The organism is Mycobacterium sp. Root265 (genome assembly GCF_001428895.1).
Classification (GTDB): domain Bacteria; phylum Actinomycetota; class Actinomycetes; order Mycobacteriales; family Mycobacteriaceae; genus Mycobacterium.
The window spans coordinates 345,634-402,106 of record NZ_LMJA01000001.1 but is presented as its reverse complement, the minus strand read 5'-3'; the positions used below and the strand labels follow the sequence as shown (position 1 = coordinate 402,106).

Sequence of the window (56,473 nt, the reverse complement as noted above, 5' to 3'; positions counted from 1 at the left end):
ACATCCTGAAGACTGCGGCGATGGCGCCGACCTGCCACGGGATCCACACCGTGCGCCGCCCGCCGGCCAGTGCCTTCGCCGTCGCGGCGGCGACCTGGGCCGGGGTGCTGGAGAACGGCGCCGGCGTCATCCCCTCGGTCATCCGCCCGACCACGAAACCGGGACGCACCACCAGCAGGCGCACCCCGGAACCGTGCAGTGCGTCGGCGAGCCCGCTGCAGAAACCGTCCACGCCCGCCTTGGCCGATCCATACACGTAGTTGGCTCGGCGCACCCGTACCCCGGCGATCGAGGAGAAGGTCACCAGGTCCCCACCGCCGGCGCGGCGCATCGTGTCCGCCAGCACGGTGAGCAGGCTCACCTGGGCCACGTAGTCGGTGTGCACCACCGCGACCGCGTGGCCGGAATCGGCCTCGGCGCGCGCCTGATCACCGAGCACCCCGAAGGTCAGGACCGCGGTGGCGATCGGGCCGTACGCGGTTTCGATCGCCTCGACCAGCTCCCGGTGGGACGTGGTGTCGTCGGCGTCGAACTCCTGGACATGTACGCCGGTGGCCCCGGCAGACCGGACCGCCGCCACCTGTGCGGTCAGATCGTCCGCGCGGCGCGCGGCCAGGACGACGGTCCGCCCGCCGGCAATCCGCTGCGCCAGTTCCACGCCGATCTCGCTGCGCCCCCCGAATATGACGACGAGTCCCGTGTCCTCCATGGCTGTGATTATGTCCTGCGCTAGCGTGGACCCCGATGGCTGCATCTGGTCGCAAGGCAACAACCCGACTCACCAACGACGCGCTGGCATTTCTGACAGAGCGTCATCTGGCGATGCTGACCACGCTGCGGGGTGACAATTCGCCGCACGTCGTGGCGGTAGGTTTCACCTTCGACCCGACCACGCACATCGCCCGGGTGATCACCACCGGCGGTTCGCAGAAGGCGGTCAACGCCAAGGAGCGTGGAGTCGCGGTGCTCAGCCAGGTCGACGGCGCCCGTTGGCTGTCGCTGGAAGGCGCGGCCACCGTCAGCGGCGATGCCGACGATGTGCGCGATGCCGAGCTGCGTTATGCCCAGCGCTACCGGACCCCGCGGGCGAACCCGCGCCGGGTGGTCATCGAGGTTCGGATCGAGCGGGTGCTGGGATCCTCGACGCTGCTGGACCGCAGCGAGGCCTGAGCCTCAGACCGGCACCACGACCAGGTCGTGCGGACGCTGGTTCACCGATTCCACGCCGTCCTCGGTGACGATGACGATGTCCTCGATCCGCGCGCCCCACTGGCCCGGGAAGTAGATGCCGGGCTCCACCGAGAACGCCATACCCGGCTCCAGGGTGATCTCGTTCCCGGAGACGATGTAGGGCTCTTCGTGCACCGACAGGCCGATACCGTGCCCGGTGCGGTGCACGAACACCTCGGCCAGGCCTTCGGCGGCCAGCACATCGCGCGCGACCGCATCGACCGAACCGGCCGTGATGCCCGGGCGGACCGACCCGACGGCCTCGGCCTGGGCGCGCTGCAGCACCGCGTACCGGCGGGCGATCTCGGCGTCGGGCTCACCGATGCTGTAGGTGCGGGTCGAGTCGGAGTTGTAGCCCGGCGCATACGGCCCGCCGATGTCGACGACGACGATGTCGCCGACCTGCAGCTCGCGGTCCGAGCATTCGTGGTGCGGGTCCGCCCCGTTGGGGCCGGATCCGACGATGATGAACGCCACCTCCGAATGGCCTTCGGCGACAATGGCTTCGGCGATATCTGCAGCGACGTCGGCTTCGGTGCGGCCGGGCACCAGGAACTCCGGCACCCGCGCGTGCACGCGGTCGATCGCCGCGCCGGCCTTGCGCAGCGCGTCGACCTCGGCCGGGTCCTTGATCATCCGCAGCTTGCGCAGCACGTCGGTGGCCAGCACGGGCACCGCGCCCAGCACGTCGGCCAGCGGCAGCAGGTGCAGGGCCGTCATCGAATCGGTGACGGCGACGGTCACCGGCGACACGCCCGATCCCCGCAGTGCCTGCGCGACCAGCTCGTAGGGATTCTCGCCATCCACCCAATCCTGCACCGTCGCACCGATTTCGGTCACCGCGGACTCGCGGAGCGCGGCCAGCTCCAGGCGCGGGACCACAACGGTGGGCGCCGACCCATCGGCGGGCAGCACCAGCGCGGTGAGCCGCTCGAAGGTCTGCGCCCGTGAGCCCACCAGGTAGCGCAGGTCGTAGCCGGGGGTGATCACCAGGCCGGCAAGCCCGGCGCTCGCCGCGCCTGCGGCGGCCGCCCGGACGCGCTGCGCGTAGACCTCGGTGCTGAAACGACTGCTGTCCATGGGGACGAGGTTAGTCATGCCCGCGATAGGTGGCGACCTCGACCAGGTTGCCCTCGGGGTCGCGGCAGTAGTGCGAGGTCATCGGGCCCAGCGCACCGGTCTTGGCGACCGGCCCTTCGGTGATCTGCACCCCGCAGGCCTGCAGATGCGCACCGATCGTGGCGGCGTCGGCGTCGACGATGAAGCAAAGATCCAGCGAGCCCGGCACATCGGCGTCCGCGGTCACCCAGTTCGGTGCCCCGGTGGGCCGCACATTGATCTTTTGGGCGCCGAATGCCAGCGCGGTGCGGCCGGCGCCGAACTCCTCGCGGCGCATGTTCAGCACCCTGACGTACCAGTCGATGGTGGCTTCGGTATCACGGCAATTCAGCACGACGTGGTCTATGCGATCCACAGTGAAGGTCATACCTCACGCTACTGTCAGGCGATGCTGAGGGATATCCGGGAGCTGACCGATCAGCAGGAGGCCTACGCCGAGGAGCTGCAACGACGGTGGGGCGGGCTGCTCAGCTACCGCTACATCGGCCGGATGTACGCCTCGATGGACCCGCGCGACGTCGAGGACACCGTGACGGTGCGCCACGACATGCGCAATGCCCGTGGCGGACTGCTGTTCGCGGTGCTCGGCATCTCGGCACCCGAGAGCGGGCACATGTCGGATCTGGAGGCCGTGCCGAACCCGGTCATCCACTCCTGTCAGATCCTCGACCCCGGCCACGATGTGCGGCGCATCGAGATCGTCTCCGAGCCACTGAAACAGGGCAGGCAGTTCGGTTACAGCCGGGCCACGATTGTCGACGCCGACCGGCCCGAGCGGGTACTCGCGCTGATCGAGGGCCAGGGGGTGAGCATCGGTGTGCCGCCCGACGGCCTGCAGAAGCTGGAGGTCGACAACATCGAGGTGGTCGACTCACCCGATCTGCCTCCGCTGTGGCAGGTGTTCGGCGGATTCCGGCGCGAGGACGGGCTGTGGGGTCTGCCGGAACTGTCGGCCGAGGTCGCCTCCCCCGATGCCGCCCTGCACATCGGGCCGCAGTTCGTGATCCTGGAGACGGCGGCGATCGATGCCGCGGGAGGCGACGTGCAGGGCGTCTCGGCGCATGTGATGTTCCTGGCGCGCGGCAAGGCCGGACCGTTCCGGGTGCAGACCGAGCGGCTTCCCGGCGCCGACGGCACCGTCGCTGTGCGGGTGCAGCTCTACGACGAGGGAAATGAGGACAGGTTGGTCACGGTGGGTTCCTACGTCTTCCGGGTGCAGTCATCATGACGGCCGATCGGCCGGTGCTGCTGCTCGACGGCGCCAGCATGTGGTTCCGCTCGTTCTTCGGGGTGCCGTCCTCGATCACCGCCCCCGACGGCCGGCCGGTCAACGCGCTGCGCGGTTTCCTCGATGCCGTCTCCACCCTGGTCACCCAGCATCGGCCGGCCCGGCTGGTGGTCTGTCTCGATCTGGACTGGCGGCCGCAGTGGCGGGTGGACCGCATCCCGTCGTACAAGGCGCACCGCGTCGAGGAGGCCCGCCCCGACGGTGCCCCGGACGTCGAGGAGGTGCCCGATGAACTGACCCCGCAGGTCGACATGATCATGGCCGTGCTCGACGCGTTCGGCATCACCACAGCGGGCGCACCGGGATACGAGGCCGACGATGTGCTGGGCACGCTTGCCGCCGCCGAGCGCCGCGACCCCGTCATCGTGGTCAGCGGGGACCGGGATCTGCTGCAGTTGGTCGGCGACGACCCGGTCGCGGTGCGGGTGTTCTACATCGGCCGCGGCCTGAGCAAGGCGATCCTGTTCGGGCCCACCGAGGTCGCCGATACCTACGGGGTGCCGGTGGAACGTGCCGGGCCGGCCTACGCCGAACTGGCGCTGCTGCGCGGCGACCCGTCGGACGGGCTGCCCGGGGTGGCGGGCATCGGCGAGAAAACCGCGGCGACTCTGATGGCCCAGCACGGCTCGCTGTCCGCGATCGTCGCGGCCGCCGCCGATCCGTCATCGAAAATGCCTGCCGCCCAACGCAAGAAGCTGCTCGCCGCCGACGAGTACATCATCGCCGCCGAACCGGTGGTGCGGGTCGCCGTGGATGCCCCTGTCGCGCTGTCCACATCGTCCGACGTCCTGCCGCTGTCCGCGGCCGACCCGGCCCGGGTGGTGGCACTGGCCGAGGAGTACGGCGTGGTGTCATCGATCGGGCGTCTGCAGAAGGCACTCGACAAGCTGCCCTGACACGCGAATGCCCGCGATACGGCGTATCGCGGGCATTCGTCGAGAGAGCGTGGACTACTTCGGGCGGCCGACCTCGTAGGTGCCGTTGTCGTCCTGGAACGTCACGGTGACCTGACGCTTGGTGCCGTCGATGCTGACCTGGCAGGTGAAGGTGTCGCCCTTCTTCACCTCGGGGCTGACACCGTCATTGCACTGGACGTCCTTGACGTTCTTGGCGCCGTATCCGTTGGCCTCGTCGGTCAGGATCTGCTGCACACCGGTCTGCGCGGCATCGACGTCCAGCGTGGTGGTGACAAAGAATCCGGGCTTCCAGAAACCGAGTACCAGCACCACCGCGACGATCACCGCGGCCAGCACACCGATCACGGTGCCGATGACGGCCAGCGACTTCTTCGAGCCCTCTTCGGAGCCGGTGGGCCCGTAGGGCGAGTATTGCTGCTGGTCGTACTGACCGGGCTGGCCGTACTGGGGCGGCTGGCCGTACTGGGGCTGCCCGTAGGGCTGACCGGGCTGCTGACCGTACTGCGGGTACCCCTGCGGCGCGTACCCCGTGGGCTGCTGGCCGTACTGGTCGCCCTGCGGGGGCGGGTTGTACGCGGGCTGCTGATACTGCGGGTACTGCTGCGGCGCCTGCGGCTGCTGGTAGGCGGGCTGCTGCCAGGCCGGGGCATCGCCGGCGGGCTGCTCGGGTGTGGGCGGCGGCTGCCAGGCGGGCTGTTCACCCGGTGACGGGGCACCGCCGGACTGCGGCGGCTGGCCTGACCACGCCTGCGTGGGGTCAGATCCCTGCGGTCCGCTCATCGTGTCTCCTTGATCCGGGCTCGTTCTACGCCGCCACACTACCCTGCATCAACTGCTACGACGCCTCGTCGAATGTCGGTGATGGCGCGTTTCGCCGCTGTCCGCAGCGCCGGTGTGGGGGCGGCATTGCGGACCTGGTCCAGCAGATCCAGGACCTGACGGCACCACCGCACGAAATCTCCCGCGGACAGCGGGGATCCGCTGCCGCTGACATCGGATGCCGCCAGTGAGGAGGCCAAATCACCGGTGGTGGCCCACTGGTGGATGGCGGCCACGAAGCCGTCGTCGGGTTCGCGGCTGTGCGCAATGCGTTGCCGCTGTTCGTCACTGCGGATCTGGGCCCACAGCCGGCGGGTGCCCGCCAGCGCGCGCCGGATGCCCCCCGTCGGGATCTGCAGGCCCTGCGGGCCGGTGCCGTCACCGCGCGATTCGAACTGCACCGCGGACACCACGGCCGCCAGCTCGGCCGGTGCCAGACCCTCCCAGACGCCTTGGCGCAGGCACTCGGCGACCAAAAGGTCACTCTCGCTGTAGATCCGCGCGAGCAGCCGCCCGTCCTCGGTGACCTTCGGCGTGTCGCCGGCCGGATCGATGAAGCCCCGCTCGGTCAGCAGCACCAGAATCTTGTCGAACGTGCGCGCCAGGGAATTGGTGGCGGCGGCGACCTTCTGCCGGATCTGCTCGTTGTCGCGTTCGATGCGCAGATAGCGCTCGGCCGCACGGACCTGGGCCTCGCGGTCGGCCGCGCCGTGGGCGGGATGGCGGCGCAGTTGGTCACGCAGCCCGGCCAGTTCGGGGTCCACATCACGGTCGACGCCGCCCTGCTCCCGGCGCCGGGACGGCACATCCAGGCCGGCGGCCGCCGACCGCAGCGCCGATGCCAGGTCACGGCGCACCCGGGGCTGGCGGTGCTCGACGCGCTTGGGCAGCGTCATCGATCCCAGCCGGGTGGACGCCCCGGAGTAGTCGGCCGACGAGATACGCCCGGCCCAGCGATGTTCGGTGAGGACCAGCGGCCGCGGGTCGTCGCTGTCGGGGGCGGGTTCGAGGACCACGGCCAGCCCACCCCGGCGGCCCTGGGTGATGGTGATGATGTCGCCGCGGCGCAAACCGGCCAGCGCCTCGTCGGCCGCCCGGCGCCGGTGCAGCCGCGATGCCAGCGACTGAGCGCGTTCCCGGGTGCTGATCTCGGCACGCAAGCGCGCGTATTCGAGCATCTCGGGGTCCAGCTCGGCGGCGATCTCGGCGAGCATGCGCTCCCCGCGTTCGACGCCTCGCACCAGGCCCACCACCGAACGGTCGGCCTGGTACTGCGCGAAGGACCGTTCCAGCAGTTGGCGCGCCAGGTCCGGGCCCATCTGCTGGACCAGGTTGATCGTCATGTTGTACGACGGCGCAAAGGAACTCTTCAGCGGGAAGGTGCGTGTCGAGGCCAGACCGGCGACCTCGGCGGGTTCGGCGGCGTTGTCATCGGCGTGCCACAGCACCACCGCGTGACCTTCGATGTCGATCCCGCGGCGACCCGCGCGCCCGGTCAGCTGGGTGTACTCCCCCGGCGTCAGCGGGGCGTGTTGCTCGCCGTTGTACTTGACCAGGCGCTCCAGCACCACGGTGCGGGCGGGCATGTTGATGCCCAAAGCCAGTGTCTCGGTGGCGAACACCGCCCGCACCAGCCCCGCGGTGAAGAGTTCCTCGACGGTGTGCCGGAAGACCGGCAGCATGCCCGCGTGATGGGCCGCCAGCCCCCGCAACAGGCCCTCGCGCCACTCGTAGTAGCCGAGCACGCCCAGATCGGATTGGGCGAGGTCGGCACACCGCCGGTCGATGACCTCGGTGATGCGGGCGCGTTCTTCGTCGTTGGTGAGTCGCAGCGGTGCGCGCAGGCACTGCTTGACCGCCGCATCACAGCCGGCCCGGGAGAAGACGAAAGTGATTGCCGGAAGCAGTCCCTCGGCATCCAGGGTGGCGATGACATCGGGTCGCGACGGCCCCCGGTGCACGGTCGGGCGGCCCTGCCTGCCCCGGTTGCGGCCCCGCGGTTGCCAGTCCGCCAGCCGGTCGGCCTCACGGCGGTGCGCGATGTGACGCAGCAGGTTCGGGTCCACCAGGGTGGTCTGCCCACCACCCTCGAACAGGTCGAAGAGTCGCTTGCCGACCATCATGTGCTGAGAAAGCGGAACCGGTCGGTGCTCGTCGACCACCACGGTGGTGTCCCCGCGCACGGTCTGGATCCAGCCCCCGAACTCCTCGGCGTTGCTCACCGTGGCGGAGAGGCTGACCAGTCGCACCTCTTCGGGCAGGTGCAGGATGACCTCCTCCCACACCGCGCCGCGCATCCGGTCGGCCAGGAAGTGCACCTCGTCCATCACCACATGGGAAAGCCCCTGCAGTGCCGGCGAGTCGGCATAGAGCATGTTGCGCAGCACTTCGGTGGTCATGATGACCACCGGGGCGTCGGAGTTGATCGACTGGTCCCCGGTGAGCAACCCGACCCGGTCGGCGCCGTAGCGGCGCACGAGGTCGAGGTGCTTCTGGTTGCTCAGCGCCTTGATCGGGGTGGTGTAGAAGCACTTCCGGCCCGCCGCCAGTGCCAGGTGCACCGCGAACTCGCCGACGACGGTCTTGCCGGCTCCGGTCGGTGCGCAGACCAGCACTCCGTGGCCGGACTCCAGAGCGGCACAGGCACGTACCTGGAACGGATCGAGGCCGAAGGGAAGCTGCGCGGCGAAACCGAGCAGTTCCGGACCGGACTCAGGCGGCCCGGACTCAGGTGACATCGTCGTCGAACAATTTCTGGGAGGACACCGCGGTCGGCGGCGCGATCGGTTCGGCGGCCGGGATCGGCGCAGCCTCATCCTCGGGGACCTCGGCCAGCGCCTCGCGGCGGGCCTTGCGCTTGTCGTGCACGCGGGTGACCTGGATGGCGAACTCGAGCAGCACGGTCAGCGCCAGCGCGAGCGCCAGCATGGAGAACGGGTCGGAACCCGGCGTCGCGAACGCGGCGAACACGAACAGCGCGAAGATCAGGCCGCGGCGCCACTCCTTGAGTTTCGCGTAGGGCAGCACGCCGATCACGTTGAGCATGATGATCAGCAGCGGGAACTCGAAGCTGATCCCGAACACCAGCAGCAGGTTGATCAGGAAGCCGAAGTACTGATCACCCGAGAGCGCGGTGACCTGGACGTCGCTGCCGACGGTGAGCAGGAAGCTCAACGCGGTGGACAACACCACGTAGGCCAGCACTGAGCCGCCGATGAACAGCACAGCGCCCACCCCGACGAACGCCATGCCGAAACGCCGTTCCTTGCGGTACAGGCCCGGGGTGATGAACGCCCAGAGCTGATACAGCCAGACCGGGCAGGCCAGCACGATCCCGGCGGTCAGGGCGACCTTCAGCCGCAACATGAACTGGTCGAACGGACCGGTGGCCAGCAATCGGCACTGCCCGTCGGGGGCGATGGTGGCGCGCGCGGACTCCGGCAGCGAACAGTACGGACCGCGAAGCCACTCGCCGAGGCTGTGGAAGCCGAAGACGCCGTGGGTGTACCAGAAGAAACCGACGATCGTGGTCAGCACCACCGCCGCGGTCGCAATCAGCAGCCGGTTGCGCAGTTCGGCGAGATGATCGACCAGCGACATGGTGCCGTCGGGATTCGCCCGGGCGCGTCGTTGGCGCGGGTCGAACCTCTTGAAAATTCCAGGGGGGTGCACGGGCAGCCTTAACGTCGATGCAGGCAGGCGCGCCCTATCGACGCGACATCACACCGCGATGGGACGGACTTGGCAGCTATCAGGCCGGTCGCTTGTCGCCGGACTGCTCGGGCGCAGGTGTCTCCACGCGCTCCGAGGTGACCGGGGTGGCGGGAAGCGGCGCGGCTTCCGGCTTGTCGGCGCCGTCGGCCTGCATCTCTTTGATCTCGGACTTGAAGATGCGCATCGACTTACCCAGAGAACGCGCTGCGTCCGGGAGCTTCTTGGCACCGAACAACAGAATGAAAGCCGCGATAACGATCAGCCAGTGCCACGGTTGAAGACCGCCCAATTCAAACACCTCCGCAAGTTGTGGTCGAGTCTACTCGTCTTCGTAAGCGCGTACCGCAGCCGCGGCGGTCTCGCGGACCTTCTCGGCCAGCGACTGCGGTGTCAACACCCGCACCGCCGATCCGAAGCCCAATACGAACCGGGCCATCCACTCATCGGAAGCGTAGGTCATGGCCGCTTCGCAGGCACCGTCGGCGAGCTCGGTGATCACCCGCAACGGGTAGTAGTCGAACATCCATTCCGCCGAGCGGTCGATGAGCAGGCGTGCCGAGTGCAACGAGGGATCCTCGGCGTCGGCGTCGAACAGCGCGGTGTCGGGTCCGGCCTGCACCGCAGGCGCCGGCGGCCGGGCGGGCTCGTCGAGCACCTGGGCGTCCACGATGCGGTCGAACCGGAACAGCCGCACCCCCTCGGCGGTGCGGCACCACGCCTCCAGATAGCTGCGGTCGCTGACCAGCACCACCCGGATGGGGTCGACGATGCGGCTCGACACCGTGTCGTGGGACGCCGAGTGGTACTCCAGCGAGAGCGCCTTGCCGGTACGGGCGGCGTCACGCACCGCGGCGGCCGTCGCGCTCTCGGGCTCGTCGCTCTCCAGTTCGGCGTTTCCGACGGCCCCGGCGGTGCCTGCGGCAGATTCGATCTTGGCGATCGCAGAGCGCGCGGCCCGCGGATCGACCATGCCCGGCACATCGAGCAGGGCGCGCAACGCCACCAGGATGCCGGTGGCCTCGGGCGAGGTCAGCCGCAACGGATGGTCCACCCCGGCGGCGAAGGTGACCTCGATGGTGTCGCCGGTGAAGTCGAAGTCGATCAGATCGCCGGGGCCGTATCCGGGCAGTCCGCACAGCCAGAGCTGTTCGAGATCGGCGTCGAGTTGTTTCCGGGTCACACCGAGGGCCGCAGCCGCCTCGTCGCGGGTCACCCGGGGATTGGCCTTGAAGTACGGGACCATGTTGAGCAACCGGACCAGCCGGCTGGAGACCTGACTCATGCGCGCTCCGCCTGCCCGCGCAACCGCGCCACCACGTCCTCGCGCAACTGCGGCGGATCCAGTGCCACGGCATCGGTGCCATAGCTGGCGATCTCCCGTGCCAGCCGGTCGTACATGCCGATGTCGACGGTGATCTCCTCCCCGGCACGACCCCGCCACACGCTCGGGGTCGCCGTGGCGGCCTGGCGGCGCAGTGCGGTGGCCCGCCCCTCGGCGATCCACACCCGGGCGCGCTCGCCGGTGGGGACATCGGCCACCACCCGCTGGACGATCTGTCGCAGATTCACCCCTTCCGGTGGGGTCACCGCCCCGGCCGGCCCGATGGGTTTGGCGCCGGTGATGCGCGACAACCGGAAGGTGCGGGTGTCGGCACGGTCCCGGTCGTGCCCGACCAGATACCAGCGCCCCCGATGGGTGACCACGCCCCACGGTTCCACCGTGCGGGTGCGGTACGGATCGTTGCGGGACGGACGGTGCTCGAACTGCACCACCCGCCCGGAATTGCTGGCGGCCAACAGGACTCCCAGCACCTCCTCGGAGCCGCGCAGTCCGGGCAGTGCGGCGGTCGAGGTGAACGCCACTCCGGCGTCCTCGGAATCGACGTCGACGCCGGCGGCACGCAACTTGAGCAGGGCGCTCTGGGTGGCGGTGACCATCTCCGGGGACTGCCACAGCTGCGTTGCGACCGCGACCGAGGCCGACTCCTCGGCGGTCAGCTCGACCGGCGGCAGCGCGTAGGCCTTCCGGTTGATGCGGTAACCCTCGGTCGCATCGAACGAGGACATCCTGCCGGTCTCCAGCGGGATGCCCAGGTCGCGCAGTTCGTTCTTGTCACGCTCGAACATCCGCGAGAACGCCTCGTCACTGGCGCTGTCGGAGTAGCCGGCCACGTTCTTGCGGATCTTCTCCGCGGTGAGATAGGAACTGGTGGACAACAGTGCGATCACCAGATTCATCAGTCTTTCGACCTTGGATGTCGGCACCAAAGCAGCTTAGGGCGTGCAGCGGCCGCGATCCCGGCGCGACCCGCTCACATGCTCGCGATCAGCCGCTTGACCCGCTCGTCCACCGAGCGGAACGGGTCCTTGCACAGCACGGTGCGCTGAGCCTGGTCGTTGAGCTTGAGGTGCACCCAGTCGACGGTGAAATCCCGGCCCGCTTCCTGTGCGGCGCTGATGAACTCGCCACGCAGCTTGGCCCGGGTGGTCTGGGGCGGGGTGTTGACCGCGGCTTCGATCTCCTCGTCGGTGGTGATCCGCGCGGCCAGCCCCTTGCGCTGCAGCAGGTCGAACACCCCGCGGCCACGCTTGATGTCGTGGTAGGCGAGGTCGAGCTGCGCGATCTTGGGATCGGCCAGCTCCATGCTGTAGCGATCCTGGTAGCGCTGGAACAGCTTGCGCTTGATCACCCAGTCGATCTCGGTGTCGACCTTCGCGAAATCCTGGCTTTCCACCGCGTCGAGCTGGCGACCCCACAGATCGACGACCTGCTCGATCTGGGTGTTCGGTTCACGGGTCTGCAGGTACTCCACCGCACGGCCGTAGTACTCACGCTGGATGTCCAGCGCGCTGGCCTGCCGACCGCCCGCCAGCCGCACCGGGCGGCGCCCGGTCAGATCGTGGCTCACCTCGCGGATGGCCCGGATCGGGTTGTCCAGCGAGAAGTCCCGGAAGGCCACGCCGGCCTCGATCATCTCCAACACCAGCGAGGCCGTCCCGACCTTCAGCATGGTGGTGGACTCGCTCATGTTGGAGTCACCGACGATCACGTGCAGCCGGCGGTACTTCTCGGCGTCGGCGTGCGGCTCATCGCGGGTGTTGATGATCGGGCGGGAACGGGTCGTCGCACTCGACACGCCCTCCCAGATGTGCTCGGCGCGCTGGCTCAGGCAGAAGGTGGCCGACTTGGGGGTCTGCAGCACCTTTCCGGCGCCGCAGATCAGCTGACGGGTCACCAGGAACGGCAGCAGGACATCCGAGATCCGGGAGAACTCGCCGGCCCGCACGATGAGGTAGTTCTCGTGGCAGCCGTAGGAGTTGCCCGCGGAGTCGGTGTTGTTCTTGAACAGGTAGATGTCGCCGCCGATGCCCTCATCGGCCAGCCGCTGCTCGGCATCGATCAGCAGATCTTCGAGCACCCGCTCACCGGCGCGGTCATGCGTGACGAGCTGGGCGAGGTTGTCGCACTCGGCCGTCGCGTACTCCGGATGTGACCCCACATCGAGGTACAACCGCGCCCCGTTGCGGAGGAAGACGTTGGAGCTGCGGCCCCAGGACACCACCCGCCGGAACAGATAGCGGGCAACCTCGTCCGGACTGAGCCGCCGGTGACCGTGAAACGTGCAGGTCACCCCGAATTCAGTCTCAATTCCCATGATCCGTCGCTGCACATGATCGAGCTTACGGGTTGGGTATCGGTAACGGTGCGCAAGGCTGCACGGCGGTTCGTTTCCCGCCGGTTCGTTGCGCCTTACTCCGCGGCAGGCTGATCCGGTTCCGTGTCGGGCACCAGGGCCTCCAGCGCGGCCCCGGTGATGCGCCGGAACGCACGACGGGGACGGCCGGCGTCCAGGATCGCCACCTCCATGGTGGACGGTTCCAGCACCCGGGGTTCGCTGCCGCTACCACCGGCGCGCAGGGCGTTCACCGCGATTTTCACCGCGTCGGCCAAACTGGCGTTCTCGGTGAAGGACTCCCCCAGCGCGGTGGCGATCGGCTCGGTGGTGCCACCCATCACCACGAAATGTGGCTCGTCGGCGATCGAGCCGTCGTAGGTGATGCGGTACAGCTCAGGGGCTTTCGTCTCCCCGTAATGCGCCACCTCGGCGACACACAGCTCCACCTCGAACGGCTTGGCCTGTTCGGTGAAGATGGTGCCGAGCGCCTGGGCGTACACATTCGCCAGCTGCCGGCCGGTGACGTCCCGGCGGTCGTAGGCGTAGCCGCGGGTGTCGGCGAACTGGATACCGGCCACCCGCAGCTTGTCGAACTCGTTGAAGCGTCCGACGGCGGCGAAGCCGACCCGGTCGTAGAGCTCACTGACCTTCTGCAGGGACCGCGACGGGTTCTCGGCCACGAACAGCACACCGCTGTCGTAGGCCAGTACGACCACACTGCGTCCGCGCGAAATGCCTTTGCGGGCAAGCTCAGAACGCTCACGCATCGCCTGCTCGGGCGAGATGAAGTACGGAAAGCTCATCAGGCGTTCCCGTCCGTACGCGTCCGGCGCTCGATGACTTCGTGCGCGAGCCCCGCGATCCGGGCCTCGGTCACTTCCTCGGCGCCGGCAGCTTCGATCAGCACGGCGGTCGGGTAGATACCGCGCACCAGATCCGGTCCGCCGGTGGCCGAGTCGTCGTCGGCGGCGTCATAGAGCGCCTCGATGGCGGCCTTGAGCGCCGTATCGGCGTCGGTCACCTGCGTGTACAGCTTTTTGATCGACGACTTGGCGAACAGCGATCCCGAACCCACTGCCTGGTAGCCCTCTTCCTCGATGTTCCAGCCACCGGCCGCGTCGAAGGACACGATGCGACCGGCGTTGACCGGATCGACCGCGTCGACATCGAAGGCGACCAGCAGGGGTAGCGCGACGAAACCCTGAAGGGCCGCACCGAGGTTGCCGCGGACCATGGTGGCCAGCCGGTTCACCTTGCCGCGGAAGGTCAGCGGAACACCCTCGACCTTTTCGTAGTGCTCGAGCTCCACCGCGTAGAGCCGGGCGAATTCGACGGCGATCGCCGCGGTGCCCGCGATGCCGGTGGCCGCGTAGTCGTCGGCGATGTGCACCTTCTGCACGTCGCGACTGGCGATCATGTTGCCCTGGGTGGCGCGCCGGTCACCGGCGATGAGGACCCCGCCGGGGTACCTGAGCGCCACGATCGTCGTGCCGTGCGGCAGATCGACACCACCACCACTGGGGACGGCGTGCGAGACACCGCCCGGAAGCAACTCCGGTGCCTGCCTGCTCAGAAAATCCGAGAAGGACGACAGATTCAGATGTGATGACGTGAGATCGAGCGGATTGGTGAAAGGCTTATTCGACCAGGCCGTCACTGGCCGCCCTTTTGAACATAGGCGCGCACGAAGTCCTCGGCGTTCTCTTCCAGGACGTCATCGATCTCATCGAGCAGATCGTCGGTCTCCTCGGCCAGCTTCTCGCGGCGCTCTTGGCCGCCCGCCGAAGGGCCGCTGGCGTCGTCGTCCTCGCCACCGCCGCCGCCACGCTTGGTCTGCTCCTGAGCCATCGCTGCCTCCTGATTGCTCGTCCGGTTCTTTCACACTACCGGTCAACACCGGCAATGCTTGGGATAGCGCAGCTTATGTGGTGAGCTGCTCGACCAGTTCGGCGGCACTGTCCACCGAGTCCAGCAGCGCACCGACGTGTGCCTTGCTGCCGCGCAGCGGTTCCAGCGTCGGAATCCGGACGAGTGAATCTCCACCCAGATCGAAGATGACCGAGTCCCAGCTTGCCGCGGCGATATCGGCGCCGAACCGCCGCAGGCATTCGCCGCGGAAGTAGGCGCGGGTGTCGGTCGGCGGGTTGTCGACGGCGTCGATCACCTGCTGCTCGGTCACCAGGCGCTGCATCGACCCGCGTGCCACCAGCCGGTTGTACAAGCCCTTGTCCAGGCGCACATCGGAGTACTGCAGATCCACCAGGTGCAGCCGCGGGGCCGACCAGGTCAGGTTCTCCCGCTGCCGGAAACCCTCGAGGAGTCGCAGCTTGGCAGGCCAGTCCAGGATCTCGGCGCATTCCATCGGGTCGCGTTCCAGCAGATCCAGCACGTGCGCCCAGGTCTCCAGGACATGGTTGGCCCTCGGGTCCGGATCGCGGGCGGCCACCAGCTTGGCCACCCGGTCCAGGTAGATCCGTTGCAGCGCAAGCGCGGTCAGTTCGCGGCCGTCGGCGAGTGCGACGGTGGCGCGCAGCGACGGGTCGCGGCTGACCACGTGCACGGCGTGCACCGGCCGGGCCAGCGCCAGATCGGACAGATCGATACCGTGCGCGGGTCCCTCTTCGATGAGGTCCAGCACCAGCGAGCTGGTGCCGACCTTCAGATAGGTCGACGTCTCGGCGAGGTTCGCGTCACCGATGATGACGTGCAGGCGCCGGTACTTGTCGGCATCGGCGTGCGGTTCGTCTCGGGTGTTGATGATGCCGCGTTTGAGGGTGGTCTCCAGTCCGACCTCGACCTCGATGTAGTCGGCCCGCTGGGACAGCTGGAAGCCGGGCTCGTCGCCGGACGGGCCGATGCCGACGCGCCCGGACCCGGTGAACACCTGGCGCGACACCAGGAACGGTGTGAACCCGGCGATGACGGCGGAGAACGGCGTCTGGCGTGACATCAGATAGTTCTCGTGGGTGCCGTAGGAGGCGCCCTTGCCGTCGACGTTGTTCTTGTAGAGCTGCAGCTTGACCGCTCCGGGCACGCTGGCCACGTGCCGTGCGGCGGCCTCCATGACGCGTTCGCCGGCCTTGTCCCAGATCACCGCGTCCATCGGGTCGGTGACCTCGGGAGCCGAGTACTCCGGGTGCGCGTGGTCGACGTAGAGCCGGGCCCCGTTGGTCAGGATCATGTTCGCCGCGCCGACCTCGTCGGCGTCGATGATCGGCGCCGGCCCGGACGACCGGGACAGGTCGAATCCGCGGGCATCGCGCAGCGGGGATTCCACCTCGTAATCCCAGCGCGTGCGCTTGGCGCGCTGTAACCCGGCGGCGGCCGCGTAGGCCAGCACCGCCTGAGTCGAGGTCAGGATCGGATTCGCCGTCGGGTCCGACGGCGAGGAAATGCCGTATTCGACCTCGGTGCCGATGATCCGTTGCATAGGGCCACCCTAGGGGACGTGGTAGCGGCTGTTATCGGCAGCTCATGCCGATGGCGCGGGGAGCCCGAGCGAGCGGGTGCGCCGGGCCGCCAGGTACTCGGGCCGGATCCCGTCCGCGGCGTATGGCGCGGACAGCTGATTGTCGACGGAGTTGAACACCAGGAAGACGTTCGAGCGCGGCAGCGGAGTGATGTTCGAGCCCGACCCGTGCAGCAGGTTGCAGTCGAACCAGAGCGCCGAACCGGCTGCGCCGGTGAACTGTTCGATACCGTCCCCGTCGACCGCCTTGGTCAGGGTGTTCTCGTCGGGCACCCCGAACTGCTGGGCGACCAGCGACGAACTGTGGTGGTTCTCCGGAGTGGCGCCCACGCACGGATAGAAGGTCCGGTGCGATCCCGGAATCACCATCAGCGATCCGTTGTAGGGATAGTTACGGGTCAGCGCGATCGAGCACGACACCGCGCGCATCTGCGGCATGCCGTCCTCGGCGTGCCAGGTCTCGAAATCGGAGTGCCAGTAGAAACCGGTACCGGTGAACGCCGGCATCAGGTTGATCCGGGCCTGGTGGATGTACACGTCGCTGCCGAGCAGCTGGCGCGCGACGGGCAGCACCGTGTCCAGCCGCACCACCTCGGAGACGAGCTCGCTGACCAGATGTGGCGCGAAGATGGAGCGGATGGAGCCGCCGGGCTCGCGGATCACCCTGGGGTCGTCATCGTCGAGTTCGGCTGCCAGGCGTTCCAGTTCGCGTCCGAGCGGCGACAGCATGTCTTCGGCGACGGAGTCCGGCCGGATCAGATAGCCCTGCGCGGCAAAGGAATCCAGCTCCTGGGCTGCTAACGGTCCATTGCCCGCGGCACCCCACACCGCGGGCTCGCGGCGTTCGATCGGTGCGATCGCATGGTCGATCCGGGTCGGGTACGGGTCCTGTAGCGCCGCGCTCATGCCACCTCCTGCGGTGCCGGGTAGGCGCCGGACTCGTCGTGGACCTCCTTGCCCGTCACCGGCGGGTTGAACACACACAACATGCGCAGCTGCTCATCGCAGGCGACCCGGTGCCGCTCGTGCCCGTTGAGCAGGTACATGGTGCCCGGCGCGAGCGGGTGGACCTCACCGGTCTCCAGGTTGGTCAGGGTCCCGTTGCCCTCGACGACCCACACCGCCTCGACGTGGTGCTGGTAGTGGAAGTCGTGGACCGAGGATGCCTCGATGGTCGTCTCGTGGAACGAGAATCCGACGCCGTCGCCGGCCAGGATGATCCGTTTGGAGCGCCAGGATTCGGCGGCCACGTCGCGGTCGGTCCCGGTGATCTCGGCGGTGGTACGAACAATCATTGTTATCCCTCTCTGCTCTGGCCTGTCGGTGTCTAGACGGTGGCGGCGACGGATTCGGCCAGGATCTCCAGGCCCGACTCCAGATCGCTGCGTGAGGTGGTGAGCGGCGGAAGCAGCTTCACCACCTCGTCGGACGGACCGCTGGTCTCCATCAGGGTGCCGCGCTCGAACGCGGCCCGGCACACGTCGGCGGCAAGGTCTGCGTCATCGAACTTGAGGCCCTGCGCCATACCCCTGCCGCGGGCCGACACCCCGTCATGCGACAGCGCGATCTTGTCGAGACCGTCGCGCAGCAGCTTGCCCTTCTCGGCGGTTTCGGACGCGAATTCGTGGTCTTTCCAGTATGTTTCGATCGCCTTGGTGGCCGTGACAAATGCCGGGTTGTGTCCACGAAAGGTGCCGTTGTGCTCCCCCGGCGCCCACACGTCGAGTTCCGGGCGGAACAGGGTGAGCGCCATCGGCAGGCCGTAACCACTGATCGACTTCGACAGCGTGACGATATCGGGCACGATGCCCGCGGCCTCGAAGCTGAAGAACTCACCGGTGCGTCCGCAACCCATCTGGACGTCGTCGACGATGAGCAGGATCTCGCGCTTCTGGCACAAGTTCGCCAGTTCCTGCAGCCACTCCAGGCGCGCCACGTTGAGGCCGCCCTCGCCCTGCACGGTTTCCACGATCACCGCCGCGGGACGGTTGAGTCCGCTGCCCGAGTCGTCGAGCACCCGCTCGAACCAGTGGAAATCCTCGGTGACTCCCCCGAAGTAGTTGTCGTAGGGCATCGGCGTCGCGTGCACCAACGGGATTCCGGCTCCGGCCCGCTTCATCGAGTTTCCGGTCACCGACAGTGCGCCCAGCGTCATCCCGTGGAATGCGTTGGTGAAGCTGATGATCGACTCACGCCCGGTCACCTTGCGCGCCAGTTTCAGTGCCGATTCCACCGAGTTCGCCCCGGTCGGCCCGGGGAACTGGACCTTGTAGTCCAGCTTTCGGGGCTTGAGGATCAGTCGGTCGAACGTTTCGAGGAAGTTCTGCTTGGCCGCCGTCGCGATGTCGAGCGAGTGCACGATGCCATCGCCGCTCAGGTACTCCAGCAGCGCACCCTTGAGCTGGGCGTTGTTGTGCCCGTAATTCAGTGCACCCGCACCGGCGAAGAAATCGAGGTAGCGGCGACCCTCGCTGTCCGTCACCCAGGAGTCCTTGGCGGTGGTCAGGACAGTGGGCCAGTTTCGGCAGTAGCTGCGTACCTCGGATTCGACGGTGGAGAACACCGAAGGTAGGTCGGCTTCGGTGAGGGCCGGAGCGGTCGTCAGCGGGGTATCGAGCAGCAAAGTATTGTCCTCCAATAATTTTCAGTGAAATACGGTGAATCGAACACGAACCGGCCGGACAGGTCAGACGGCTTTCGCACGGTCGATGGGCCCGATCCTCAGCAACGGTTCGTCCTCGTGGGCGCCATCGGGATCGAGTTGATCGGCGGTGAAGTGCGGGTGCTCGGTCAGTGCCACACCGTGCCGGCGCGCAAAAGCGCCGAAGAAGGCGCGTGAACTGGCATTGCCCGGCGATACGGTGGCCTCGACGGTGAGCGGAGCACCGTCGCCCCCGGCGCGCACCCGGTCCACCAGGGCGTCGAGCATGGCCGCGGCCAGCCCGCCGCGCTGGGCGGACGGCGCGACGGCGACCTGCCACACGAACAGCACGTCCGGCCGCTGCGGCGGCCGATATCCGGTGATGAAGCCCTGCAGCCGGCCGTCGACGTCCGCGACGATCGACGTCTCGGCGAAATCGGTGCTCAGCAGCAGATAGGCATAGGTCGAATTGAGGTCCAGCACACCGGTTTCGGCCACCAGGTCGCGAATTGCGACGGCGTCGGATCCTCGCGGCGGCCGTAACGCGCTGGCCCAACTATGTGCGCCGGTACGAATTTCCGGAGCAGTTTGTACGCCATTCATATCGAGTAAAAGTCACCACCGAGCAGTCATCGATCACATTTGGTTTCAGGTCTTCGGTGCCAAGACCGTAGACACAGCCGAAGAGGCGGATCAAGTTGCGACAGCTCACGTTTGACATCGGGCAACGCTGGCCACCGCCTGCTTACCAGCGCGAACACCGCAGCTGCCGGACCGACCGCGGCCCGGGCAACGTTATCGAATCGTTATACATCGAGTGACGCAGGTCACGCCGAATCCGCGGCGGAGTGCTTTCGAAATAACCGTGCGGCACGAATTCCGCCGACTGCCGACGCAGAAATTGCGTATGGGTTTCAGCCGGATTGCCGGAGTTGTTCACCGAACGGGGCCCGAACAATTCGGTCGATACGCGACTTCGCCGTCGGCGGCCCGGCGTGTGGCCGGACCGCCGGCTCGGCATCGGGGCTGCTGGGCAGCGGTTTCGGTGTTTTCGTCCCAACCGTCGATACGAGGGCTAGCGTCACTGGATACGCAGGCCGAACAGACCGTCGGCGCGCCACGCACCAGCGCTTTCTCCTTCATGCTCGTCGTTGACATGCGGGCGCCGCGCACAGTGTGGCGTGCCGACCTCTGCGCTGAGCCTGTAGACATAGAGACGTTATGAGAGTTCTGATCGTCGAGGACGAACCCCGGTTGAGTTCCACCCTGGCAATCGGCCTGCGGGCTGAAGGGTTCGCCGTCGTGGAGGCTGCCAACGGTATCGACGGACTGTGGCAGGCGACCGAGAACGACTTCGACGTCGTGGTCCTCGACATCATGCTCCCCGGTCTCAACGGCTACGAGGTGCTCCGCCGCATGCGGGCGCGTTCGGTGTGGACGCCGGTGCTGATGCTGACCGCCAAGGACGGCGAGTACGACCAGACCGACGCGTTCGATCTCGGCGCCGACGACTACCTGACGAAGCCGTTCTCGTTCATCGTGCTGGTGGCAAGGCTCCGCGCCCTGGTGCGCCGCGCGGCACCGCACAAGCCGCCGATGCTGACCGCGGGCACGCTGACGGTGGATCCGGGCCGGCGCCTCGTGCAACGCGGCGACAAGGCGCTGTCGTTGACCCCGCGCGAGTACGGGGTGCTGGAGTATCTGATGCGCAACAAGAACGTCGCGGTCACCAAGGCAGATATCCTGCACAACGTCTGGGACGCCCACTACGACGGCCCGGACAATGTCGTCGAGGTGTACGTCGGTTATGTCCGCCGCAAGATCGACATCCCGTTCGGCACCAACACCATCGAGACCATCCGCGGTGTCGGCTACCGGCTGGCCGCCGACAACTGAACCACCGCCCGCGTCCCGCCGCCGGGGCGATCCTCGATCCGGACCTGACCGTGGTGGGCCGCGAGGATCTCGGACACGATCGCCAGCCCCAGCCCGGTGCCGCCGGCGCCCCGGGACCGGCCCTCGTCGAGGCGGACGAACCGGTCGAACACCCGAAGCCGGTCCCCCGCAGGTATTCCCGGGCCGTCATCGCCGATGGTCAGGACCGCCTGCCCATTGCGGTGGCGCAGGTCCACCTCGATCACCGATGCGGCATGCCGGGCGGCGTTGTCCAGCAGATTACGTAGCACCCTGGCCAGTGCCGGCGGATCGCCGCTGACGCGTACCGGTTCGATGCTCACGGTCACCTCCAGATCACTGTCCCGCCGCAGCCGTTCGATCTCGCCGTTCGCCAGGTCGTCCAGATCGACATCGTCGCGGCGGATGTTCCAGCCCCGCTCGTCGGCACGCGCCAGCAACAGCAGATCATCGATCAGCGAGCGCATCCGCTGCGCCTCGGGCATCAGCGTGTGTTGCGCCAGTTCGGGGTTGAGCAGATCGGGATGGGCCTGGGCGACCTCGAGGGCCGAGATGATGGTGGCCAACGGACTGCGCAATTCGTGTGACGCGTCCCCGACGAACCGCTGCTGTGCGGCGTGCCCGGCCTCGACGCGGGCCAGCATCTCGTTCATCGTCACCGCCAGCGCGGCGATCTCGTCACGACTGTCCGGCACCGGCACCCGGCCGGTCAGATCCGAGGTGGTGATATCGGCGACCCGGGAGCGGATATCGTCCACCGACCGCATGGATCGGCGCACCAGCAGATAGGTCGCGGCCGCCGACACCGCGATCACCACGGGCGCTGCCACCGCCAGCGCGGTCACCACGGTCCCCACCGTCGAGAGCACCAGCGGACTGCCCTCACCGACGACCACGGTGTAGCGCGCCGCGTCGGGGCCGATGACGGTCTGCGCGCTGAAACGGATCTCGCCGAACGGTGAATCATGTTCGGGCATACCGATCCGCGGGCCCGCACCGATCTCACCGACCGGGATCAGCGGTGTGGACGGCGCTCCCGGCGAGCGGTGCAGCACCGTGCCGTCGGCGCCGATGACCTGCACGGCCAGCACCCGGGTGTCGGTGGCGAGCAGTTCGGCGTCCAGCGCGGCCGGGCCACGGGCGGCGATCACCGCGGCGGCCCGGGCCACCCGCGCGGCGGCGGCGTTGTCGACCTCGCTGAGCATCGAGCGATAGAGCACGCCGGCCAGCACCATCCCGGTGACACCGAGCGCCACGAACACCACGCTGGCTGCGACGAAAGCCGACCTCGCCGAGATCCCCCAGTTCCCGGGCCGGGTAAGTCCACGTCGCATCCATCCACTGTGCCTCATGGCGCCGATCGCGCGTGGTGGCACGCCATTCGGCCGCCGAACGCGCACAATGTTGCGGTGTCCGACAGCAGCCCGACCAAGAACGACGAGCAGGTGCACGAGTGGTTTCTGCATCGCGGTCTGCCGCTGGTGCTGACCCGCCGGGTGCGGTCCCGGAGGTTGATCGAACGTTCGGCGCCGATGATCAGTTCGGTGGGTGCGCTGACCGCGCTGACCATGCTGCTGGCCGAGGTCACCGGCGACGGCCCGAACTACGCATACGCGTTGCGGCTGGGCATCATCACGCTCGTGCTGCTGGCCGCCCCGTTCGTGCTCGTGACACTGCACCGCCGATCCACCGCACTCGGCGAGGCCGCCCGGCGCTGGGGCGCCTGGGGAGTGATGGCCATCTTCGTGGTGGTGATGCCGGTGACGGTCAGCGGTTGGTCCGGCGCCGCGGCCGCCGAGGCGCCACTGTTCGTGCTGATCTCACTGCTCGCGATCTGGTTGACCTACCTGGGTTTCGGGTCTATCGCGGCATGGGCCTTCCGGTTCGCCTGGGTGCAGCTGGGCGCGCTCGGCACCCTGATGAGCCGGGCGCTGCCGCTGCTGATGCTGACGGTGGTGGTGTATTTCACCGGCGAACTGTGGCAGCTCTCGGCCCGGATGACTCGTCAACGCCTCTGGGAGACAGTCGGTTTCCTGGCATTGGTGGCGCTGTTGTTCATGGTCACCACCATCCGCGACGAGGTGCAGGCGCTGCGGGACGACCGCGCCGAACAGACCGATGCCGGCCGACTGCTGGCCGGCACGCCCTTCACCGCACCCGCGGGGACCCGCACGCCGCTCTCCCGCGCCGAGCAGATGAACGTCGTCGCCGTGATGGTGGTGTCCCAAGCCATTCAGGTGGTGCTGTTCACCGCCGGACTGTTCGCCTTCTTCCTGGCGCTGGGCATCATCGCCATCCCCTATGACGTCACCGTGCTGTGGGCCGCCGAGGAGACCTGCCAGGTCGGCCAACCGCCTTGTGCGGGAACGTGGTTCGGTGTCCACATCCCGATTCCGCAGACGGTGGTGCACACCTCGCTGTTCGTCGCCGTACTGTCCGGGCTCTACTTCACCGTGAGCACCAGTGTTGACCCGCTGTACCGACAGCGCTTCTTCGATCCGCTGATCGCCGACGTCGCGGTGAGCCTTGCTGGACGCGACGCCTACCTGGAATGGGAAGCCAAGAGCTGAGTCTGTTCGATTGGCGTGCAAACCCTGTGAGGCGGCTTTACACTTCCCTACGCTGCGCATCACCGGAAAATGTCCTGTGACTGGCAACCACCTGCGCAACACGGGATGAAGGGATGACCACCATGAGGAAGATGTTGCTGCCGGTCCTCGCGGCGACGTTCGCCGCGGGACTCGCGGTCGCGGCTCCGGCCAGCGCCGACGAAACCGGCTACTTCACCGAGCTGACCGATTACGGCTACGGCGACACGTCCCAGGAGGTGGCCCTGGACATGGGCTACTCCATCTGCGAGGACCTCGCCAACGGTGTGCCCCAACAGGTCACGCTCGACGCGATCTATGAGAACACCAACGAGAACGTCGACGCCGCCGACGCGACCTTCCTTTACAAGGCCGCCATCCTGCACCTCTGCTGATCAGCCCTTTTTCGATGGCGGCCCCGCGGCCCCCGGCCTGCGGGGCCGTCCTGGCGCGTCGGACGCCGACGTCGAAATCGTTGCGCTGTCAACGATTCTGCCCCAGTTCGTGCCGGCCACCACCAGTGCGGCGCCGAGCGCGCCGAGGGCGGTGACCGGGTCCCCGGCCAGCCCGACCCCGATCGCCACCGCCCACAGCGGCTCGGTGCCCAGCAGCAGGCTTATGCGCGCCGGAGTGCTGCACCGCAACGCCCACATCTGAACACCGAACGCGAACACCGTGCACGCCAGCGCGAGATAGGCGATCAGCGCCCAGTCCCGTCCGGACATCTGCGGCACGACGGAGAACTGTCCCAGCGCGCAGGCCGGCATCGATGCCAGCACCGCCACCGTGGTCAGCTGCACCAGCGTCACCGCCGCCGGATCGAGCCGGCGCTGCGCCGAGGCCCGCGACATGACGGTGACGTGCACGGCCCGCAGCACCGCCGCCGCCACGATCAGGGCGTCACCGGCGCCGGGCAGCGCAAAACCACCGGACTGGGTCAGCGCGAGGCAGCCCAGCACCACCACCGCGGCCGGTGCGTAGAACAGTGGCGCGACGGCTCCCCGACCACCCAGCAGCGGGGTGATCACCACTGTCAGCGCCATGATGAGACCGGCATTGGACGCCGATGTCCTTGTCACCCCGTATGTTTCACAGACACAGATAGCGGTCAGGATGGCGCCGAACAGCGATCCCACAAGTATTTCCGGGCGGCCGATTCGAGTGATCCGGCGCCCCAGCACCAGCGCCAGCACGCCGGCGGCGATGGCGAACCGCACAGCCAGGAAGGCCAGCACACTGTCCGCGTCGACGACCTCCTTGGCGGCCAGATAACTCGATCCCCACACCAACGCCACGGCCAGCAGGGCGAGGTCGACGCGGTACCGAGTCATGGGGCAAGACTGCCGATCACCGACCATTCAGTCCAGCTACTTCTTCTAACGCATAGAAGTAGTATTGCTACATGGATGCCTCAAGGCTACGCATGCTGCGCGAACTCGCCGACCATGGCACCGTCGCCGCGGTGGCCGACGTGCTGGCCATGACACCGTCGGCGGTCTCCCAGCAGCTCAAGACCCTGCAGCGCGAGGCCGGTGTCACGCTGCTGGAACCGGCGGGTCGGCGGGTGCGACTGACCGACGCCGGGCAGGTGCTGGTGGGTCACGCCGAACAGGTGCTCGCCGCGCTGGACCGGGCGCAGGCCGATATGGACAGCTACCGGACCACCGCCCGCGGCGAGGTGACGGTGTCGTTCTTCCCATCCGGTGCGGCGATGTTGTTGGCGCCGTTGATCCTCGGCACCCGGGCCCGGGGAGTCGAGGTCATCGGCCGCGATATCGACGTGCCTGCCGCGCGGGCACCCCAGCAACTCGCCGATGTCGATGTGGTGGTCGTGCACCGCGATGAGCGTGACACCACCGCTTGGGGTCCGAGGTTCACCTCCACGGTGTTGCTGCGCGAACCGCTGGACGTCCTGCTGCCGCCGCAGCACCCGCTGGCGGGCAAGGCGCAGCTGCGGCTCTCAGAGCTCGCCGATCAGGATTGGATCGGTGTCGAGGGCGGCCTGATGGTCGATGACGTGTTCAAGTCGATTGCCACCCTCACCGGGGTCGCACCCCGAATCACCCAACGGGTCAACGACTTCCGGGTCCTCGAGGAACTGGTGCAGGCCGGCATCGGGATCGCGTTGATGCCGCGCTATGTGGTGTTGGCGCGCGATCTGGTCCGCAGGCCGATCGAGGACATCAAACTGGCCCGGCGGATCGAGGCGGTGACACGCGTCGGCGCTGCGTCCCGGCCGGCGATCGCGCTGGTGCTCGCTGAGCTACACGCGATCGCCGACCTGGTCGGCGGCTCGGTTCCCTAGAGGTATTGCCCCAGGTTCGACTCGGTGTCGATGGCCCGGCTGGCCGACGAACTCTTGCCGGTGACGAGCGTGCGGATGTAGACGATCCGCTCGCCCTTCTTGCCCGAGATGCGGGCCCAGTCATCGGGATTCGTCGTGTTCGGCAGGTCCTCGTTCTCGGCGAACTCATCGACGATCGAATCCAGCAGATGCTGGATGCGCAGACCCTTCTGCCCGCTCTCCAGCACCGACTTGATGGCGTACTTCTTGGCGCGGTCCACTACGTTCTGGATCATCGCCCCGGAGTTGAAGTCCTTGAAGTACATGACTTCCTTGTCACCGTTGGCATAGGTGACTTCCAGGAACCGGTTGTCGTCGATCTCGGCGTACATCCGGTCGACGACCTTCTCGATCATCGTCTTGATGGTCAGCCCACGGTCACCGGCGAACTCGTCCAGATCGTCGGTGTTCACCGGCAGGTTCTCCGTCAGGTACTTGGAGAAGATGTCCTGCGCGGCTTCGGCATCCGGGCGCTCGATCTTGATTTTCACGTCCAGGCGGCCGGGCCGCAGGATGGCCGGGTCGATCATGTCCTCGCGGTTGGAGGCGCCGATGACGATGACGTTCTCCAGGCCCTCGACACCGTCGATCTCCGAGAGCAACTGCGGCACGACGGTGGTCTCCACGTCCGAGCTGACACCTGTGCCGCGGGTACGGAAGATCGAGTCCATCTCGTCGAAGAACACGATCACCGGGGTGCCCTCGGACGCCTTCTCCCGGGCTCGCTGGAAGATCAGCCGGATGTGGCGCTCCGTCTCGCCGACGAACTTGTTGAGCAGCTCGGGACCCTTGATGTTGAGGAAGTAGCTCTTGGCTTCCCGGGAGTCCTCGCCGCGCAGCTCGGCCATCTTCTTGGCCAGCGAATTCGCGACGGCCTTGGCGATCAGTGTCTTACCGCATCCGGGCGGGCCGTAGAGCAACACGCCCTTGGGCGGCCGCAGCGAGTACTCGCGGTAGAGATCCTTGTGCAGGAACGGCAGTTCCACCGCGTCGCGGATCTGCTCGATCTGGCGGGTGAGGCCACCGATATCGCCGTAGCTGACATCGGGCACCTCTTCGAGCACGAGATCCTCGACCTCGGCCTTGGGGATCCGTTCGAAGGCGTAGCCGGCCTTGGTGTCGACCAACAGCGAGTCGCCGGGACGCAGCTTGCGCGGGGGCTCTCCGTCGATGTCGAGCGGGATCTCCACCCCTTCGGGAAGGTACTCCACGCCGACCAGTGGTTCGGCCAGCCACACGATGCGTTCCTCGTCGGCATGGCCGACGACGAGCGCGCGGTGGCCGTCGTCCAGGATCTCGCGCAGCGTGCTGATCTCGCCGACCGCCTCGAAGGCGCCGGCCTCCACGACCGTGAGGGCCTCGTTCAGCCGGACCGACTGACCCTGCTTGAGGGTGCTGGTCTCGATGTTGGGCGACAGCGTCAGACGCATCTTGCGGCCCGAGGTGAAGACGTCGACGGTCTCGTCCTCGTAGACCGCGAGCAGCACCCCGTAGCCGCTGGGCGGCTGCCCGAGCCGGTCGACCTCTTCGCGCAGCGCGAGAAGTTGCTGGCGGGCCTCCTTGAGGGTGTCCATCAGCTTGGCGTTGCGCGCCGCCAATGAGTCGATGCGCGCCTCGAGTTGCTGGACATCGCGGGCCGTCCGCAGTCCGCTGCCGGCGCCTACCGCTCCCTCGAGTTGCTCACGCAGGGCGGCCGCTTCTCGGCGCAGCCTCTCCAGTTCGGCGGCATCCTCTGCGGACATGCTCGATTCGTGGGGTGTTCCGAAATTCTCAGAACGCTCGGACTCACTCATGCTGCGCTCCCTCCCGCACCGAATGTTGGTGCAGTAACAACTTCAACGCTACCGGCGATTCAGCCTTTGTGTGCGGTCTAGGAATTCGACACACCAGCAACGCTGTTAACCTCCTTGCTTAGCTTGCCCCATTGAAAGGACCACTGTGATCCTCAAAACCCTCGCAATCGGCTTCGTCACCAGCGCGGCAGCAGCCGGCCTGGTAACCGCTGCGGCGACGGGCGTGTCGTCGGTTACAGCCAGCAGCGCCCCGGCGATCACCCCGGTGGTCTGGGACATCCCGATGCCGCAGGCGCCCGCCCCTGAGTTGCAGGCACCTCTGACGCAGACGCTGAGCGTTCTCGCTGGGCCCGGTTCTTTCTCCGGGAAGGCCACCTACATCCAGGGTGGGATCGGCCGGATCGAGTCGATCGCCGCCGACCGCGCCTACAACAACGCCGCCCGCGAAGGTAAGTTCCCGCTGACCTTCAACATCGCCGACATCGATGTCAATGGGCCGGTCGCCACCGCGAACGTGACCGCCACCTCCGCCACCGGCGGCACCGCGACTCAGCCCGTGACCTTCACCGCCGGACCCAGCCCCACCGGCTGGCAGGTGTCCCGGCAGTCGGCCTTGGCGCTGCTCTCGGCGGCCGGCTGACCCACGCGCCGATGCGCCGCAGTCCCGTAGCGGTCGTGAGCGCCACCCTGTTCGTGGTGGCGCTCGGACTGTCGGGCTGCGGCGCGGAGCCGATTCCGCCGGCGCCGGTGACCTCGTCCTCCGCACCGGCTGCCGCGGGCGCCCAATCGGCCCCGCAGGCACCCCTGCCGGACCCCGAGGCGCTCACCGATGTGCTGGCCAGACTGGCGGACCCTTCGGTTCCCGGTGAGCAGAAGGTCGCGCTGGTGCAGTACGCCACTCCGGAGGACGGCGCCGCCCTGGACCGCTTCGCCCGGGCCACCGTGGACGGTGGTCTGGCACCGCTGACGTTCCAGGCCGCCGACCTCAGCTGGTCGCCCACCGAGTACGGCGACGTCGTCGCCACTGTGACGGTCAGTTCGGCCAACCCGGCCCCCGAGGCGCGCCCGTTCACCTTCCCCATGCAGTTCACCCTGGATGAAGGGGCCTGGCAGCTGACCCGGGCAACAGCCGACCAGTTGCTCGAACTGGGACCGGCCCCGACCGACACCCCGGCGCCCGAACCACCGCGGTAAGCCATGTGGATCGGTTGGCTGGAGTGTGACCTGCTGCTCGGGGATGTGCATTCGCTCAAGGAGAAGCGGTCGGTGATCCGTCCGGTGATCGCCGAACTGCGCCGCCGGTTCACGGTGTCGGCGGCCGAGACCGGAGATCAGGACCTGCACCGCCGGGCCGGTGTCGGGGTGTCCGTGGTGGCCGCCGACCGCGCGCATGTGGTGGACGTGCTCGACGCCGCCGAACGGCTGGTGGCGGCGCGGCCCGAGCTGGAGCTGCTCTCGACGCGCCGCGGACTGCACCGCAGCACCGACGAGTGAGCCCGCTCAGACCTGGGGGCGTTTGCGGCGCAGCGGCGTCGGGGTCACCGTGCCCGGCGCCAACTTGCGGGCGCTGATCAGGAAAGCGGTGTGCCCGCGCATGTTGTGCTGTGGCCGCACCGCAAGGCCGACGACGTTCCAGCCGCGCTGCATGGTTTCCCAGGACCTGGGCTCGGTCCAGCACTGCTGCTCCCGCAGCGCCTCCACGGTGCGGGAGAGTTGCGTGACGGTGGCGACGTAGACGATCAGCACGCCGCCGGCCACCAGCGCCGTCGCCACCGTGTCCAGGACGTCCCAGGGAGCCAGCATGTCCAGCACCACGCGGTCCACTTCTTGGTCGCCGGTCGCGTCGCCGGCCGCCGGGCGGCCGCCGGCCGGATACTCGTTCAGGTCGCTGATCCGCAGATCCCAGTTGGCCGGGCGCTCGCCGAAGAAGGTCTCGACATTGCGGATCGCGTGCACCGCATGGTCATCGCGCACCTCGTAGGAGATGACCTGACCGGTCGGCCCGACCGCCCGCAGCAGTGAACAGGTCAGTGCGCCGGAGCCGGCACCGGCCTCCAGCACGCGTGCGCCGGGGAAGATATCGCCCTCGTGCACGATCTGGGCAGCGTCCTTGGGATAGATGACCTGCGCTCCGCGCGGCATCGACAGGACGTAGTCGATCAGCAGGGGCCGCAGCACCAGGAACGGGTCGCCGTTGGTGGACTTCACCACACTGCCCTCGGGCTGGCCGATCACGTTGTCGTGCGGGATGGCGCCGCGGTGGGTGTGGAACTCGGCACCCGGATTGAGCACCATCGTGTAGTGCCGTCCCTTGGCATCGGTGAGTTGCACGCGATCGCCGATGACGAACGGACCAGTGATTTGCACGGGGGTCAGCCTGCCAGACGCGCCGCCGAGGCTACGAATTGTTGTCGGCCCGCAGGCCTAGGCTTCACCTATGAGCGCCCCAGCACCCGCCCGCACCGGTTGGCGCCCGGCCCTGTCACCGTCACGGGCCAGTGATTTCAAACAGTGCCCGCTGCTGTACCGGTTCCGGGCGATCGACCGGTTGCCCGAGCCGGTCTCGCCGGCCCAGCTGCGCGGATCGGTGGTGCATGCCGCGCTGGAGGAGCTCTACGCGCTGCCCGCGGTCGAGCGCATCCATGACACCGCGCTGACGCTGGTGGACCCGGCGCTGGACCGGGTGCTCGCCGACGGCGCCGAGGTGGATGCGGAGCTTCGGGCCGAGCTGCTGCGCGACGCCCGCAAGCTGCTGTCGGGGTATTACCGCCTGGAGGACCCGACCCGCTTCGATCCGCACAGCTGCGAGCAGCGCGTCGAGGTGGAGTTGGAGGACGGCACGCTGCTGCGCGGTTTCGTCGACCGGATCGATATCGCCCCCACGGGTGAGATGCGGGTCGTCGATTACAAGACCGGCAAGTCCCCGTCGGAGCTGTGGGCGCTGGCCGAGGCCAAGGCGCTGTTCCAGATGAAGTTCTATGCCGTCGCCCTCTGGCGGTCGCGCGGGGTGCTGCCCGCCAAGCTCCGATTGCTCTACCTGGCCGATGGACAGGTGCTCGACTACTCCCCCGACCTGGAGGAGCTGGTGCGCTTCGAACGGACCCTGACCGCCATCTGGCGGGCGATCCAGTCCGCCGGCAGTACGGGCGATTTCCGGTCCAAGCGCTCGAAGCTGTGTAGCTGGTGCGCGCACCAGCAGCTCTGCCCGGAGTTCGGCGGCACGCCTCCGGTGTACCCGGGCTGGCCGCAGGAACCCGCACCGGAGGGCAGGAGCGAAGCGACCCGGGAAATTGTTGCGGAGGGTAGGAGCCAGGAAGGAACGGCGGTCGAGTGAGCGACTGCCACTACCGGCGGCTGTCCGAGTCCGATGGCTACCAGGTGTTCGAATCCACCCTGGGCACCGCGAGCAACTGGGATACCGAGATACAGCACGGGTCACCGCCACTGGCGCTGCTGACCCGAGCGATCGAGGAGCTCTACCTCGACCGTCCCGAACTCCGGGTGGGCCGTCTGGTGCTCGACATCCTGGGAGCCATTCCGGTCGCCCCGGTGAAGGTGCGCGCCTGGGTGGAACGGCCTGGCGCCCGGATCACCATGGCGATCGCCGAGATGCGGACGGTCCAGGGCAAGGACAGGGTGCTGGCGCGGGTGAGTGCCTGGCTGCTGGCCACCAGCGATACCGCCGATGCCGTCACCGACCGCTATCCCCCGCTGGTGGAGGGTGCGGCGATGGAAAATCCGCACGGATGGGTCGGCGCACCCGGCTACCTGGACACCGTCAGCTGGCGCAAACAGCGGACCGGCCCCGGCGATGCTGCGGTGGTGTGGATGAGTCCCCTTGTGCCGCTGGTTGCTTCCGAGCCGTTGACCGATTTGCAGCGGTTGGCGATGGTGGTCGACTCGGCCAACGGTGTCGGCGCCGCACTCGATCCCGACGTGTTCGTCTTCATGAACACCGACACCGCCGTCCATCTGCACCGCGCGCCCGCCGGCAGCGACTTCGCGCTCCGCGCCCGCGGCTCCATCGGCCCGGACGGTATCGGGGTGACGACGGCGGATATCTTCGACCGGCAGGGATTCATCGGAACGTCTGCCCAGACGCTCCTCGTGCAGCGGAGGTAGGCGGTGGCCGGACTCTCGGTGATCGGCAGTGACGGGGTGACGTGGACGGTGCGCCGGCGTTGGCTGCCCTGGCGCGGGCCGGTGTCCTTCCGCGAGATGTGGCACAGTCCCTCGGACAAGGGCACCGCAACCGAGGACACGGCGACCACCGAGGAACCGCCCGGCGCCGCCCTGCGGTTCCTGCAGCTGACGGTCGGCGTGGTGCTGTGGGTGATCATCTACGGGGGCAAGGCGATACTCATCGCTCTGGCCGCGGTGTTCATGGTGTCGCTCTGGCTGATCAACCTGGTGCTGCAACTGCTGGCGCTGCCCGTCGTACTGCTGGCGCGGGCCACCGGGCTGGCCCGCTGGCCGGTTCAGGTCGACCGGCAGTACGCACATTTCCGCACCGAACATGCGAAGGACTACGCGGGCGCAGCCACCCTGCGCGACGAACTCGCCGCGCAGCTACGGGCGGGCACCCTGGACGGCATGCACCAGACGGCTGCTCCGGAGCAGGCCGCTTGACCGCACGCGCGCTGCCCCAGCAGTAATATGCGCTTGCATCTATATAGATCCATTGCAATACTAGGTCCATGGACGTCTTCGAAGCCGTCGCCGAACCCAGCAGGCGCACATTGCTCGATGCCCTGCGACACGGTGAGCGCACCGCCGGTGAACTGGTCGACACCCTGCCCGCGCTGACGCAGCCCACGGTGTCCCGTCACCTGCGGGTGCTGCGCGAGGTCGGCCTGGTCGAGGTCCGCTCCGATGCGCAGCGGCGCATCTATGCCCTGCGCGCCGACGGTCTCGTGGAGATGGACACCTGGATCGAGTCCTACCGGCACTTCTGGTCCGGCCGCCTCGATGCGCTCGAAGATCATCTGCACGCGACGTTCGGGGAACCGTCGTGACCGCTCATGACGGACGGGTGGCCGTCGACGGTGATCGCGCGGTGCTGCACTTCGAACGACGACTGCCCTACCCGGTCGAGCAGGTGTGGACCGCGATCACAGATCCCGGTCATCGCGGAAAGTGGATGGGCCGCACCGTGATCGACCCGCGTGAGGGCGGCACCATCGAGACCGTCGCCTCCGGCCCGCCGCTGCCGCCCGAGCGCAAGCGGATGACCGGCCGCATTCTGGTCTGGGATCCGCCGCATGTGTTCGAACACGAATGGCTGCAGCCCATCGTCGAACCCGGGGTGGTGCGTTACGAACTCCGCTCCGACGGCGACGGCACCCTGTTGCGGCTCAGCCACCGGGGGCTGAGCGCACCGAACGCGAACGGTTTCCGCACCGGGACACACGCGTACCTCGATCGGCTCGCGGCGTTGCTCGCCGGCGAAGCACTACCCAACTGGGCTCAACGCGTGCAGGCCATCTCCGGCTTCGCGCCGACAGGTGAGGAGTTCTCATGACCGACAATGCCTTCGGGAACCGGCCGGCGATCGTCATCGCCTACCACTCCGGCTTCGGGCACACCGCGACGCTCGCATCCGCGGTTGCCGACGGTGCGCGCGCCGAAGGTGCCGACGTCGCCGCGGTGGCCGTCGACACGATGACGGATGCGAACTGGGCGACGCTGGACGGTGCCGACGCCATCATCTTCGGGACCGCGACCTACATGGGCAATGTGTCGGCCGGGTTCCAGGCATTCGCGGAGCAGACCGGACGGCGCTGCATCACCGGCGCGTGGCGGGACAAGATCGCGGCGGGGTTCACCAATTCCGGCGCCAAGAGCGGGGACAAGCTGACCGCCCTGATCTCGCTGACGGTGTTCGCCGCCCAGCACCACATGCATTGGGTCAGTCTGGGTCTGGGCCCGGGCTGGAACTCCTCGGCAGGTAGTGAGCAGGACCTGAACCGGCTCGGTTTCTGGCTCGGTGCGGGTGCGCAGACCGACGTCGACGCCGGACCCGAGGATGTGCACCCCGCCGACCTCCGGACCTGCCGGCACCTCGGGCAGCGCGTCGCCACCGTCACCGCCCAGCTGATGGCCGGCCGGGCGGCTAGTTCAGCGGCTTGAGATCCTGCAGCAGGGTGGGCACCAACTCGCTGACGGTCGGATGGATGTGCATGGTGCGTGAGATCGCGGTGTAGGGCAGCTTGGCGGTCATCACGTCCAGGATCGCGTGCACCACCTCGTCGCCACCGACCCCGAGAATCGACGCCCCCAGGATCTCCTCGGTCTCGGCATCGACCACGACCTTCATGAAGCCCTGGGTCTCGCCCTTCTCCACCGCCCGCCCGACGCGGGTCATCGGGCGCTTGCCCACCAACGCTTTACGACCGGTGCGACGCACCTCGTCGGCAGTCATCCCGGCACGGCCGAGCGGCGGGTCGATGTAGAGCGCGTACGTGGGCACCCGGTCGCTGACCCGGCGCGGATCGTCGTCGAGCAGGTTGGCCGCCACGATCTCGAAATCGTTGTACGAGGTGTGGGTGAAGGCGCCCTTGCCGTTGCAGTCCCCCATCGCCCAGATGTGCTCGACATTGGTGCGCAGGGTGTCGTCGACCTCGATGTAGCCGCGGCTGTCTGTGCGCACACCGGCGTGCTCCAAGCCGAGATCGTCGGTGTTGGGTATCCGGCCGACGGCGATCAGGGCGTGGCTGCCGACGATCGGTGCGGCACCGGATCGCGGGGTGACCTCGAATCCGTGCTGCAACTTGGTGAACCGGATGTCGTCGGCGCCGACGTGGATCTCGATGCCTTCGGCTTCGAGGATGCCCCGGATGGCCGCCGAGACATCCTCGTCCTCACGGGAGGTCAATCGGGGCCCCCGTTCGATCACCGTGACGCGCGCCCCGAAACGCCGGTACATCTGCGCGAACTCCAGGGCGATGTAGCTGCCGCCGACGACGACGAGGTGCTCGGGCACCGAATCGAGTTCCAGCACCGACACATTGGTCAGATAGTCGATATCGGCCAGGCCCGGCAGATCCGGCACCACGGCACGGCCACCGACGTTGAGGAAGATGCGTTCGGCGCGCAACAGCCGGCCGTCGAGATCGATGGTGTGCGGGTCGACGAAACGGGCGTGCCCGCGTAACAGGGTGGCGCCGTCCATCCCTTCGAGCCAGCCCTCGACACCGTCCCGGTCGGACTGCACGATCTGATCCTTGCGGGCCTTCACCTTCGCCATGTCGACGGTGACCTCGCCGGTGCCGATACCGAAATCGGTTGCACGGCGGGCGATGTGGGCGGCATGCGCACTGGCGACCAGGGTCTTGGTGGGGATACAGCCCGAGTTCACGCAGGTGCCGCCGACGAGTTTGCGCTCGATCACCGCGACCCGCTGTCCGGCGGCGGTCAGCCTGCCCGCCAGCGGTGGTCCGGCCTGGCCGGCGCCGACGATGATGGCGTCGAAATCGGTCACCGGGCCGGTCATCAGATCAGGCTGGCGAGGAAGACGACGAGGAAACCGCCGAGCACCGCGGTGACATCCTCGACCAGGGCCACCGGGAGGTCCTTGCCGCCGTTGCGTGCGACCAGGGCCTTGCGGGCCCGGTAGCCGCCCATCGTGCCCAGCACCGCACCGATCACGCCGGCACCGATGCCGGAGATGATCGTCCCGGTCTTCACCGCGGCCAACGCGCCGGTCACCAGGACGGCCCCGGCGAATGCACCGGTGAACAGCCGCGCCGCGAACTGCACCGTGACGGTGCGCGCCGGGGTGTTGGGCAGCTGGTCGGTGACCAACTCGACGACCAGCAGGACGGTCAGCACCGTGACGGTGATCGGGTTGGTCAGAAACTGCGCCCAGGTGCCGTCGAGGTCGATCCAGCCCAGTGCGCCGCCCCAGGCCACCACCGCCGGTGGTGTCAGTGCGCGCAACCCGGCGACCACGCCGATCAGCAGTGCCAGCAGCAGAGCAAGGACCACCGTCATGACAACCTCCGGACAAGATCGGATGATCTCCGGACGCTAACACGCACGACGCCGGTCAGCCCGGTATCCGGTGCTGCGTCAGAACCGGCAGAACCGGATGTCGGAGGCCAGGATCGCCTTGGCGCCGATGGCGGCGATCTCGTCCATGATGGCGTTGACGTCACGGCGCGGCACCAACGCGCGCACCGCCACCCAGTCAGGGTCGGCCAGCGGAGCGATCGTGGGCGACTCGAGGCCGGGTGTGACGGCGGTGGCCTTCTCCAGCACGGTGCGCGGGCAGTCGTAGTCGAGCATCAGGTACTGCTGGCCGAAGACGACACCCTGCACCCGGGCAGCCAATTGGTCGCGCGCGGGATCGGGCTCGGGATCCGCGCGTTCGATCAGGATCGCCTCGGAATCGCACAGCGACTCACCGAAGGCCACCAGATTGTGCAGTCCCAGGGTGCGTCCGGAACCGACGATGTCGGCGATGACATCGGCGAGACCGAGCTGGATGGAGATCTCCACGGCACCGTCGAGGCGGATGACAGTGGCCTCGATCCCCTTGTCCGCCAGATCCTTACGGACCAGATTCGGGTAGGCGGTGGCGATCCGCTTGCCCGCCAGCGCATCCATGGTCCAGTCCTGGCCCTTGGGCGCGGCGTAGCGGAACGTCGATGAGCCGAAGCCCAGCGCCAGCCGCTCGCGGACCGGGGCATCGGACTCGGCGGCCAGGTCGCGGCCGGTGATACCGAGGTCGAGTTCCCCGGAGCCCACGTAGATCGCGATGTCCTTGGGCCGCAGGAAGAAGAACTCGACGTTGTTGGCGGGATCGACGACGGTCAGATCCTTGGGATCGGTCCGGCGCCGGTAGCCGGCCTCGGACAGGATCTCGGCGGCCGATTCGCTGAGCGCACCCTTGTTCGGCACGGCGACGCGAAGTGTCGTCATCACAGGTTCCGGTACACGTCGTCGAGGCTGAGACCGCGCGAGAGCATCAGCACCTGGGTCCAGTAGAGGAGCTGGCTGATCTCCTCGGAGAGCGCTTCATCGCTTTCGTGCTCGGCGGCCAGCCACACCTCGCCGGCCTCCTCGAGGATCTTCTTGCCCAGGCCGTGCACGCCGGCGTCCAGCGCAGCGACCGTGCCGCTGCCGGCGGGCCGGGTCTGCGCTTTCTCACTGAGCTCGGCGAACAGGCCTTCGAAGGTCTTCACGGGCACCGATTGTTTCATGCGTGCAGGACAGCCTCGGAGACGCGGTGCTCATCCCGCCCAATCTGAGGCGCCCAGTCTGTCGAGCAACGCGGGCACGGCGGCGGGTTCGACCGGGGTGCTGAAGAAGAAACCCTGGCCGATGTCACAGCCGTGCCGGGTGAGCCAGTCGGCGGTGTCGGCGTTCTCGACACCTTCGGCGACCACCGAGATGCCCAGGGTATGGGTCAGATTGATCACGGCGCCGACCACCGCGGCGGCCCGTGGGTCGGAGGTGACGTCGGCGACGAACTGCCGGTCGAGCTTCACTTCGTCGACGGCGAGGTCACGCAGGTAGGACAACGCCGAGTAGCCACTGCCGAAGTCGTCGATGGCCACCCGCACCCCCCGTTCGCGCAGCTCCCGCAGCACCGCTTTGACGGTGCCGACCTCGGTCAGGACGAGATCCTCGGTGATCTCCACGGTCAGCACGTCGTGGTCGAGGTGGCGGCGGTCGAGTTCCAGGCAGAGTTGGTCGGGCAGTCGCGTGTCACGCAGCATCGGCGCGAAGAAGTTGATCGCGACGGCGATGTCGAGACCCTGGGAACGCCAGTCGGCCGCGTCATCGAGCACCTTGCTGACGACGATCTCCGACACGGGACGCATCAGACCGTGTTGGCGGACCAGGGACAGAAAGGCGTCGGGGCGCAGCGTGCCCAACCGTGGGTGGGGCCAGCGCAGCAGTGCCTCGACACCGGTGACCCTTCCGCTGCTCAGATTCACCTTGGGTTGGTAGGCCACCTCGATGGTGCGGTGATCCACCGCGTCGCGAAGCTCACCCAGCAGGCGGATGCGTGCGGCTCCCCCGCCCGTGGGGCGACGGGGCCGCTGCTTGAGGTCGACGATGTCGGTGGGCGCCGTGGTCAGGTCGGCGGCGAACGTCTGGATGTCGGCCGCCGACCGTTTGGCCGCGTACATCGCCAGGTCGGCCTGCGTCATCAGCGTACTCGCGGTCAGGTCCGGTTCATCCTCGGACGCCGTCGCCACCCCGAGACTCGGTCGCAGGAAGACTTCGTGGTCGTCGACCTCGAACGGCCGCTCGAAGGCTTCGACCACCCGTTGCGCGACCAGCTGGTGGTCATCCGCGCCGCCTTCGAGCAACATCATGAATTCGTCGCCGCCCAGGCGCGCGACGGTGTCGCCGGTCCGGACACACTCCAGGAAGCGTTGTCCTGCCCCGATCAACAGTCGATCCGCCACGGGGTGGCCCAGGCTGTCGTTGACCAGTTTGAAGTCGTCGAGATCGATCGAAATCACGGTGATGGGCCGGGAATCGCGGACCCGTAACAGCATCGCGTGGTCCAGGCGTTCGTTGAACAATGTGCGATTTGCCAAGCCGGTCAACGGATCTCGTAACGCTTGATCGGCTGCTGCGGTCAGCAACTGGCGGTTGTCCCACGCCGACAGTATCTGCCTGGCACAGATGACAACCACGATCATCTGCACCAGCACGCTCTCGAATCCGCGCATCACCACCGGCGGACCGAGAACGCCCGCCAGCAACAACGGGACATAGGGCAACCACAGTGACGAGTGGGACGGCACCGGCGCCGGGCGATCGGGTGCGGGCTGCGGGCGCCGGCTCAGCACCGCCGCGACGGCGAACAACGCCATGGCGGCGGCCCACAGCAGGTCGATGAAATGTCCGGTGCGGTAACTGCCGTCGACGATCAGGAACGCCAAAGTGACGTCGGCGACGGTGATCAAGGTGATGGCGACGGTGACCACTGCCAGCGCCACGGGCCTGCGGCGTCGCGAGCGCGCCAGAGCCAGCACCGCGATCGACAGCACCACCACATCGGCCAATGGGGTGACCAGCGCCAGCGTCAGTTCGACGTTGTGGTCACGCAGGTTGTCGAACACCCGATTCAGGCTGAAGATCCACACCAGCAGAAACAGGCAGAGCGAGACCGTCAGCGCGTCGAGGGCCAGGTGCAGCCGCGAGATCAGGGTGCCCGCCGCGAGCAGCTGGGCCAGGCCGAGGGCGACGAGCACGTTGAACGCCAGATAGAACAGATCCGCCGGTGAGGGTGACGGCGGCTGACGCAGCACCACGTCGTAGACCAACCAGATCGCGTCACCGATCGCCCATGCCGCCAGCGCCGCGGCCAGGATCGCCCAGGCCAGGCGCACGGGTCCGTCGGCCGCGCGGGCGGCTGTCACGGCGCTCGCGGCGGCATACCCCGCCAGTGCCAGCGAGATGGCGTCATTGACGACGGGTAGGTGGGCCGCATCGCGTGCCAGCACCATCGTCAACGCGAGCGCCACCACCAGCACCCACGGCGCGGCGATCGCCGCGACGTCGCGCGACAGCAACCGACCGGCGTCCACCTGCTCACCCCCAACGACCGACGTGCTCCCCGCACTCAAGGTAACGGTGGGGCCGATGTGCCGCTGATCGCCCCCGGGCGCACTCGGCGGTCAGTTGGTGGCGGATTTGTCCTCACGCAGGATCGAGCCGTGCATGTCCTCCAGCGACACGCCTTTGGTCTCCATCACCCACCGCCAGACGAACAGGCCCGACAGCACCGCGCACAGTGCGTAAAAGCCGTAGGCCAAGCCCAGGTGCTCCCGCAGACCCGGGAAGGTGACGGTGATCAGCCAGTTGGCTGCCCACTGACCGGCCGCGGCAATACCGAGCGCGGCGGCGCGGATGCGGTTGGGGAACATCTCGCCGAGCAGCACCCAGACCACCGGGCCCCAGGACATACCGAACGCGACGACGAAGAGGTTGGCCGCGATCAGCGCAATCGTCCCGGATGCGCCGGGCAGGCTCGGCGTGCCGTCGGCGTTGAGCGTCGCGTTACCGAAGATGACCGCCATCGTGAGGAGCGTGACCGCCATGCCGGTCGATCCGATCAGCAGTAGCGGCTTGCGTCCGATCTTGTCGATCAGAGCGATCGCGATCAACGTCGTCAGCACGTTGATGACCGAGGTGATCACGGTGAATTTTGCCGAGTCATCGGCGCTGAAGCCGACCGCCTGCCACAGCACGTTGGAGTAGTAGAAGATCACGTTGATGCCGACGAACTGCTGGAAGATCGACAGGCCCAGACCCACCCAGACGATGCCGTAGATGCCGCCGGTCGGCTTCTTGAGGTCCCGCAGCGACGGCTTGTCCTCGCGCTCCAGGGTGTCCCGGATACGGGTGATCGTGATCTCCAGGTTCTTCTGCCCGAGCAACATGCTCAACACCCGGCGGGCTTCCGGAATCTTGTGGCTGGCAACGAGATAACGCGGCGACTCCGGGATGGTGAAGGCCAGCACGCCGTACAGCACGGCCGGCACGGCCATCGCCAGGAACATCCACCGCCAGGCGTCCAGGCCCAGCCACAGCACCTCGTTGGGCCCGCCCGCCGCCCACTGCAGCACCCAGTTGATCGCAAAGGACGCGAAGATACCCAGCACGATGGCCAATTGCTGCAGTGAGCCCAGCCGGCCGCGGATGCCCGGCGGCGACGTCTCGGCGATATAGGCCGGCGCGATGACCGACGCCACACCCACACCGATGCCACCGACGATGCGGAACACCACCACCGTCCAGACCTCGTGTGCCAGGCCCGTTCCGAAAGCACTGATGAGGAACAACACGGCCGCAATCTTCATCACCGCGATGCGGCCGATCTTGTCGGCGATGCGGCCCGCTGTCATCGCGCCGACCGCGGCTCCAAGCAGCGCAGACGCGACCGCGAACCCGAGTTTCGCGTTGTCGATCCCGAAGTCCTCCTGGATGGAGTCGACTGCGCCGTTGATCACCGCGCTGTCATAGCCGAACAGCAGGCCGCCGAGCGCGGCGACCGCCGCGATCCGCACCGCCGTGCGACCGGAGCTGAACCCGGAATCGTCATCGAGGAACGAGGCTTCGTCGCCTCCGACCGGACCGTGCGTCATGGATCGTCCTTCCACCCCGTGCCGTGATGCGTGTCACATCACAATCGCACAGTCGCCGTCCCAAAGGGTCGGTTACCGGCTCAGTCCGGTCGGCGATTCCCGCCCACCGCATCGAACAGATGCTCCCGGCCTGGTCGCACCCGAACACGCACCGGTGCACCGGGTCCCGGGGGCGTGTCCCAGGCCGCCACCGTGGCCGCCTCCACGACCGCGGTCATGCGGTGTTCGCCGACCTCCACGATCACCGCGTAGCGCGGTCCCAACAGCTCGATGAGATCCAGCCGGCCCTCACCGGCATCGTCCGGTTCGATGACGAGATCCTCCGGGCGCACCCCGAAAACGACCGCCCCATCGGCGCCGGGTGCCGGCCACCGCAGCGCACCGGACTCGAAGCTGCCCCCGCGCACCTGGCCTTCGACCAGGTTCATGCTCGGTGATCCGATGAACCCTGCGACGAATGTGTTGGCCGGGCGCCGGTACAGCTGTTCGGGTGTCCCGCTCTGCGCGATGCGACCGGACTGCAGCACCACCAGCTGATCGGCGATCGTCATCGCCTCCTCCTGGTCGTGGGTGACATAGAGCGCGGTGATCCCGGTCTGCTGCTGCAGCCTGCGGATCTCGGTGCGCAACTCGACGCGCAGCTTGGCATCGAGATTGCTCAGCGGTTCGTCGAAGAGGAAGGCCGACGGGGTCCGCACCAGGGCCCGGGCGATCGCCACCCGCTGCTGCTGACCGCCGGAGAGCTGACGCGGTTTGCGGTCGAGCAGTCCGGCGATGCCGACGCGTTCTGCCGCTTCGGCGGCGCGGGCGGCGGCCTCGGCCCTGCCCACTCCGGCATTCCGCAACGGGAAGGCGATGTTCCGGGCCACCGTCAGCTGCGGGTACAACGCGTAGTTCTGGAACACCATGGCCACATCGCGCCGCCGCGGAGTCTCCGCGGTGACATCCCGGTCGCCGATGTGCACGGTGCCGGCGTCGGCCGACTCAAGTCCGGCGACGATGCGCAGCGTGGTGGACTTGCCGCATCCGGACGGGCCGACCAGCACGGTCAGCGATCCGTCGGGCAGCGTCAACGTCAGATCGTCCACGACGGTCGCGTCGCCGAAACTCTTCGTGAGACCGGTCAACTCGAGTGCGGTCACTTGGTGGCTCCGGTCGCCAGACCGCCGACCAGGAACCGCTGGGCCGCCAGCGCCAGCGCATAAACGGGCAGGATGCCCAGCAGTCCCGCAGCGGCCTGCTGCCCGAACTGGACGTTGCGGTCCCCCTGGAACAGCGAAAGTCCGACGGTCAAGGTCTGGCTCTCCTTCGTGACGGCGAGATACACGGCGAACAGGAAGTCGTTGTAGGACAGGAAGAACACCACCAGCAGGGCCGCGATCACCCCGGGCCACAGCAGAGGCAGCACGGCCCTGGCGAACGCGCCGGCCACCGACAGTCCGTCGATGACGGCGGCCTCGTCGATCTCGATCGGTATGCGCCGGACGAAACCGTCGATCAGCCAGGCGGCGACCGGAACGTTCGCGATCCCGTTGACCACGATCAGGCCCGCCATGCTGTTGGTCAGACCGGCGCTGCGCAACAGGAAGAACAGCGGGATGACCGCGACGATCGGCGGTGCGCAGTATGCGGCCAGCAGGACGGTCAGCAATCGCTCACCGCCGAATCGGCGCGCGGTGAAATACGCTGTGGGAGTGGCGATCGCGACCGCCAGCACGGCTGCGCCCACCGCCGATATCCACGAGTTCTGCAGCATGGTGCCCAGCGCGATGGTGTCGAACACGGAGGTGAAGTTCGCCGATGTCCATTCGCCGGGCAGCAGACTGGAGTTCAGGACGTCGGCAGGCGGGCGCACCGACAGCGACACCAGATAGCCCACAGGGATCAGCACGATCAGCACCACAACGGCGAGAGCCGATCGAATCAGCACACGTGTGGTCATGCGCGCTCAGCTTCCACCGACCGGGACCGCGCGGCGGTGAAGACCGTTGCCACCACGCCGACGACGGCAGCGAACACCAGTGTCTGCGCCGCCGCGGTGCCCATGTCGAAGCTTCCGCGCAAGCCGGTCTGGTAGATCAGGTACGGCGACAGCGTCGTCGCGAAACCCGGCCCGCCCGAGGTGATCACGACGATCAGGTCGAACACCCGGTAGCCGATCACGAGCTCCAGGATCAACACCGCCCAGGCGGTCGGCGCGATCGCCGGCCAGGTCACGCTCGTGAAGGTGCGCCACGGCCCGGCCCCATCGATCCGCGCGGATTCCTGCAGCTCGGGACGCACCACGCCGAGGGCGGCGAACAGCACGAGTACCGCAAACGGCGTCCACTGCCAGATGTGGATGCTCAGCAGCACCGCATACGCCCCCGCCCCCGAGCCCAGCGGGTTGGCGCCGGCCAGGCCGACAGCCGACAGTACATCCGACAGGCCGCCGCCGACGGGTGCCAGCAACAGTTTCCAGGCCACCCCGATGAGCACCGGCGCGGTGACCAGTGGCAGCAGCAGCAGCGCCCCGACGGCGCCGAACCGGGTACCGCGGGCCCGCAGCAGCACCGCCAGCAGCAGGCCGATCCCGGTGGTGGCGGTCGTGGCGACCAGCGCGAACAGCGTGGAGCGCCACAGTGATGGCACGAAGGCCGGCGCGTCGAAGGCGGTGTGGAAGTTCTGCGCTCCGGTGAAGGCCCGCAACGGATTTCCCAATGACGAATCGGTGAGCGCCAAGGCGATCAGATACGCGGTCGGGTACACCAGGAACAACACCAGTCCAGCGACGGCGGGCAGCGCCAGCCAGAGCGGGACGCGACGGATCATGTCGCGGCGTTCTCCCAGCTCTTCTGGGCGTTCTCCAGTGACTGCTCGACGGTCTGGGTGCCCGCGATCGCGAGAGCGAGCTGATCGACGAGATCCTGCAACAGTTTCGGCGCACCTTTACCCTTGGGCCACACCAACGGATCGCCGTGCAGGCCCTGCCGGATCGGTTCGATCGCCCCGGTCACCACCTTGGCGTAGCCATCGGAATCGAGCACGTCCCCACGCACCGGGTCGATGCCTGCGCCCGCGGTGGAGGACACCTTCAGGTTCTGCGGGGCCGCGGTGGCCCAGTTGAGGAAGGCCGCCGCAGCGTCCTGATTCTTCGACGCGGTCGAAATGCCCAGTCCGAAACCGGCATCCAGTGCGGTGCGCGGTGTGGTGTTCGAGCCGCCCACCGGCAGCGACACCGCTCCCCACCGGCCGGCGATCTTCGACGCCGTCGGATCCTCGGCCCGCAGCGCCATATCGGTCCAGGTGTCCAGCAGGGCGCCCTGACCGCTCAGGAAGGCCTGATTGGCCTGATCGAATCCGATCTGCAGCGGGGTGGGCAGTGCGGCGGGCGCGACATCGACGAGGTGACGCAGGGCCGCGACGGACGCCTCCGACGTCAGGTCCGGCTTACCGTCGGCGGTGAGCAGATTGCCCCCGTATCCGGTCAGCCGGTTGATGTACGAGCAGCCCAAGATCATCGGCACCTGCTGACCCGACACGATCGCGCCGTAGGCGCTGCCACGGGCATCGGTGGTGATCTTGGCGGCGACCTCGTCGTACTCGTCCCAGGTCTTGGGCGGTTCCACCCGATAGCGTTCGAGCAGTTCGGCATTGAAGAACAGAATGTGGACGTCCCCGTCGTAGGGCAGTCCGTACCGCTTGTCGTCGAGCAGGGTGTACGGATCATAGATCGACGGCAGATAGCCGCTGACGTCGATGGCGTCGGTGTTGTTGTCGATCCACTCGGTGACATCCACCAGTGCCCCGGCGTCGACGAGGTCGCCCAGCCCGAAGTAGAAGTAGTCGAACACGTCGAATTCCCCGGTGCCGCTTTGTACATCGAGGATCTGCTTGCTGGTCAGCTGGTCATAGGGGGCGGCGGTGACTTCCAGCGCGCCACCGGTCTCCGCCGCCCAGGCCGGCGCGAGGATGTCCCGGAAGGACGTGACGTGCGGCTGGTTGACCAGCAGTTTGAGGGTCACGCCGTCGAATCGGCCGGATACCGGAGCGGTTTTGGGCAATGCGCTGGTACTCGACGACGAGCCGCAGGCGGCCAGAACCGGTGCGAGCACCGCCGCGCCGCCTGCCAGTCCGAGCAACTGCAGCGCACGCCGGCGCGAAAAATGGTGAGTGGTCACAACTTTCTAGAATAGAAAGGCATGGCAGCGCTCGGCGAGGTAAAAACTCACCGCGATCATGACTCGGTGCGCACTCCCAGACGGGGTCAGGCGGTGCGTTCGCCGACTTCGGTTCCCAGATCGGCGTGCACGTCCCGGAGCTGGGCCACACTGAGTTCGGCCAACGACTCGGCATGACGGCGCCGCGGACCCGCAGGCACCTCGATCTCGTTGGGGATCACCAGCACTGCACATCCGGCGGCTTCGGCGGCCGTGGTGCCGGTCACCGAATCCTCGATGGCCAGGCAGTGCTCGGGTTGCAGACCCAGCAACGCGGCGGCCCGCAGGTACGGGTCCGGGGACGGCTTGCCCGCGGGCACCTCGTCCCCGCACACGGTCACCGTGAAGTAGTGGCGGCCGATGCTGTTGAGGGCCTTCTCGGTGAGCGCGCGGCGGGTGTTGGTCACCAGCGCCATCGTCACACCGTCGGCGGCGAGTTCGTCGAGCATCTCGCGCGCGCCCGCACACCACGGCAGGCCGGTCTCGAAAAGCTCACCGACATAGTCGTGCAACCAGTCGGCGGTCCGGGCGATGTCGGCGGGATCGGGGTCCAGACCGAGGTCGGCGTACACGATCTGCATCACGACCTCACTGGACCCACCGATGGTGGTGGCGCGCACCTCGTCGCTCAGCTCCCGGCCGTGCCGGCGATAGAGCTCCTGGAGGCCGATATCCCAAAGCTTTTCGGAGTCGACGAGGGTGCCGTCCATATCCCACAGCACTGCACGCATGTCCCCGATTGTCTCATTGATCGTGGCAGGCCGGAAAACCTGAGCAGCTCGGCGGACACGGCTAGCGTGGTCGCCATGACGGTTCTTGTGACGGGCGCCACCGGCAACATCGGCCGCCGGGTCGTCGATCGACTACTCGACCTGGGTGTCCCGGATATCCGGGCCCTGACCTCCGATCCGGCGAAGGCGGATCTGCCCGCCGGTGTGGAAGTGGTCACAGGATTTCTGGGCAGGCCCGAGACGCTGTCGCCCGCGCTCGCCGACGTCGACCAGATCTACCTGGCGCCGTTCCCGCGCACCATCGGCATCACCTGCGAGATGATCGCCGCGGCCCGGGTGAAATATGTGGTGGCGCTCTCCGGGGCCGCGCACTGGCAGGAACAGGCCGACCGGATCGCCGCCACCCCGGTGGCCAGCACCCAATTGGGCCCCGGCGAGTTCTGCGAGAACTTCGCCATGTGGGCTCCGCAGATCAAGACGGGTGTGGTGCGCGACCTCGCGCCCGATGCGATTCAGTCACCGGTGTCCATGGACGACATCGCGCGGGTCGCCGCGCACCTGCTGGCCGATCCGCAGGACGCTCACCTGGGCCAGATGTACGAGCTGACCGGACCGGAAGCCATCACGCGTGCGGAGATCGCCCGCCAGATCGGCGCCGGCCTCGGCACGCCCGTGCGGATGCAGCGGTGCGACCGGGCCGAGGCCGAGGCGCTGCTGCGGCCGGTGATGGGCGCCGGCGTGGACTGGTACCTGGACCTGTTCGACGGCGAGTCGGGACCGCAGCACGCCAACGACCTGGTCGAGCGGCTGACCGGCACCCCTGCGCTGTCGATGACACAGTGGGCGGCGGCCAACGCCGAACAGTTCGCCTGAGCCTCAATCCTCCGGGTTGTAACCGAGGTTGGGTCCGAGCCAGCGCTCGGCTTCCTGCAGCGTCCAGCCCTTGCGCTTGGCGTAGTCGGCGACCTGATCCTGGGCCATCCGGCCGACCACGAAGTACTGCGACTGCGGGTGGCTGAAGTACCAGCCACTGACGGCGGCGCCGGGCCACATCGCCATCGACTCGGTGAGTTCGATGCCGGTGCGCTCCTTGACGTCCATCAGCTCCCAGAGCGTCGCCTTCTCGGTGTGTTCCGGGCAGGCCGGGTAGCCGGGCGCCGGGCGGATTCCCCGGTACTTCTCCGCGATCAGCGCCTCGTTGTCGAGCTGCTCGTCGGGCTGGAATCCCCAGAACTCCTTGCGGACCCGCTGGTGCATCCGTTCGGCGAACGCCTCGGCCAGCCGGTCGGCGAGCGACTCCAGCAGGATCGCGCTGTAGTCGTCGTTGTCGGCCTTGAACGCGGTGATCTTGTCACCGCTGCCGAGCCCGGTGGTGACGGCGAAGGCGCCAATGAAATCGGCGGCTCCAGTCTCTTTGGGTGCGACGAAGTCACCCAGTGACCGGTTGGGGATGCCGTCTCGGTGCTCGCCCTGCTGGCGCAGGTTGAACAGTTTCGTCTTCACCTCGGTGCGGGTCTCATCGGTGTAGACCTCGATGTCGTCGCCCACGGCGTTCGCCGGGAAGAAGCCGATCACCCCGTTGGCGGTCAGCCACTTCTCCTTGATCAGGGTGTCGAGCATCTCCTGGGCGTCGTCGTACAGCTTGCGGGCTGTCTCGCCGGAGACCGGGTTGTTGAGGATGTCGGGGAAGCGGCCCTTCATCTCCCAGGCGTTGAAGAACGGCTGCCAGTCGATGTACTCGCGCAGCTCGGCGAGGTCATAGTCCAGGAATTCGCGCACGCCGAGACCCTGCGCGGGTACCGGCGGGGTGTAGCCGTCCCACTCGATCGGCGTCCGGTTGGCGCGCGCCTTCTCCAGCGTCAGCATCGGCCGCTCGCTCTTCTGGGCGTGCCTCTCGCGCAGCGACGCGTAATCCTTCTCGGTGGCCTCCAGCAGGGCCGGCCGCTGCTTGTCGTCCAGTAGCGCCGCGGCGACCGGCACCGAGCGGGACGCGTCCTTGACCCACACCACCGGACCGCTGCGACGCGGCGACACCTTCACCGCGGTGTGGGCGCGCGATGTGGTCGCCCCGCCGATCAGCAGCGGGATCTCCAGGCCTTGGCGCTCCATCTCGACGGCGAAGTTGACCATCTCGTCCAGGGACGGGGTGATCAGGCCGGACAGCCCGATGATGTCGGCGTTGTGCTCCTTGGCCGCGTCCAGGATCTTCTGGGCAGGCACCATCACCCCGAGGTCGATCACCTCGTAGTTGTTGCACTGCAGCACGACCCCGACGATGTTCTTGCCGATGTCGTGGACATCGCCCTTGACCGTCGCCATGATGATCGTGCCGTTGGTGTCCTTGGCCGCTGTGGTGCCGTTCTGCTCCTTCTCGGCCTCGATGTACGGAAGCAGGTAGGCAACGGCCTTCTTCATCACCCGCGCCGACTTCACCACCTGGGGCAGGAACATCTTGCCCGCGCCGAACAGGTCGCCGACGACGTTCATGCCGTCCATCAGCGGACCCTCGATCACCTCGATCGGCCGCCCTCCGGCGCCCTCGATCTCGGCCCGCAGTTCCTCGGTGTCGGCGTCGACATCGGCGTCGATGCCTTTGACCAGAGCATGCGTGATCCGCTCGCGCACCGGCAAGCTGCGCCATTCCGCGGCCACCGGATCGTCGGCCTTCTCGGAACTGTTGAACCGCTCCGCGATCTCCAACAGCCGTTCGGCCGCGTCCGCGCGACGGTTCAGCACCACGTCCTCGATCCGGTCCCGCAGCTCGGGATCGATCGAGTCGTAGGGCACGAGCGCGCCGGCGTTGACGATGCCCATGTCCAGGCCCGCCTTGATGGCGTGGAACAGGAACACCGCGTGGATCGCCTCGCGCACAGGGTTGTTGCCGCGGAACGAGAACGAGACGTTGGAGATGCCGCCGGAGATGTGCACCCCGGGCAGGTTCTCCTTGATCCAGGCGCACGCCTCGATGAAGTCGATCCCGTAGGTCGCGTGCTCCTCGATACCGGTGGCCAGTGCGAAGCAGTTCGGGTCGAAGATGATGTCCTCGGCCGGGAAACCGACCTCTTCGGTCAAGATCTTGTAGGCACGCCCGCAGATCTCCTTGCGGCGCTCCAGGTTGTCGGCCTGCCCCTGCTCGTCGAAGGCCATCACGACGACGGCAGCGCCGTACTTGCGGCACAACCGGGCCTCGCGGACGAACTTCTCCTCGCCCTCCTTCATGGAGATCGAGTTGACGATGGGCTTGCCCTGCACGTTCTTCAGGCCCGCCTCGATGACCTCCCACTTGGAGGAGTCGATCATCACCGGGACGCGACTGATGTCCGGCTCGGACGCGATCAGCTTGGTGAACCGGTCCATCGCGGCAACGCCGTCGATCATGCCCTCGTCCATGTTGATGTCGATGACCTGCGCACCGACCTCGACCTGCTGCAGGGCCACCGACAGGGCGCTGTCGTAGTCCTCGGCCTTGATCAGGTTGCGGAACCGGGCGGAGCCGGTGATGTTGGTGCGCTCACCGATGTTCACGAACAGCGAGCCGTCGGTGATGTTGAGCGGCTCCAGGCCCGAGAGCCGGGTGGCCACCGGGATCTCCGGCAATGTGCGCGGTGCCACGCGCTCGACGACCTTGGCGATCTCGGCGATGTGCGGCGGCGCCGTTCCGCAGCACCCACCGACCAGGTTGACCAGGCCGGCCTCGGCGAACTCCTTGATGTAGCCGGCCTGGGCCTCCGGGGATTCGTCGTACTCACCGAAGGCGTTGGGCAGGCCGGCGTTCGGGTAGCAGGAGACGAAGGTGTCCGCGATCCGCGCCACCTCGGCGATGTAGGGCCTCATCTCCGGCGCACCCAGGGCGCAGTTGAGACCCACCGCGAGCGGCTTCGCATGCCTGATCGCGTTCCAGAACGCCTCGGTGACCTGGCCGGACAGCGTCCGCCCCGAGGCATCGGTGATGGTGCCCGAGATGATGACCGGCCAGCGGCGTCCGCGCTCCTCGAAGAGCGTCTCGATGGCGAACACCGCGGCCTTCGAGTTCAGCGAGTCGAAGATCGTCTCGACGATGATGATGTCGGATCCACCGTCGACCAGGCCGTTGGCGGCCTCGAGGTAGGCGGCGACCAGCTGGTCGTAGGAGACGTTGCGGGCTCCGGGGTCGTTGACGTCCGGCGAGATCGACGCGGTCCGCGTCGTCGGCCCCAGCGCGCCCGCCACGTAGCGGGGCTTGTCCGGGGTGCTGAACTCGTCAGCTGCTGTGCGGGCCAGGGCAGCGCCGGCGTAGTTCAGCTCATAGCTCAGGTCCGCCATGTCGTAGTCGGACAGCGAGACCGCGTTCGCATTGAACGTGTTGGTCTCCAGGATGTCCGCACCCGCCTCGAGGTATTCGCGGTGGATCGCCTCGATGATCTGCGGTTGCGTCAGGGTGAGCAGGTCGTTGTTGCCCTGCAGCGCGGTCGGCCACTCCGTGAACCGGTCGCCGCGGTATCCGGCCTCGTCGGGCCGGTCGCGCTGGATCGCCGTGCCCATCGCGCCGTCGATCACCATGATCCGCCCGCGCAGCGCGGCGGTCAGTTCGTCGGTGCAGTCGGGGCGGATGTTCGGCACAAAGGTGTCCGGCGCAGAGACGTCCGATTTCGCGGCGTTCACAGGGCACTCCTTCCGTAGCGGAAGGCGTCCTTAACTCTGCCGAGCGTGGCGGACCCCGGTGGTACCCGGATCCGTTGCAACGCCTCTCGACCAGAAAAGTCTACGTCGTCTTTCCACCGAGTTTCGGACGCCGTCTCGTGGCTGTGATCGATCTGCCGGCACTGGCATGGTCGCCACGATCAACCGTCTTGTCGCCGAGGGTATTTCATCTGGACGCGGTGACCGCCGTGGGGCGGGGTATCCGCCGGCAAATCGCCGCGCGGCCCGCTGCAGCTCATCACCGCGATGCAGGGCTTACGCTGGCAGTGTGACACCGTCGGATGCGAGCGTGCCCGGCCTGCCGGACCTGCAGAACACAGTCGTCGTGGCCGCCTTCGAGGGCTGGAACGACGCCGGTGACGCGGCCAGCGGAGCACTGGAACACCTGGACTCCATCTGGGAGGCCGAGACCATCGTCGAGATCGACGACGAGAGTTACTACGACTACCAGGTGAATCGTCCGGTCATCCGGCAGATCGACGGGGTCACCCGCGAATTGGTGTGGCCGTCGATGCGCATCTCGCACTGCCGCCCGCCCGGCAGCGACCGCGACATCGTGCTGATGCACGGAGTCGAGCCCAACATGCGGTGGCGCACCTTCTGCGCCGAGCTGCTGGCCATCGCCGACAAGCTCAACGTCGACACCGTGGTGATCCTGGGTGCGCTGCTCGCCGACACCCCGCACACCCGGCCCGTGCCGGTATCCGGGGCCGCCTACTCGTCGGACTCGGCGAAGTTCTTCGGCCTCGAGGAGACCCGCTACGAGGGCCCGACCGGTATCGCCGGGGTGTTCCAGGACGCCTGTGTGCAGGCCGGTATCCCGGCCGTGACGTTCTGGGCTGCCGTCCCGCACTACGTGTCGCAGCCACCCAACCCTAAGGCCACCGTGGCGCTGCTGCGCCGCGTCGAGGACGTTCTCGACATCGAGGTCCCGCTGGCCGACCTGCCGACCGCGGCCGAGGAGTGGGAGGAGGCGGTCACCGAGATGACCGCCGAGGACGAGGAGATCGCCGAGTACGTGCAGTCCCTGGAGGAACGCGGCGACGCCGAGGTCGACATGAACGAGGCGGTCGCCAAGATCGACGGGGACGCCTTGGCCGCCGAATTCGAGCGGTATCTGCGCAGGCGGGGCCGCTAGACCTTCGCCGGCACTGGTGCCTTCCAGGTGCCGTTCAGCGCGTCCGGCTTGGGCCAGTACAGCCGCAGTATCAGGGTGAACGGTCCCTCCGGAGCGGGCAGCCAGTTGGACTCCTGGTCCGGTCCTGGCGAATCGCGCTGGATGCGCAGGGTGTAGCCGCCGTCCGGGTCGGCCTTCAGGTTGGGCAGCATCGCCGAATTGATCAGGTACCGGTTGAGCGGATTCTGCACGAGTTGGCTGGCGGGCAGCTCGTACATGGTCAGCGACCAGAACGCGTTCACCGGGGGCAGCTGATCGGGTGCGAACCGGTAGGTGTACTCCCCCGCACCGGTCAGCGGTGCGCCCGCGGAATCCTTCGCGGCGACGGGATAGATGGCCTCGGCGGCGGTGTTCCCGTAGATGCCCAGCGCCGCACCGGCCATCCGGTACAGGTAGTTGCCCTTGAGTTCCTGGCGGGTGCCGAACAGCTGGGCGGAGGTGACCTTGCCGGTGTCGATCTCGTTTTTGGTGAAGTCGGCGAGCTCGGTGTTGGCGTCGGCCATGGCGCTCACGATTGCCTCGCGCGCTTCGGGGGTCAGCTCGTCGGCGTCGAAATCTCCGTCGGCGCCGATGCCGATCTGGGCGAACCGGTCCCGGAGCGCCTGCTCCTCGGGCAGTGCCGGGGTGAACTTCATGACGAAGTTGAGGATTTCGAAGAACTGCGGGGAGGTGCGCTGTTGATCCGGGGTCAGCGGTGGCACGAAGTCGATCGCCGGCGCGGGGGCGGGCGACGGCTGGTTCAGGAACACCGACAGCGGCGCCACCTGGTAGCCGGCCTGGATCTTCTTCACGTTCTCCAGATCGGACGGCCCGAACAGCTGGGTGCGGTACAGCACGAACGCCAGGTCGGTGTCCGAACGGATCACCTCGTCGATGCCCTCGGGCTTCTCGCCCTGCCAGCCCGGACCGGCGAGCAGGTATCGCCCGCCGCCGTTGCCGGTGGTCCGGCTGCCCACATAGGCGAAATTGCTGGTGTAGCCGTCGACGAACTGCAGCGAGTAGTAGCGGTCCTGTTCGATCGGCGGCACCGTGAGGACCAGCGGTTCGGCGCGCAGATCGGCGCCGACGGCGGAGTACGGGGTGTCCGAGTTCGGTGTCTGGATGGCCGTGTCGGCGGGTGTGTAGACCCGGGCGGTGTTGTGGATCTCGTTCCATCCGCCCTTGTATTCGGGGTTCTGCTTGTCCACGAAGTAGGCGTACTGGACCCGGTAGTTGTCCACCATCGGGAACCCGTAGATGTAGGCGTCCTTGGCGATGGCGCGGAGCTGATCGAGGTCCACCGGCTGTTCCTGCGGGGCCGTGGTGCCCGGCGGTGCCGCTTCGGGTTCCTTGTCCGGGGTGCTGCAGCCGGCCACGCAGGCGATCAGGGCCAGCACCCACAGCAGCCGGGTCACCGCTGTTCCAGCGATTCGATGCGGGCGCTGGTGGAGCGGCCCAGGGTGGCGACCTCGGCGTCGAGCTTGGGCAGCAGTTCGGGGGCGAACTTGCGGATGTCGCGCTCACCGATCGGCGTCGACACCAGGGGCCGGATCCAGCGGAAGGCGCCGACCCAGCGCGGGCAGTAGATCCGCTTCTTGCGACCCTCGATGCCCTTGACGAACGCGGCACCGCACTCGGTGACCGTGGTGGTCTTCTTCAACGGCCCGGGCATCCGGGTGAGCATCTCGCGGAAGGTGGACAGGTCGGCCTTGGCGTCCTGCACCAGCGGGGTGTCGATCCAGCTCATGTGCGCCGATCCGACGTCCACGCCGCGATGGGCGACCTCCAGGCGCAAGGTGTTGGCGAAGTACTCGGCGCCGGCCTTGGAGGCGTGATAGGCCGCGAGCCCGGGTGCCGAGGTGAACGCCGCCAGCGAGGACACCACCAGCACGTAGCCGCGCCGCTCGATGACCGAGGGCAGGGTGGCGCGCACGGTGTTGAACACCCCGACGACGTTGATGTCGATGACCCGCCGGAATGCCTCGGGATCCACCTGCAGCACCGAACCGAAGCTGGCGATGCCGGCGTTGGCGACCACGACGTCGATACCGCCGAATCGGGCGACGGCTGCGTCGGCGGCGCGCTGCATGGCCGCCAGATCCCGCACGTCGGCCAGCGCGGTCAGCACGTGCGCCTCACCGCCGAGTTCGTCGGCCAGTTCGGCCAGCGGCGCCGGGTCGAGGTCGGTGAGCACCAGGTTGGCGCCCTTGCGGCGCAGCCGGCGGGCCACCTCCGCTCCGACACCGCGTGCGCCGCCGGTGATGAGGACGACCTTGCCGTTGAGTGAACCCATGGCGGCAAACGTACCGCCCGCGGTGGTGATTAGAGCTTTACACCCAGCAGCGCGTCGACGGCCGTGGCCACCAGCCGGGGCGCGGTGGTGTCCGAACCACCGTAGGTGAGCGCATCGGTACACCAACCATCCAGGGCGGCAAGCGCTTTCGGAGTGTCCAGATCGTCGGCCAGGTACTGGCGGACCCGGCTCAGCACATCGGTGGCATCCGGTCCGGCCGGCAGCGCGACCGCGGCGCGCCACTGCCGCAGGCGGGCGTCGGCCTCCTCGAGTACCGCCGGGCTCCAGAAGCGGTCCTCGCGGTAGTGCCCGGCGAACAGACCCAGCCGCACCGCACCCGGATCGACACCGTCGGCACGCAACCGGGACACCAGCACCAGGTTTCCGCGGCTCTTGCTCATCTTGTGGCCGTCCCATCCGATCATGCCGGCGTGGACGTAGTGACGGGCGAATCTGCGCTCCCCCGTGACGGATTCGGCATGTGCGGCGGAGAACTCATGATGCGGGAAGATCAGGTCCGATCCGCCGCCCTGGATGTCCAGCTCCGTGCCGATGCGGTCGAGCGCGATCGCGGCGCATTCCACGTGCCATCCCGGCCTGCCGTCGCCGAAGGGTGAGGGCCAGCTGGGCTCGCCGGGACGCTCGGCGCGCCACAGCAGCGCGTCCAGCGGGTCGGTCTTGCCCGCCCGGTCCGGGTCGCCGCCCCGCTCGGCGAAAAGCCGCGACATGGTCTCGTGGTCGTAGCCCGACTCGTAGCCGAACTGGGTGGTGGCGTCGGCACGGAAATAGATGTCGGGGTACTGCGCGTCGTCGACGACGTAGGCGGCCCCGGAGGCCAGCATCTTCTCCACCAGGGCGATCACCTCGGCGATGGCGTCGGTGGCGGCCACATAGTCACGCGGGGGCAGCACCCGCAGCGCCGCCATGTCCTCGCGGAACAGCTGGGTCTCGCGGTCGCCGAGCTCGCGCCAGCCGATACCGTCGCGGGCCGCGCGTTCGAACAGCGGGTCGTCGACATCGGTGATGTTCTGCACGTAGTGCACGTCGTGGCCGGCGTCCCGCCATACCCGGTTGATCAGGTCGAAGGTGAGGTATGTCGCCGCATGCCCGAGGTGGGTCGCGTCGTAGGGAGTGATTCCGCAGACGTACATGGTGGCGGTCTGACCTGGGGATACCGGGCGAACCTGGCGGTCGGCGGTGTCGAAGAGCCGCAGTGGCACACCCGTACCGGGCAACGTGGGAACGGTCGGCGCCGGCCAGGACTGCATGACGTCGACTCTAAGGTGTTCGGTCACCGATGCCTTCCGATGGTGTGGTCACTCATGGGAACCGACAAGTTCGTACGCGATTCCATTCCCGGCGGCTCAGAACGCGGCGTGGATGGTTTCCAGCAGCGGCCCGGCCAGCTCCGTCCGGCACATCAGCAGATCGGGCAGATACGGGTCGCGCCGGTTGTAGATCAGCGGTGCCCCGGCCAGGCGTGAGGCATGCAGACCGGCGGCCTGCACCACCCCGGCGGGTGCCGCCGAATCCCATTCCCACTGCCCGCCGGCGTGGATGTAGGCGTCGACGTCGCCGCGCACCACCGCCATCGCCTTGGCGCCCGCCGAGCCGATGCGGACCACCTCGATATCGAGATGCTCACGCAGCCACCACAGCACGGCCGGTGGCCGGTAGGTGCTGGCCGTGATGCGGATGGGTCCCTCGCGGCGCGGCGGCGGTGCCTGCACCGTGTCGGTCCGGTAGACCTCGCCGACCGCGGGCAGCGCCACTGCGGCGTCGGTGATCGAGCCTTCCGGTGTGCCGTTGCGCTGCCACAGCGCGATGTGCACCGCCCAGTCGGCGTGCCCTGCCATCGAGAACTCCCGGGTGCCGTCGACGGGGTCGACGATCCACACCCGGTCGGCGTCCACCCGGGAGCGGTCGTCGACGGCCTCCTCGGAGAGCACCGCATCCCCGGGCCGCAACTCGGCAAGACGTTTCAGGATCAACACATTGGCGCGGCGGTCCCCGGCGTCCCCGAGGTCATAGGAGTCGTAGAAGCCGACCTCCTCGCGGACGGCCAACAGCAGTTCACCGGCTTCGGCGGCCACCATCGCGGCCACCGCGGCGTCGGTCTGCTCAGCGGGATTCACCGACTCAGTATTGCGTGCGCGGGAAACGCCCCACGGCACCGCCCGATGAATCAGGATGATGCCCGACACCCAGGATCGAAAGGCACGGCACATGACCGCACCCGAAGCCGGCGAGCTCGCCGCAAGCTGGCAGCGCCGGTTCGCCTTCTTCGACCTCTATGGTCTGCCCAACTCGAATCCGGTGGCCAAGGCGGCGTACCGCACCCTGCCGTTCTGGGACAAGGTCCGGCTGACGTCCAACGTGTGGGCGTTCCTGTTCGGCTTCCTCTACTTCTACGTGAAAGGCATGTGGCGCAAGGGAACCACGATCCTGGGCGCCGGTGTCGGGATCGGTGTCGCCCTGTCGGTGCTGCAGGCGCCGAACTTCCTGTCCCAGGCCGTCACCTTCGGTTTCGCCGGCGCCATCATGACGACCGCCAACTACGCCTACTACCTGCACATCCGGGGCAGCCAGTCGTGGAATCCGTTCGAGGGGTTCGGTCCGCGCGGCTAGAACGCCGGCCACGGGATCGGCCGGTGCCGATCCGGTGTCGGCATCACCGGACGCTCCAGCAGGCCAACAACTCTGGCTCTGAGTGCGGCGACCTCGCCGGCGGTGATGTGCTCCCGGAGCTGATCGGCCAGATCGCCGTTCAGCTGCTCGCGCAGGGTCGC

Annotated in this window: 58 protein-coding genes (2 of these 58 running past the window's edge); 19 read left to right on the top strand and 39 right to left on the bottom strand. The window is 67.8% G+C overall.

Annotation, left to right across the window (positions count from 1 at the left end):
- Positions 1–709: the 5' portion of an SDR family NAD(P)-dependent oxidoreductase gene (locus ASE48_RS01785; RefSeq protein WP_057165277.1), read on the bottom strand. The gene continues 35 nt to the left of window position 1, outside the view; 709 of the gene's 744 nt are visible here — the first part of the coding sequence; it begins with the start codon at positions 707–709; its stop codon lies beyond the left edge, outside the window.
- A gap of 35 nt (positions 710–744) precedes the next feature.
- On the opposite strand from ASE48_RS01785, the gene ASE48_RS01780 reads away from it, so the two are divergent.
- Complete coding sequence (locus ASE48_RS01780) at positions 745–1,170, top strand: F420-dependent biliverdin reductase (RefSeq protein WP_057165276.1); 426 nt, start codon at positions 745–747, stop codon at positions 1,168–1,170.
- Positions 1,171–1,173: 3 nt separating this feature from the next.
- Here the strand turns inward: ASE48_RS01780 and ASE48_RS01775 are convergent, their stop codons facing one another.
- Positions 1,174–2,310, bottom strand: a complete 1,137-nt coding sequence (locus tag ASE48_RS01775) for a M24 family metallopeptidase (RefSeq protein ID WP_057165275.1) — start codon at positions 2,308–2,310, stop codon at positions 1,174–1,176.
- A 10-nt stretch (positions 2,311–2,320) separates the two neighbouring features.
- On the bottom strand, positions 2,321–2,716 hold the full coding sequence (locus ASE48_RS01770) for a VOC family protein (protein ID WP_057165274.1): 396 nt from the start codon (positions 2,714–2,716) through the stop codon (positions 2,321–2,323).
- A 21-nt stretch (positions 2,717–2,737) separates the two neighbouring features.
- On the opposite strand from ASE48_RS01770, the gene ASE48_RS01765 reads away from it, so the two are divergent.
- Positions 2,738–3,577, top strand: a complete 840-nt coding sequence (locus tag ASE48_RS01765) for a hypothetical protein (protein ID WP_057165273.1) — start codon at positions 2,738–2,740, stop codon at positions 3,575–3,577.
- Positions 3,574–4,533 (top strand): 5'-3' exonuclease, encoded by a 960-nt coding sequence (locus ASE48_RS01760; protein WP_057165272.1) that lies wholly within the window; start codon positions 3,574–3,576, stop codon positions 4,531–4,533. Before ASE48_RS01765 ends, ASE48_RS01760 begins: the two co-directional genes overlap by 4 nt.
- A 54-nt stretch (positions 4,534–4,587) precedes the next feature.
- Here the strand turns inward: ASE48_RS01760 and ASE48_RS01755 are convergent, their stop codons facing one another.
- The 15 genes from ASE48_RS01755 to ectA all read right to left on the bottom strand — a co-directional run bounded on the left by ASE48_RS01755 (position 4,588) and on the right by ectA (position 19,477).
- The gene (locus ASE48_RS01755) at positions 4,588–5,334 is read right to left on the bottom strand and encodes a DUF4333 domain-containing protein (protein WP_057165271.1); all 747 of its coding nucleotides are present in this window, start codon (positions 5,332–5,334) and stop codon (positions 4,588–4,590) included.
- Between the two features lie 38 nt (positions 5,335–5,372).
- Entirely contained in the window at positions 5,373–8,111 is a 2,739-nt protein-coding gene (locus ASE48_RS01750) for a DEAD/DEAH box helicase (protein ID WP_057165270.1), read from the bottom strand.
- Positions 8,101–9,045 (bottom strand): twin-arginine translocase subunit TatC, encoded by a 945-nt coding sequence (tatC, locus tag ASE48_RS01745; protein WP_057165269.1) that lies wholly within the window; start codon positions 9,043–9,045, stop codon positions 8,101–8,103. The genes ASE48_RS01750 and tatC overlap by 11 nt, the downstream gene beginning before the upstream one ends.
- Before the next feature lie 79 nt (positions 9,046–9,124).
- Positions 9,125–9,376: a Sec-independent protein translocase subunit TatA gene (tatA, locus tag ASE48_RS01740; RefSeq protein ID WP_057165574.1), complete on the bottom strand. Its 252-nt coding sequence runs from the start codon at positions 9,374–9,376 to the stop codon at positions 9,125–9,127.
- A 30-nt stretch (positions 9,377–9,406) separates the two neighbouring features.
- Positions 9,407–10,369 carry a helix-turn-helix transcriptional regulator gene (locus tag ASE48_RS01735; protein ID WP_057165268.1) on the bottom strand — a complete coding sequence of 321 codons (963 nt, stop codon included), beginning with the start codon at positions 10,367–10,369 and terminating at the stop codon, positions 9,407–9,409.
- The gene (locus ASE48_RS01730; protein ID WP_057165267.1) at positions 10,366–11,352 is read right to left on the bottom strand and encodes a helix-turn-helix transcriptional regulator; all 987 of its coding nucleotides are present in this window, start codon (positions 11,350–11,352) and stop codon (positions 10,366–10,368) included. Before ASE48_RS01730 ends, ASE48_RS01735 begins: the two co-directional genes overlap by 4 nt.
- A gap of 47 nt (positions 11,353–11,399) precedes the next feature.
- On the bottom strand, positions 11,400–12,758 hold the full coding sequence (gene pafA / locus ASE48_RS01725; protein WP_156408997.1) for a Pup--protein ligase: 1,359 nt from the start codon (positions 12,756–12,758) through the stop codon (positions 11,400–11,402).
- 80 nt (positions 12,759–12,838) lie between these two features.
- On the bottom strand, positions 12,839–13,567 hold the full coding sequence (gene prcA / locus ASE48_RS01720) for a proteasome subunit alpha (protein ID WP_057165266.1): 729 nt from the start codon (positions 13,565–13,567) through the stop codon (positions 12,839–12,841).
- Complete coding sequence (prcB, locus tag ASE48_RS01715) at positions 13,567–14,421, bottom strand: proteasome subunit beta (protein WP_235570587.1); 855 nt, start codon at positions 14,419–14,421, stop codon at positions 13,567–13,569. Before prcB ends, prcA begins: the two co-directional genes overlap by 1 nt.
- Positions 14,418–14,612 carry a ubiquitin-like protein Pup gene (locus tag ASE48_RS01710; RefSeq protein ID WP_057165265.1) on the bottom strand — a complete coding sequence of 65 codons (195 nt, stop codon included), beginning with the start codon at positions 14,610–14,612 and terminating at the stop codon, positions 14,418–14,420. The genes prcB and ASE48_RS01710 overlap by 4 nt, the downstream gene beginning before the upstream one ends.
- Before the next feature lie 73 nt (positions 14,613–14,685).
- Positions 14,686–16,194: a depupylase/deamidase Dop gene (dop, locus tag ASE48_RS01705; protein WP_057165264.1), complete on the bottom strand. Its 1,509-nt coding sequence runs from the start codon at positions 16,192–16,194 to the stop codon at positions 14,686–14,688.
- Between the two features lie 42 nt (positions 16,195–16,236).
- The gene (thpD, locus tag ASE48_RS01700; RefSeq protein ID WP_057165263.1) at positions 16,237–17,139 is read right to left on the bottom strand and encodes an ectoine hydroxylase; all 903 of its coding nucleotides are present in this window, start codon (positions 17,137–17,139) and stop codon (positions 16,237–16,239) included.
- Positions 17,136–17,528: an ectoine synthase gene (locus ASE48_RS01695; RefSeq protein ID WP_057165262.1), complete on the bottom strand. Its 393-nt coding sequence runs from the start codon at positions 17,526–17,528 to the stop codon at positions 17,136–17,138. The genes thpD and ASE48_RS01695 overlap by 4 nt, the downstream gene beginning before the upstream one ends.
- 32 nt (positions 17,529–17,560) lie before the next feature.
- Entirely contained in the window at positions 17,561–18,856 is a 1,296-nt protein-coding gene (ectB, locus tag ASE48_RS01690) for a diaminobutyrate--2-oxoglutarate transaminase (RefSeq protein WP_057165571.1), read from the bottom strand.
- Between the two features lie 63 nt (positions 18,857–18,919).
- Positions 18,920–19,477: a diaminobutyrate acetyltransferase gene (gene ectA, locus ASE48_RS01685; RefSeq protein WP_057165261.1), complete on the bottom strand. Its 558-nt coding sequence runs from the start codon at positions 19,475–19,477 to the stop codon at positions 18,920–18,922.
- A 618-nt stretch (positions 19,478–20,095) separates the two neighbouring features.
- Between ectA and ASE48_RS01680 the strand changes: the two genes are divergently transcribed.
- Positions 20,096–20,770 (top strand): response regulator transcription factor, encoded by a 675-nt coding sequence (locus tag ASE48_RS01680; protein WP_057165260.1) that lies wholly within the window; start codon positions 20,096–20,098, stop codon positions 20,768–20,770.
- On the opposite strand, the gene ASE48_RS01675 is transcribed toward ASE48_RS01680, so the two are convergent.
- Complete coding sequence (locus ASE48_RS01675) at positions 20,746–22,122, bottom strand: HAMP domain-containing sensor histidine kinase (protein ID WP_057165259.1); 1,377 nt, start codon at positions 22,120–22,122, stop codon at positions 20,746–20,748. The genes ASE48_RS01680 and ASE48_RS01675 overlap by 25 nt on opposite strands.
- A gap of 75 nt (positions 22,123–22,197) precedes the next feature.
- On the opposite strand from ASE48_RS01675, the gene ASE48_RS01670 reads away from it, so the two are divergent.
- Together ASE48_RS01670 and ASE48_RS01665 are read left to right on the top strand one after the other, a co-directional pair.
- Complete coding sequence (locus ASE48_RS01670) at positions 22,198–23,358, top strand: hypothetical protein (protein WP_200962034.1); 1,161 nt, start codon at positions 22,198–22,200, stop codon at positions 23,356–23,358.
- Between the two features lie 122 nt (positions 23,359–23,480).
- A complete protein-coding gene (locus ASE48_RS01665; RefSeq protein WP_162264168.1) occupies positions 23,481–23,771 on the top strand; it encodes a DUF732 domain-containing protein in 291 nt (96 codons plus the stop codon).
- Here ASE48_RS01665 and ASE48_RS01660 read toward each other — a convergent pair whose 3' ends face one another.
- Positions 23,772–24,707, bottom strand: coding sequence for a DMT family transporter (locus ASE48_RS01660; protein ID WP_057165257.1), 936 nt, complete (start codon positions 24,705–24,707; stop codon positions 23,772–23,774).
- A 71-nt stretch (positions 24,708–24,778) separates the two neighbouring features.
- Here ASE48_RS01660 and ASE48_RS01655 point away from each other — a divergent pair, with 71 nt between their 5' ends.
- Positions 24,779–25,681 (top strand): LysR family transcriptional regulator, encoded by a 903-nt coding sequence (locus ASE48_RS01655; RefSeq protein WP_057165256.1) that lies wholly within the window; start codon positions 24,779–24,781, stop codon positions 25,679–25,681.
- Here the strand turns inward: ASE48_RS01655 and arc are convergent.
- Positions 25,678–27,513: a proteasome ATPase gene (gene arc, locus ASE48_RS01650; RefSeq protein WP_057165255.1), complete on the bottom strand. Its 1,836-nt coding sequence runs from the start codon at positions 27,511–27,513 to the stop codon at positions 25,678–25,680. The two genes, ASE48_RS01655 and arc, sit on opposite strands and share 4 nt — an antisense overlap.
- A 145-nt stretch (positions 27,514–27,658) precedes the next feature.
- On the opposite strand from arc, the gene ASE48_RS01645 reads away from it, so the two are divergent.
- The 3 genes from ASE48_RS01645 to ASE48_RS01635 are packed head-to-tail and all read left to right on the top strand — an operon-like array spanning position 27,659 to position 29,007.
- Positions 27,659–28,153: a hypothetical protein gene (locus ASE48_RS01645; protein WP_057165254.1), complete on the top strand. Its 495-nt coding sequence runs from the start codon at positions 27,659–27,661 to the stop codon at positions 28,151–28,153.
- A gap of 35 nt (positions 28,154–28,188) precedes the next feature.
- Positions 28,189–28,707 carry a hypothetical protein gene (locus ASE48_RS01640; protein WP_235570586.1) on the top strand — a complete coding sequence of 173 codons (519 nt, stop codon included), beginning with the start codon at positions 28,189–28,191 and terminating at the stop codon, positions 28,705–28,707.
- A 3-nt stretch (positions 28,708–28,710) separates the two neighbouring features.
- Positions 28,711–29,007 (top strand): DUF503 domain-containing protein, encoded by a 297-nt coding sequence (locus tag ASE48_RS01635; protein WP_057165252.1) that lies wholly within the window; start codon positions 28,711–28,713, stop codon positions 29,005–29,007.
- A gap of 6 nt (positions 29,008–29,013) precedes the next feature.
- On the opposite strand, the gene ASE48_RS01630 is transcribed toward ASE48_RS01635, so the two are convergent.
- Positions 29,014–29,880 carry a tRNA (adenine-N1)-methyltransferase gene (locus tag ASE48_RS01630; protein WP_057165251.1) on the bottom strand — a complete coding sequence of 289 codons (867 nt, stop codon included), beginning with the start codon at positions 29,878–29,880 and terminating at the stop codon, positions 29,014–29,016.
- A gap of 70 nt (positions 29,881–29,950) precedes the next feature.
- Between ASE48_RS01630 and ASE48_RS01625 the strand changes: the two genes are divergently transcribed.
- The 6 genes from ASE48_RS01625 to ASE48_RS01600 all read left to right on the top strand — a co-directional run bounded on the left by ASE48_RS01625 (position 29,951) and on the right by ASE48_RS01600 (position 33,642).
- Positions 29,951–30,847: a RecB family exonuclease gene (locus tag ASE48_RS01625; protein WP_057165250.1), complete on the top strand. Its 897-nt coding sequence runs from the start codon at positions 29,951–29,953 to the stop codon at positions 30,845–30,847.
- Entirely contained in the window at positions 30,844–31,635 is a 792-nt protein-coding gene (locus tag ASE48_RS01620) for a thioesterase family protein (RefSeq protein ID WP_057165249.1), read from the top strand. The genes ASE48_RS01625 and ASE48_RS01620 overlap by 4 nt, the downstream gene beginning before the upstream one ends.
- Positions 31,636–31,638: 3 nt before the next feature.
- Positions 31,639–32,142: a hypothetical protein gene (locus tag ASE48_RS01615; protein ID WP_057165248.1), complete on the top strand. Its 504-nt coding sequence runs from the start codon at positions 31,639–31,641 to the stop codon at positions 32,140–32,142.
- 68 nt (positions 32,143–32,210) lie between these two features.
- Positions 32,211–32,528 (top strand): ArsR/SmtB family transcription factor, encoded by a 318-nt coding sequence (locus ASE48_RS01610; protein ID WP_057165247.1) that lies wholly within the window; start codon positions 32,211–32,213, stop codon positions 32,526–32,528.
- The gene (locus ASE48_RS01605; protein ID WP_057165246.1) at positions 32,525–33,034 is read left to right on the top strand and encodes an SRPBCC domain-containing protein; all 510 of its coding nucleotides are present in this window, start codon (positions 32,525–32,527) and stop codon (positions 33,032–33,034) included. Before ASE48_RS01610 ends, ASE48_RS01605 begins: the two co-directional genes overlap by 4 nt.
- The gene (locus tag ASE48_RS01600) at positions 33,031–33,642 is read left to right on the top strand and encodes a flavodoxin family protein (RefSeq protein WP_057165245.1); all 612 of its coding nucleotides are present in this window, start codon (positions 33,031–33,033) and stop codon (positions 33,640–33,642) included. Before ASE48_RS01605 ends, ASE48_RS01600 begins: the two co-directional genes overlap by 4 nt.
- Here ASE48_RS01600 and ASE48_RS01595 read toward each other — a convergent pair.
- From ASE48_RS01595 to ASE48_RS01545, 11 genes are all read right to left on the bottom strand, one after another.
- Positions 33,626–35,005: an FAD-containing oxidoreductase gene (locus ASE48_RS01595; protein WP_057165244.1), complete on the bottom strand. Its 1,380-nt coding sequence runs from the start codon at positions 35,003–35,005 to the stop codon at positions 33,626–33,628. The two genes, ASE48_RS01600 and ASE48_RS01595, sit on opposite strands and share 17 nt — an antisense overlap.
- The gene (locus ASE48_RS01590; RefSeq protein WP_057165243.1) at positions 35,005–35,505 is read right to left on the bottom strand and encodes a DUF4126 family protein; all 501 of its coding nucleotides are present in this window, start codon (positions 35,503–35,505) and stop codon (positions 35,005–35,007) included. Before ASE48_RS01590 ends, ASE48_RS01595 begins: the two co-directional genes overlap by 1 nt.
- Positions 35,506–35,583: 78 nt before the next feature.
- Complete coding sequence (gene hisG, locus ASE48_RS01585) at positions 35,584–36,435, bottom strand: ATP phosphoribosyltransferase (protein ID WP_057165242.1); 852 nt, start codon at positions 36,433–36,435, stop codon at positions 35,584–35,586.
- Positions 36,435–36,716 carry a phosphoribosyl-ATP diphosphatase gene (locus tag ASE48_RS01580; RefSeq protein WP_057165241.1) on the bottom strand — a complete coding sequence of 94 codons (282 nt, stop codon included), beginning with the start codon at positions 36,714–36,716 and terminating at the stop codon, positions 36,435–36,437. Before ASE48_RS01580 ends, hisG begins: the two co-directional genes overlap by 1 nt.
- A gap of 30 nt (positions 36,717–36,746) precedes the next feature.
- Positions 36,747–39,065 carry a putative bifunctional diguanylate cyclase/phosphodiesterase gene (locus ASE48_RS01575; RefSeq protein WP_057165240.1) on the bottom strand — a complete coding sequence of 773 codons (2,319 nt, stop codon included), beginning with the start codon at positions 39,063–39,065 and terminating at the stop codon, positions 36,747–36,749.
- A 90-nt stretch (positions 39,066–39,155) separates the two neighbouring features.
- On the bottom strand, positions 39,156–40,625 hold the full coding sequence (locus tag ASE48_RS01570) for a sugar porter family MFS transporter (protein ID WP_057165239.1): 1,470 nt from the start codon (positions 40,623–40,625) through the stop codon (positions 39,156–39,158).
- 80 nt (positions 40,626–40,705) lie between these two features.
- On the bottom strand, positions 40,706–41,767 hold the full coding sequence (locus ASE48_RS01565) for an ABC transporter ATP-binding protein (RefSeq protein ID WP_057165238.1): 1,062 nt from the start codon (positions 41,765–41,767) through the stop codon (positions 40,706–40,708).
- Positions 41,764–42,567 (bottom strand): carbohydrate ABC transporter permease, encoded by an 804-nt coding sequence (locus tag ASE48_RS01560; protein ID WP_057165237.1) that lies wholly within the window; start codon positions 42,565–42,567, stop codon positions 41,764–41,766. Before ASE48_RS01560 ends, ASE48_RS01565 begins: the two co-directional genes overlap by 4 nt.
- Positions 42,564–43,436, bottom strand: coding sequence for a carbohydrate ABC transporter permease (locus ASE48_RS01555; protein ID WP_057165236.1), 873 nt, complete (start codon positions 43,434–43,436; stop codon positions 42,564–42,566). Before ASE48_RS01555 ends, ASE48_RS01560 begins: the two co-directional genes overlap by 4 nt.
- On the bottom strand, positions 43,433–44,785 hold the full coding sequence (locus tag ASE48_RS01550) for an ABC transporter substrate-binding protein (protein WP_057165235.1): 1,353 nt from the start codon (positions 44,783–44,785) through the stop codon (positions 43,433–43,435). Before ASE48_RS01550 ends, ASE48_RS01555 begins: the two co-directional genes overlap by 4 nt.
- Before the next feature lie 86 nt (positions 44,786–44,871).
- Positions 44,872–45,555: an HAD family hydrolase gene (locus ASE48_RS01545; RefSeq protein WP_057165234.1), complete on the bottom strand. Its 684-nt coding sequence runs from the start codon at positions 45,553–45,555 to the stop codon at positions 44,872–44,874.
- Positions 45,556–45,630: 75 nt separating this feature from the next.
- Between ASE48_RS01545 and ASE48_RS01540 the strand changes: the two genes are divergently transcribed.
- Positions 45,631–46,428 (top strand): SDR family oxidoreductase, encoded by a 798-nt coding sequence (locus ASE48_RS01540; RefSeq protein ID WP_057165569.1) that lies wholly within the window; start codon positions 45,631–45,633, stop codon positions 46,426–46,428.
- 3 nt (positions 46,429–46,431) lie between these two features.
- On the opposite strand, the gene metH is transcribed toward ASE48_RS01540, so the two are convergent.
- Positions 46,432–50,094, bottom strand: a complete 3,663-nt coding sequence (metH, locus tag ASE48_RS01535; RefSeq protein WP_235570679.1) for a methionine synthase — start codon at positions 50,092–50,094, stop codon at positions 46,432–46,434.
- 409 nt (positions 50,095–50,503) lie between these two features.
- Between metH and ASE48_RS01530 the strand changes: the two genes are divergently transcribed.
- Positions 50,504–51,373, top strand: a complete 870-nt coding sequence (locus ASE48_RS01530; protein ID WP_057165232.1) for a PAC2 family protein — start codon at positions 50,504–50,506, stop codon at positions 51,371–51,373.
- Here ASE48_RS01530 and ASE48_RS01525 read toward each other — a convergent pair.
- The 4 genes from ASE48_RS01525 to ASE48_RS01510 all read right to left on the bottom strand — a co-directional run bounded on the left by ASE48_RS01525 (position 51,370) and on the right by ASE48_RS01510 (position 55,780).
- A complete protein-coding gene (locus tag ASE48_RS01525; RefSeq protein ID WP_057165231.1) occupies positions 51,370–52,806 on the bottom strand; it encodes a DUF1254 domain-containing protein in 1,437 nt (478 codons plus the stop codon). The genes ASE48_RS01530 and ASE48_RS01525 overlap by 4 nt on opposite strands.
- Positions 52,803–53,684 carry an SDR family oxidoreductase gene (locus tag ASE48_RS01520; RefSeq protein ID WP_057165230.1) on the bottom strand — a complete coding sequence of 294 codons (882 nt, stop codon included), beginning with the start codon at positions 53,682–53,684 and terminating at the stop codon, positions 52,803–52,805. The genes ASE48_RS01525 and ASE48_RS01520 overlap by 4 nt, the downstream gene beginning before the upstream one ends.
- Positions 53,685–53,713: 29 nt before the next feature.
- Entirely contained in the window at positions 53,714–54,952 is a 1,239-nt protein-coding gene (gene mshC / locus ASE48_RS01515) for a cysteine--1-D-myo-inosityl 2-amino-2-deoxy-alpha-D-glucopyranoside ligase (protein WP_057165229.1), read from the bottom strand.
- Between the two features lie 96 nt (positions 54,953–55,048).
- A complete protein-coding gene (locus tag ASE48_RS01510; protein ID WP_057165568.1) occupies positions 55,049–55,780 on the bottom strand; it encodes a 3'(2'),5'-bisphosphate nucleotidase CysQ in 732 nt (243 codons plus the stop codon).
- A 130-nt stretch (positions 55,781–55,910) separates the two neighbouring features.
- Between ASE48_RS01510 and ASE48_RS01505 the strand changes: the two genes are divergently transcribed.
- Entirely contained in the window at positions 55,911–56,312 is a 402-nt protein-coding gene (locus ASE48_RS01505; protein ID WP_057165228.1) for a DUF2628 domain-containing protein, read from the top strand.
- Here ASE48_RS01505 and ASE48_RS01500 read toward each other — a convergent pair.
- Positions 56,309–56,473, bottom strand: partial view of an SCO1664 family protein gene (locus tag ASE48_RS01500; RefSeq protein WP_057165227.1) — the final stretch only. 678 nt of this gene lie beyond the right edge of the window; the window shows 165 of its 843 coding nt (coding positions 679–843); the start codon falls outside the window, past its right edge; it ends in the stop codon at positions 56,309–56,311. The genes ASE48_RS01505 and ASE48_RS01500 overlap by 4 nt on opposite strands.

Bases quoted from the DNA above. Each gene is read 5' to 3' on its own strand.
- ASE48_RS01780 (WP_057165276.1), top strand. From the start codon at position 745: ATGGCTGCATCTGGTCGCAAGGCAACAACCCGACTCACCAACGACGCG.
- ASE48_RS01775 (WP_057165275.1), bottom strand. From the start codon at position 2,310: ATGGACAGCAGTCGTTTCAGCACCGAGGTCTACGCGCAGCGCGTCCGG.
- ASE48_RS01770 (WP_057165274.1), bottom strand. From the start codon at position 2,716: ATGACCTTCACTGTGGATCGCATAGACCACGTCGTGCTGAATTGCCGT.
- ASE48_RS01765 (WP_057165273.1), top strand. From the start codon at position 2,738: ATGCTGAGGGATATCCGGGAGCTGACCGATCAGCAGGAGGCCTACGCC.
- ASE48_RS01760 (WP_057165272.1), top strand. From the start codon at position 3,574: ATGACGGCCGATCGGCCGGTGCTGCTGCTCGACGGCGCCAGCATGTGG.
- ASE48_RS01755 (WP_057165271.1), bottom strand. From the start codon at position 5,334: ATGAGCGGACCGCAGGGATCTGACCCCACGCAGGCGTGGTCAGGCCAG.
- ASE48_RS01750 (WP_057165270.1), bottom strand. From the start codon at position 8,111: ATGTCACCTGAGTCCGGGCCGCCTGAGTCCGGTCCGGAACTGCTCGGT.
- ASE48_RS01735 (WP_057165268.1), bottom strand. From the start codon at position 10,369: ATGAGTCAGGTCTCCAGCCGGCTGGTCCGGTTGCTCAACATGGTCCCG.
- prcA (WP_057165266.1), bottom strand. From the start codon at position 13,567: ATGAGCTTTCCGTACTTCATCTCGCCCGAGCAGGCGATGCGTGAGCGT.
- ASE48_RS01710 (WP_057165265.1), bottom strand. From the start codon at position 14,612: ATGGCTCAGGAGCAGACCAAGCGTGGCGGCGGCGGTGGCGAGGACGAC.
- dop (WP_057165264.1), bottom strand. From the start codon at position 16,194: ATGCAACGGATCATCGGCACCGAGGTCGAATACGGCATTTCCTCGCCG.
- thpD (WP_057165263.1), bottom strand. From the start codon at position 17,139: ATGAGCGCGGCGCTACAGGACCCGTACCCGACCCGGATCGACCATGCG.
- ASE48_RS01695 (WP_057165262.1), bottom strand. From the start codon at position 17,528: ATGATTGTTCGTACCACCGCCGAGATCACCGGGACCGACCGCGACGTG.
- ectA (WP_057165261.1), bottom strand. From the start codon at position 19,477: ATGAATGGCGTACAAACTGCTCCGGAAATTCGTACCGGCGCACATAGT.
- ASE48_RS01680 (WP_057165260.1), top strand. From the start codon at position 20,096: ATGAGAGTTCTGATCGTCGAGGACGAACCCCGGTTGAGTTCCACCCTG.
- ASE48_RS01675 (WP_057165259.1), bottom strand. From the start codon at position 22,122: ATGCGACGTGGACTTACCCGGCCCGGGAACTGGGGGATCTCGGCGAGG.
- ASE48_RS01665 (WP_162264168.1), top strand. From the start codon at position 23,481: ATGAGGAAGATGTTGCTGCCGGTCCTCGCGGCGACGTTCGCCGCGGGA.
- ASE48_RS01660 (WP_057165257.1), bottom strand. From the start codon at position 24,707: ATGACTCGGTACCGCGTCGACCTCGCCCTGCTGGCCGTGGCGTTGGTG.
- ASE48_RS01655 (WP_057165256.1), top strand. From the start codon at position 24,779: ATGGATGCCTCAAGGCTACGCATGCTGCGCGAACTCGCCGACCATGGC.
- arc (WP_057165255.1), bottom strand. From the start codon at position 27,513: ATGAGTGAGTCCGAGCGTTCTGAGAATTTCGGAACACCCCACGAATCG.
- ASE48_RS01635 (WP_057165252.1), top strand. From the start codon at position 28,711: ATGTGGATCGGTTGGCTGGAGTGTGACCTGCTGCTCGGGGATGTGCAT.
- ASE48_RS01625 (WP_057165250.1), top strand. From the start codon at position 29,951: ATGAGCGCCCCAGCACCCGCCCGCACCGGTTGGCGCCCGGCCCTGTCA.
- ASE48_RS01610 (WP_057165247.1), top strand. From the start codon at position 32,211: ATGGACGTCTTCGAAGCCGTCGCCGAACCCAGCAGGCGCACATTGCTC.
- ASE48_RS01600 (WP_057165245.1), top strand. From the start codon at position 33,031: ATGACCGACAATGCCTTCGGGAACCGGCCGGCGATCGTCATCGCCTAC.
- ASE48_RS01595 (WP_057165244.1), bottom strand. From the start codon at position 35,005: ATGACCGGCCCGGTGACCGATTTCGACGCCATCATCGTCGGCGCCGGC.
- ASE48_RS01590 (WP_057165243.1), bottom strand. From the start codon at position 35,505: ATGACGGTGGTCCTTGCTCTGCTGCTGGCACTGCTGATCGGCGTGGTC.
- hisG (WP_057165242.1), bottom strand. From the start codon at position 36,435: ATGACGACACTTCGCGTCGCCGTGCCGAACAAGGGTGCGCTCAGCGAA.
- ASE48_RS01580 (WP_057165241.1), bottom strand. From the start codon at position 36,716: ATGAAACAATCGGTGCCCGTGAAGACCTTCGAAGGCCTGTTCGCCGAG.
- ASE48_RS01570 (WP_057165239.1), bottom strand. From the start codon at position 40,625: ATGACGCACGGTCCGGTCGGAGGCGACGAAGCCTCGTTCCTCGATGAC.
- ASE48_RS01560 (WP_057165237.1), bottom strand. From the start codon at position 42,567: ATGACCACACGTGTGCTGATTCGATCGGCTCTCGCCGTTGTGGTGCTG.
- ASE48_RS01555 (WP_057165236.1), bottom strand. From the start codon at position 43,436: ATGATCCGTCGCGTCCCGCTCTGGCTGGCGCTGCCCGCCGTCGCTGGA.
- ASE48_RS01545 (WP_057165234.1), bottom strand. From the start codon at position 45,555: ATGCGTGCAGTGCTGTGGGATATGGACGGCACCCTCGTCGACTCCGAA.
- ASE48_RS01540 (WP_057165569.1), top strand. From the start codon at position 45,631: ATGACGGTTCTTGTGACGGGCGCCACCGGCAACATCGGCCGCCGGGTC.
- metH (WP_235570679.1), bottom strand. From the start codon at position 50,094: ATGGTGATCGACGGCGCGATGGGCACGGCGATCCAGCGCGACCGGCCC.
- ASE48_RS01520 (WP_057165230.1), bottom strand. From the start codon at position 53,684: ATGGGTTCACTCAACGGCAAGGTCGTCCTCATCACCGGCGGCGCACGC.
- mshC (WP_057165229.1), bottom strand. From the start codon at position 54,952: ATGCAGTCCTGGCCGGCGCCGACCGTTCCCACGTTGCCCGGTACGGGT.
- ASE48_RS01510 (WP_057165568.1), bottom strand. From the start codon at position 55,780: ATGGTGGCCGCCGAAGCCGGTGAACTGCTGTTGGCCGTCCGCGAGGAG.
- ASE48_RS01505 (WP_057165228.1), top strand. From the start codon at position 55,911: ATGACCGCACCCGAAGCCGGCGAGCTCGCCGCAAGCTGGCAGCGCCGG.